The following is a 57,671-nucleotide window of genomic DNA, read 5'->3' as shown; positions in this document are numbered from 1 at the left end:
TGTCCACCAAGAAGCAATTTCAAAAGCTGATCCTTGAGATTTTAGAAAACCGGTTCTCCAATTACAGCTGGCAACCAGTATTTCAAGAAAACTTTAATCGGATGATATCTGTAGCGGATGAATATAAACGGAGATAAGAAATGATGATTATGGATGAACTGGAAACCATTCATATGTTGGGTTACAAGATTTATTCGGGAAGCCGCAGGAAACTGGTAGAAAAAATCAGATATGATTTTCAGCATCAGCTTTCTAACATCGTATACGCCATCAATCCGCTGAAGGTCATGCTAGCATGTGAAAAACAGGAGGTTCGGGAGGTGCTGCAAAGCGCGGATATTCTGATTCCGGACGGTGTGGGAATTCTGCATGAAGCTAAAAAGAAACAGCTTCGGATTCAGGAGCGAATAACCGGAATCGACTTTATGCATCAGATCTGCATGCTGTCCCTGGAACTTGGCGCTTCGATTTTTATTTATGGCGCATCCCAGGAAAATCTGGTACAGGCAGTAGAAAATTTAAAAAAGCTATACCCAGGCATCCGTATTGCTGGATATGTAAACGGATATGAAACGGATACGGAATCCGTCAACCGCCTGATCAATGAAAGCAAAGCGGATATTCTGTTTGTGGCCTGCGGGAGCCCCCTGCAGGAATTATATATACATGCCAACCGGGACGCTCTGCCGAATGTGAAATTCTTTCTGGGCGTAGGGGGTTCGGTGGATGTGATTTCCGGGAATGTCAAGCGGGCTCCGGTCTGGATCCAGAAGGCCAATATGGAATGGCTGTATCGAATCGTATTTCAAAAAAAACGGTTTTCGCATATTATGTTGATCCTGAAATTTTTATATATGAATCATAAGTTATAGGAGAGGAAACAGAAATGAATGTAAGTGTAATCGGACTGGGGTATATTGGGCTGCCGACGGCAATTGCGCTGGCGATGAACGGCTCGAAGGTAAAAGGGTTTGATGTATCGGAGGATGTTGTAAAAAAACTGAATAGAGGGCAGATACATATTGTGGAGGCAGGGCTGCAGCCTTTATTTGAGCAAGTGCTGAAAAATGGGATGTTCCAGGCCTTTGATACTCTGCAGGAAAGCGATGTTTACATTATTTCCGTTCCAACACCTTTTAAAAACGATGAAAAAATCGCCGATCTGTCCTATGTGGAACAAGCGGCCCGCTCTGTGGCAGCGATTTTAAAAGAAGGCGATTTGGTTATTCTGGAATCCACAGTGCCTCCAACGACTACGAGAACTATGACCGATATTTTAGAACAGGAAAGCGGCCTTGCAAGAGATCGGTTTTATACAGCTCACTGCCCGGAGCGGGTGATGCCGGGAAATATCATGTATGAAATGCAGAACAATGATCGGATTATCGGGGCAGAACGGGAGGAATCCGCTCTCAAGTCCAAAGCCCTGTATGAAACATTCTTAAGGAAGGGGAACATCTTTCTGACCGATGATGTAATGGCGGAACTGTGTAAACTGGTTGAAAATTCGTATCGGGATGTCAACATCGCCTTTGCCAATGAACTGTCTATGATTTGCAGTAAGCTCCGGATTGATACGAAAGAACTGATACAGCTTGCGAACCGGCATCCGAGGGTGAATATTTTATCGCCGGGAGTCGGCGTAGGAGGCCACTGTCTGGCGGTGGATCCCTACTTCATTGTGGAACGGTTTCCCAAGGAAGCGCAGCTGATTCATGCGGCAAGAACGGTCAATACTTTTAAGCCCCATTTTCTGGCGGAAAAAATCGCTTGCAAACTGGGAGAAACGAAAGAACGGCCGGTAACCATTTTGGGAATGAGCTATAAGCCGGATATTGACGATTTTCGGGAGAGCCCGTCGGTGGTGCTGGCAAAGGCCCTGCAGGATAGAGGATATTTGGTACGAGGCTGCGATCCGAATATAAAAGAAGACATAGTAGAAGGAATTCCGATGGTTTCCCTGGAGCAGGTACTCTCTGGTCCGGATTTTTTGGTACTGGCACAGAAGCACAAGGAATTTATGGATCGCAGGCAGGAGCTGGAAGCAGCGGACTGCCTCTGTGTGTAAGTTCAGGAGGCGGAAAGTGAAATCATTGATCCTCAGGTTAAAGCATCTGACTTGGCGCAGAGTGCTCAATAAAGTCGGACAGATTCTGTCAGGAATCATGCAAAGCTTCACCATTCGACCTGTTCCGCAGAAGAATTTGGAGCTGATGCAGAAAATTGAGACAATCGCCGGGAGCATTGCGGACTCCAATGGCAGCGCCTACTACAAAAAGTCCGAACTGACCATTGGCATCCTTACGGATGAGTTCATGTATAACTATTATAAAGATGCTGCGGGGTTTGTTGCGATTCCCTATGAGCACTATCAGGAATTCATTGATAATGCGGGGCTGGATATGGTCATGTACGTGAGCTGCTGGAGGGGGATGTACCAGAACGACTGGTATGGAGATGAGCGGCACGGCGAAGTACCGAAGCTGATTCGGTACGCCAATGAAAGGAAGCTTACGACGGTTTTTCAGTCGATTGAGGATCCAACCAATTATGACCGCTACCTGCCGATTGCCAGAGAATGCGATTATATTTTCACAACCGATTTGGATTGTGTGGAACGTTATAGACAGGATACGGGAAACTCCAATGCGTTTCTGCTGGAATACGGAGTGAATCCGCTGTTCCACAATCCCATTGGAATGAATCGAAAAAGAACGATGCAGGATGTCTATGACTGTTCTACCGTATTCTTCGCCGGAAGCTGGATGGAGCGGTATAAAAAACGTTGCAGAGATATCAATCTGCTGTTTAAGGGGGTACTCGACAGCGGCCACAATTTGATGATTGCTGATCGGAATACAGAGGTAACTCTTCCGGGATACCGGTTTCCAAGAAGATACCGTCCTTCTGTCATACCTGCCGTCCCTCATACAGTCTTGCAGAAGATACACAAGCTGTTTGACTTTAATGTGAATATCAACACGGTGCAGGACAGCCCGACCATGTGCGCCATGAGAGTGTACGAGCTGCAGGCGCTGGGATGCCTGATGCTTTCCAACTACTCCCTGGCCGTTTCGGAATGCTTTCCGGGCGTGTTTCTGATCAATCATTCCGAGGAAGTGGGAGAAATTCTGGATGGATATACGAAGGAAGAACTGTATCGGATGCAGATTGAGAATCTCCGGAATGTTATGTCTGATAAAACGGTCTTTGACCGGCTCAACACGATCTTTGAGAAATGCGGTGTGAACCACAGGTTCCCGGTCCGCCAGATAACCGTGGTGTGCAGGGCAAAAAGCGAATCGATCCGCCGCATGTTCAGCCAGCAGAGCTATGAAGAAAAAGTGCTTTTGACTGTGGAAGAGGATGAGGAGTGCTTCACTCAGGACGGGTTTGTGGCCTGGTTTGACGAGGACTATGAATACAGCCGCCATTATCTGACCGATATGATGAACGCCTTTAAATACTGTGATGTGGATTTTGTCACAAAAGACTCAGAGGCAGAAGGGGAAGAATATGACTTTATCCGGCAAACTGCAGACTTGGGCCTTACGGTCATGACAAGAGCAGCTTATGAGAAAATGAGGAAGCTGCAGAGCGAGACAGTAACCGGAAGGGGTTTTAAGCTGGATCCTTTTGAAGTCAATGAGACCAGGCAGATCACAGGGCAAAGAAAAGAAATTGCTGTTATTGTTCCAGTTTACAATAACGGCACGTATCTGCAAGGGAGGTGCTTCCGTAGTCTGCTGAGGAGCAGTATCTTTGACAGGATGCAGATTTACCTGATCGATGATGGCTCTGACGATCCCCATACCCTGGATGCGATCCGGGATTTGGAATGTCGGTATGATAATGTAACGGCCTATTACTTTGAAACAGGCGGCAGCGGCAGTGCGGCAAGGCCGAGGAATAAAGGGGTAGAGCTGTCGATAGAACCTTATATTACTTATTTGGATCCGGATAATGAAGCGATTAACGACGGCTATTCAAAACTCTATGACAAACTGAACCATACAAATGCGGACATGGCCTTTGGCGCCATTCTCATGCGGGCCACCTCAGAAAAGCTGATGCGAATCGGATATTTGTTCAAAGACCAGAAGATCGAACAGCCGAAAGAACTGCTGCTTTCGGAAAACTTCAGAAGCCAGAGTATCCAGGCATGCTTAATCCGGCGTGAACTGATTACGGAAAACGGACTGGAAAATCCAGTGGGCGCTTTTGGAGAGGATACCTGGTTCTTCCATGAACTGATGCTGAATGCGCAGACTGTCTATTATCTGAACGTGCCAATCCATACTTATTACGCTCAGAGGATGGACTCCTCCATCAATGATGTGGGAGAAGGTTTCTTTCGTAAGTCCCTGATTTTAGAGGAGTATCAAGTGCGGAGACTCAGAGATTATGGTTTACTGGGGGAATATATTGAACGAAAGCTGGATTTCTTTGTAGTTAATTGGTACATCGATAAATTGCAGGATACGAACCAGGAAGAGAGGAACGCATGCATTCAAGTCATCGATCAGATTGTCCGGCTGTACGGAAAGACAATTGAGGACTATGCATGGCAATTGGAGGAGCAGAAAAAATGTTCATCAGAGACTTAAAACGATATTCAAAATATGCGACTTACTCGGCAGTTTCCGAATTAAAATCCCAGGTGGCCGGGTCGTATTTGGGCTGGATGTGGTGGGTGCTGGACCCTCTGCTGTTTATGCTGGTCTACACCTTTGTCGCAGCCTACATCTTTGGGTGCGAAGTGGATAATTTCCCTCTGTTTGTTTTTCTGGGACTCACGATCTGGAACTTTTTTGGTTCTACAGTGGAGGGCTGCGTCGGAATCATCAACTCCTATTCAGCGGTTACTAAGAAGGCATATATCCCCAAATTCATTCTGGTGCTGATGAAGCAGTTCGAAAACTTGATTAAGATGCTCATCAGCGTTGGGATCTCCCTAGTTACGATTGTGGTTGTACAGATTCCGGTTACCCTGAATCTATTGGCCTTTATTCCAATCCTGATAGTATATTTTGTGCTTGCCTTTGGAGTGGGGACCATCTGCGCCTATCTGGGGGTATTTGTTTCCGATTTAAGTCATGTCATCTCTATTTTTATGAGATTTTTATTTTATCTGTCCGCGGTTTTTTATCCGCTAGATCGGTTTGGAGAAGGGCTTTTGAATATCTATAATATGATCTGCCCGACCGGATTCATTATCGTTCAGTTCCGAAACGTTATGATGTATGGCTTTGGGGCGGATTATTTCCGGCTGTTTTACTGGCTGGTTATCGGGCTGATATTGAGTGTTGTCGGAGTTTCCCTGTTGTATCGGGGAGAAAAGGATTTTATGAAGGTGGTGTTCTAATGAGTGGAATTGATACAGAGTTGGCAATTGATGTAAAAAATGTAACTATTGCCTACCGCAATACGACAGCGGTCAATTATCGGATCTTTTTGAAAAATATGCTTAAACCCAGGAAAAAACAAATTTCCGCCGGCAACGATTTTCAGGCAGTGAAGAATGTTTCCTTTAATGTCAGAAAAGGAGAAACCATTGGTATTGTGGGAGAAAATGGTTCTGGAAAAAGCACGCTGCTTGGCGCTGTTGCCGGAGTTTACGGAGTGGATAAAGGGCGGATCACTGTCCGTAGCGACCACTGTTCCCTGCTGTCTCTTGGAACCGGCTTTCAGTCCCGGCTCTCCGGATATCAAAATATCTTCTTGTCCGGATACGCCATGGGATTCAGCAAGGAGGAGATTCTGGCGTCCCTCGATGAGATCATTGAATTTTCCGAGTTGGGGGATTTTATCCAGAAACCGGTGAAAACTTACTCCAGTGGCATGTATTCTAAACTGGCCTTTTCCATCAGCTCGGTTCTGACACCGGAGATATTGCTGGTAGATGAAATTCTGTCGGTAGGAGATATTCGTTTTCGCCAAAAAAGCTATGCCAAGATGAAACAGATGATTACAGATGAACATCGCAGTGTCATTATCGTCAATCACTCGACGGAAAGCCTGAGGGGTCTATGCAGCCGGATTCTGTGGCTCCATCAGGGTGAAGGAAAGATGTTTGGAGAGACGGATGAAGTGCTGGATGCGTATCGGAAGTTCATGGTGGGATAAAAGGAGCGTGCAGTATATGGAAACAAAATATTTTGATCGGATTAGTGAAGGCTATAAAGGTGAACTGGGAACAGAAGTTATGGAACAAGCAAGAAAAAGAATTGACTGGATTTGTGCAAAAACTAAGGGGAAAACAGTTCTTGATGTTGGCTGCTCCCAGGGAATTACATCGATCCTGTTGGGACGCTGCGGAAAAAAGGTAATAGGAATTGACAGTGAAATCAGCAGGATTCAGTATGCGGAAAAAGAACTTAAGGAAGAACCTGAATTGAAAACAAATGTAAGCTTTCTGTGCGATGATTTTCTTGACTGTAAATTTGAAAAGAAGTTTGACTGTATTATAATGGGAGAATTTTTGGAACATGTTTTTGATCCTAGTTTATTTTTGGATAAGGCGATGAGTTTTCTGGAAGAGAACGGAAGACTCATTGTAACCGTTCCTTTTGGTATAAATCCTTTTCCAGATCATAAGCGTACCTATTATTTTGCAGAACTGTTTTATCAAATCAATGAAAGAATCTGTGTTAATGATGTGTGCTTTTTTGGTGGATGGATTGGTTTCGTTGCAGATAAAAAAATCCAGGGTAGCGATATAGAGATTAACCGTGACCTGGTGCGAAAATTAGAAAACAGTTTTTTTTACGTGGAAAATAAAAAACAGCTTCGGATTGATCAACTAGCATCACAGCATGATGAAATCAAAGCAAAGTTGGAAGAAGTAAATCAACAGGTAGAACAATTAAAGAAGAAGGTTTCTGAGTTAGACGAAAAAAAAGAGACTGTAAACGAATTAACTCTCAAATTGCAAAAGGTGTCTTGGGAAGCGGAGCATTATAAAAATGAAAGTGCTTCTAAGGAGGAAACTTTTTTACTAATAAATCAAGAATTGGAAGCGGCGAGAACTTATATAAAGGAGCTTAGTAAAGATAAAGAGGAAAAAGGGGGGAAGATCGAGGGACTTTATGAAGAACTGGAGCGGGCTGAAAAAAGATTCCGTCTGATGTCGCAAACGATGTCAGATATACAGGTAGAACGAGAACAAAAAAAGCAGGAAGTAGAAAGATTAAGCGCGATCGATAAAAAACTACAACATGAATTGAAAGCCGCATATATCAAACTCAATAATGCCGAAAAGACTATAAAAGATTTAACAGCAGAGAGTGCGGAACAGGATAAAAAAATTGATAAAATGCATAAAGAATTACAGAAGACTAGGGAAGATGTTGATGCAACTACTATAGAACTGAATTCCAGACAGATGGCGTTGAATGGAATCATGACAGATCTAACAACAAAAGAAGAGATATTAAAAAAATATAAGCAAGAAATAGATGATATAAATTCGAAATTTATAAAAGAAAAGAAAAATTTGCAAACTGAGAAGGCTTCTCTGGAACGAAAATGCAAAGAAATGAATTCATTGCTGTATAAAGCAAAGAAATTGAACACTGCTTATGAACGGCTCATAGAAGTTAAAGTATATAACTATTTAAGGCATTTAAAAAGAAAATTATTGCAGAAACTGAAGAAGGAAACTAAAGAAGAATTAAGTGTTGAATCCAACAATGTAATGCAGCATTTAACAGAGTCTGGCAAAATGGCAGAAGAAGATTTATTCAGTGAGAGTAAATTAAAAGAAATAGAGCGTGAAGCAGAATATTTAAGATTATTAAAGAAAGCAGAATTAATTCCAGATAGTAATGGGCAACGATATTATAAAAAGATAGACATTAGAATAGGAATTATATGCGATCAGATTTTTTATGATTCTTTTTATAGTGCAGCTGACTTTATATATATATCGCCAGACAATTGGGAAGATATACTCAGTGAAATAGACTATTTACTTATTTTGAGTACCTGGAATGGATTGCATAATAACGAGTGGTCCGGTATAGCTACAGAAGGAACGAATCGGCGCAAAAGGGTAAACGAAATCATTAGAAATGCAAAAAAAAGAGATATTATTACGATTTTTTACTCTAAAGAAGATCCAGGACATTATAATGATTATCTTTCTATAGCCAAACAATGTGACTATATTTTTACAACAGAAATTGATGTAGTTGAAGCATATAAGAAGGATTGTGGAAATGAAAACGTTTTTACGCTGCAATTCGGGATAAATCCGGTATTCCATAATCCTATTGGCATAAAAAATGTAGAGAAAGAGAGCGGTGTAATCTTTTCAGGCTCATGGATGAAAAGAATAGAAAACAGGTGCAGCGATTTGTCAATGCTCTTTGATGGTCTCATCAAAGAGGATATTGAATTGAAAATTATAGATAGAAATTATGACTTTCATTCTGATGAAAGATATGCATATCCTGAAAAGTATTTTCGCCATGCATACAAAAGCATACCTCATGACAAATTACAAAAAGTGCATAAGCTTTTTGACTGGGCAATCAATATTAATAATATAAAATATAGTCAAACTATGTTTGCTAATAGAGTTTATGAGCTTCAAGCATGTGGAAATCTTTTATTATCAAATTATAGTGTGGGTGTTAATAGTTGTTCGCCTACCGTATTTTTAATATTTAATGAAGACGAAATTAAAAATATTATAAAAAACATGAATGAAGAAGAAATCTATGAACATCAGGTTTTTGGCATTCGCTCTGTAATGAGTGAGCATACTTGTTATGAACGAATATTTGAAATGATGAGGCATGTAAAAGAGGCCATGCCATTGATGATTAAACGTAAAGTCGCAGTTATTATAGAGAAAGAATCACAATGTCTTATTGATATGTTTAACTGTCAAACTTATGAGGAAAAAGTTCTGTTTCATATAAATGATGTTACCGATAGAAGCTTAGAAGATATAGATATAATCACATTTTTCAGTGATGAAGTGGAATATGGAGCATTTTATTTAGAAGATATGATTAATGGATTTAAATATACCGATTCAGACTATATAACAAAACATACATATATTAAAAACGGAGAATTGGCGGGAACAGGGGAAGAACATTCTTATACAACTAGAATGAATAATAAATACATGACAGTATTTTGGAAAGAGTCTTTTGAAGTAGATAAATTACTAAATCTACACGGCGTACAAAATATACCTAAAGGTTACTGTATTGATCATTTTAATTGTAGGCAGATCAATTCAGAAGATAAGCCTAGAAGCAACTATAAATTATCTGTAATTATACCAATCTATAATAATGGAAATCATTTGTACGGAAAGGCATTTTCAAGTTTAGTGCGTAGCTCTATGTTTGATGACATGGAAATCATTATGGTTGATGATGGTTCAACAGATAATTTTACACCTAAAATGATAAATTATCTCAGCCAGCGGTATAGTAATGTAAAAACTTTTCTCTTTAATGATGGTGGAAGTGGATCTGCATCCCGGCCAAGAAATAAGGGGATTGAACTATCAACTACGGAATATATAACCTTCTTAGATCCAGACAATGAGGCGGTCAATAATGCCTATTATAAACTATATCGACAGATAAGAGGGAAGAACTATGATTTTATTTGCGGTAGCTCTATGTATGCCGGTGAAAATTGTTGGATTTCGGACTTTTATAAATCATATATGCATAAAAAATATAAAAACGGTATTGTGAGAAGTGGTGGCGGGAAAAAATTGTTAGTGGATACAAATTTTTCGGGAATAAGTATGCAGGCAGCTATAGTCAAAAAGCAGTTCTTAAAACAGTATGATTTGTATCAGATCAATGGAGCAGCAGGAGAAGATACTTTATCATCATGGGAATGGTTTACATGTGCAGATACTTTTGAAATAAATAGTACGATGGCTCATATATATTATGCTGCGAGAAGTGGTTCAATTGTAAATAGTATTAATATATCATTTTATAAAAAATATTTTGCAATAGAAGAGCCAAGAAAATCATTTCTTGAACAGCATGGGCTGCTAAATGATTATATGAATAAAAAGTTCAACTCGTATTTTGAAAATTGGACACTACAGCATCTGATCTATTTAAAAGGAAATGATATTGAAGCTTCAATTATAATAGTAAAAAAAATTTTTGATTTATATCGGGATAACTATAATGGTAAAAGTGAGATAATAAATCATTTTGTAGATTTGTGTGATAGAAAAGAACTTATAAAGGCGCAGGAATACATTAAAGATATCTTCCAGAAGAATTAGCTAGTTTCAAAAAAGCCGGAAGTTATACAGTGAGCTACTATATCATGACAGACTTGGGTGAAAATCAAATGTATAGCTTTAAGAGGATTATGATAAAAGAACACTAAGGAGAGAATAATGCGAGAGCAAAACAATATGGAAAAGAAAGGCACTTCATATATTGCAGCAACAGCTCAAATAGGAAAAGACTGCGTCATAGGCAGGGATGTGGTGATACACCACAACGTCGTACTTTATCCGGGGACAAGGGTTGGCGCCGGGACGGAGATTTTTGACGGTGCCGTGATAGGCAGGCCGCCCAAAGGAGCAGGGAATTTGGTTCATAAGCTGGAATCAGACTTCGAACCGGTGGAAATAGGGACAAGCTGCGTAATTGGAAGTAATGCAGTGATATATGCAGCAAACAGACTGGGAAATAATGTATTGATTGGAGACGGGGCGCAGTTAAGAGAACATGGGAATATTGGTGACAATGCATTGATCGCACGGCTATGTACAACAAACCATCATGTTACAGTAAAAGAAAACTCCAAAATCATGGATATGACACATATTACTGCGCGGACAGTGGTCGAAGAAGAGGTGTTCGTGGGGGTAGGGGTTTGCTCTGCCAACGATAATACTATGAGGATAAAAGGAAATGAAGTAGGTGAAGCGACCATAATCACACTGAAAAAGGGATGCAAGATAGGGTCAGGAAGCACGCTGTTACCAGGGGTAACCGTTGGAGAGAATGCGGTGGTAGGTGCAGGTGCTGTTGTGACAAAAGATGTGCCTGAGAATTCAACAGTTATGGGAGTTCCTGCAAGAGTAACGGAGCAGGGGCATGGGTGATATCAGGAATTTTAGTGTTGGTGATAAGGCTGCGATCAAACAAAAGGTGACGGAACAGATAATCGGGGACTATGCAGACATCTCTGGAGACAGAAACCCGATCCATATGGATACTAAATATGCTGAAGAGACTGTTTTCGGCGAAAGAATTGCACACGGCTTATTTTGTCAGGCTCTCGTTTCCAATGTAATAGGCAATAAATTGCCTGGAGAGGGGGCTATTCTATTAACGGAACGGATTAATTACAGAAAACCGGTTTATATTGGTGACGAAATAGAGTGTGTCTGTGAGATTAAAGAGATTCTATCGGAAAAAAATCAATGTTTGATTGCATTTGATTGTATAAACCAAATGAAGGAATGTATTTTAGACGGTGAAGCGTTGGTGCTTTTACTATAATTTGAGAGGGCAGCAGGAAAGTTTTGATGAAAGAATTATTACATAAACTTGAAAGAGCACGGAAAATTTTAGAAACCAGAAATATAATCTGCATAACATCGGATTTGGATTGGGCGTCAGAATATGCAGCTCGTAAAGCCTTTGAATATTTTGATGAGAATAAAGTGAAAATTACGGCATTCGTGACCAATCCCAACCCTGCAGTGGACGAATATGCAGAAAAAGGAACAATTAGGATTGGCATCCATCCCAATTTTATGCCTGGAAGCAGCCAGGGAAGCAATTATGATGAGGTAATTGATTATTGCTTCAAATTAGTGCCGGAGGCGGATTGTTTCAGAGCGCATCGTTACTATGATGTGAATGACACGATGGACAAGCTTACAAAACGAGGGATTCTTTATGAATCAAATGTATGCACCCTCATGGATATTGTGCCGCCGTTTCTTCATCGGTCAAAGACAATCAGTTTCCCGATCTTCTGGGAGGATGGAGCTTTCCTATATTACTCAAATGACTTTGACTTTTCCCTTATGAAAAGGCAGCTGTTGTCGCCAGGGTTAAAGGTGATCAATATCCATCCTATGCACCTGTTGCTCAATACGCCGTATTTCTCATATACAAGGGAAATTAAAGACAGGTTGACCAGAGAAGAATGGAATCAGATGGACGAGTCTGCAATACAGAAACTTTCTTATCAGGGAGAAGGTATTGCAACTTATATTGACAAGATTATAGAGACGATATCAGTGAACCGCTTAGAAACGGCTTTTTTAGAAGAGATTTACCAATGGATCCTTGCCCTTTGATGAAAAAGCAAACTCAGAAAATAAAGAAGTAGAAAAAACCATGAAAAAAATAATGTTAATTTTCGGCACGCGCCCAGAGGCGATCAAAATGTGCCCCTTAGTAAACGAATTAAAAAAAGAAAAAGAACTTGAAACAATTGTCTGTGTTACAGGTCAGCACAGGCAGATGCTGGATATGGTACTGGACGCTTTTGAAGTCACGCCGGACTACGATCTTTCCATTATGAAAGAAAAGCAGACCCTTTACGATGTAACGGACAGCGTCCTGATAAAGATGAAGGAAGTGCTGGAGATCGCAAAGCCGGATGTGGTACTTGTCCACGGAGACACTACAACAACCTTCGCAGCGGCGCTCTCATGCTTTTATCAGCAGATTGCGGTGGGCCACGTTGAGGCAGGCCTGCGAACCTACAATCTATACTCTCCGTTTCCGGAGGAATACAACCGGCAGGCAACCGGCATTATTGCGGACTATCACTTTGCTCCGACCCAGGCCGCAAAAGAAAACCTCCTTCGGGAAGGAAAAGAAAATTCCCATATTTATGTTACGGGAAATACCGGAATCGATGCGCTGAAAACAACCGTAAGGAAAGAATATCACCACCAACTTCTGACCTGGGCGCAAGACAGCCGCCTGATTATGCTCACCGCTCATCGAAGAGAAAACCTGGGCGAACATCTTTACAGTATGTTCCGGGCGATCAAACGAATTGTAGATGAAACTCCGGATGTAAAAGTCATTTATCCGGTGCACCTGAATCCGGTCGTTCGAAAAACGGCGCAGGACGTGTTCGGTGATAATACTCGGATCTGCCTGACGGAGCCCATGGAGGTCATTGATTTTCACAACTTTCTAGCGCGCGCCTATATGATTCTGACTGACAGCGGCGGGGTTCAGGAGGAAGCGCCGTCTCTCGGAAAACCCGTGCTGGTAATGCGGGATACGACAGAACGGCCGGAAGGAATCAAAGCGGGAACGCTGCGGCTTGTAGGAACAGAGGAAGAAACGATCTACAGGAATTTCAGGCAGCTTCTGGATGACAGGGCTGAATATGAAAAAATGAGTCGGGCCAGCAATCCCTACGGGGATGGCAATGCCAGCCGTAGAATCGCAGACGTGCTGAAATCAATTTAATTAAGATAGAAAAGAGGAACCCACCATGAAAAACGATAACCGAAAACTACATATTCTGCCAAATTCAATCGGGCTGCTGATTCTGGAACTGATCGTTTTAGTCGCGGACATCGTATTTCTGTCTCTTCTGGCGGTGCTGGACATTCTGCCGATGGCGGCCAATATCTCGGTCTTTGTGATTATAATCTTACTGACCGCATTGATATTCAAACTGTTAAACAGTAGAAAGGAAGGAACGAAACAGCGAAAAACAGGCGCTGTTATATCCGTTCTGCTGATCCTGCTTCTTGGTGTAGGATGCTTTTATCTGTTTACTACCTATGAGGTTTTTCATAATATGAGCGATGAGGACAAACAGTATGAATCCTTTTACGTGGTAGCGCTAAAGCATGGCGATTATAAAAAGCTCAGTGATATTGAGGGGAAGACAGTTTTTACATATGAGAGCCCTTCTTCATCTTACAAAGAAGCACAGGAGACTCTGAAAAAAGAGACAGGTGTAAGCTATAAAGAAGTTGGCGGATTTATGAAACTGCAGACAACTCTGATTGATGGAAAAAAGAACGAACACGATCGGATCATTTTTCTCAGCAGCAGCAATTATGATATGATCTGCGAATATACAAAGGGATTTGAAGAAAATACAAGAATTATTCATCAGGTTACAGTCGATATTCAAAATAAAGATCTGGCAAAGAGGGTTGGAATAACGGAAGAACCCTTTAACGTTTACATCAGCGGAATCGATACCTATGGCGGAATCGGTAAGGTTTCACGAAGCGATGTTAATATGATCATGACGGTGAATCCGCAGAACAAGCAAATTTTGCTTACTTCTATTCCGCGGGACACTTATGTTAAGCTCCATTCTTATGGACAGCTGGACAAGCTGACCCATTCCGGGATTTATGGCATTGATGAAACTGTTTCTACAGTCGAAGACTGGCTGAATCTGGACATTAATTACTACATTCGGGTTAACTTCACATCGCTGCAGGATATTGTGGATGCGATCGGCGGAATTGACGTAACATCGCCGCACGCCTTCAAGTCGTCGGTATCTGAGTATTCTTATACGGAGGGAGTCAACCATCTGGACGGCGAAGCGGCTCTTTTCTTTGCCAGAGAAAGAAAGTCTTTTTCTGATGGCGATCAGGAACGGATTAAAAATCAACAGCGTGTGTTAAGCGCAATTTTGGAAAAAGTGACAGGCAGTAGCGTGATTCTAACAAAATATACGCAGCTACTAAATGCGGTTGGAGATGAAATTCAGACCAATCTGGCACAGAAAGATATCTCGTCTCTTGTGCGAACGCAGCTTTCGGATTTGGGGGACTGGAATATTGAAAGTATTTCCATTACCGGAAAGGGAACCTATGATTCGACTTACAGTATGGGAAGCAGACAGCTTTATGTTGTGGTTCCGGATGATGCGTCTGTAGAAGCAGCACAGGAGAAGATAGAAGCGAACATGGGAAGTAAGTAATCTTTATCCACCTTAAGGTGCGTTAATTACACAATATTTTCCGAGCTCTCCAAAGCTGATTGATGAGATAGAACAAAAGTCGGCTTCGCAGGATTCTTTTTAGTGGTCGACTTTGTTGATATTCCCTACACAATAAAATAGAGCGGGGGCGTTTAGAAACCCTCCGCTCTTTTACTTTTTTCACAACAGTATCCATCCCGGCCATTTGCGGCATAATGGATATGAGAAAAATCCTTTTTGCCTGCCAGCCGGGACTTCAACACCTTTGCCCACCAGCCAGGGTTTTAACGCCTAAATATCAATAGCTACAAGGAGGCCGCACAATTTTGATAGTTTCACAGCGACTTTAAAAACTAGAAACGGCTGAATATCAATAAAGCGTATTCAGCCGTGCTGTTTTGATACTTTCATCAAGATTTCGCCGTGTTTTTTTCTGAAAGTATCGTTTGGATGTTAAATAATTGTATATTGCGATATTCTTTCTTATTTCCCAAGGATAATGCAGGCGAAACTATCATTTTTTCGCTTTTTTCGGAAGACCTACGATATTATCCAATTGAGCCGGCGTTGCCGTAAGATGCAATATACATGAAACAGGCACGTTGCAGCTCGCAAGTTATGACTATTTTGCCACATATCCGCCATCTACCATGAGAGTTGTTCCCGTTGTAAAGGATGCCGCGTCGGAGGCCAGGAACAGGTAAGCTTCAGCGACTTCAATCGGCTGGCCGATTCTGCCGATGGGATGCGCTTTTGTAAATTCACGGCAATACTCATCCATGGTTTGCCCATTCTGACGTGCGTCTTCCTCGGCCATTTCGGTCAGGATATATCCGGGAGCAACAGCATTGACCCGGATGTTGAAGCCCTGTTCCCCGCAGTATAAAGCGGCGCAGCGGGTCATAGCCTGTACTGCGGCTTTCGTGGCGCAGTATCCGAAAAAATCACTGTCACCCACAACTCCATCGACGGATGCGGTGCTGACGATCGCTCCTGGTTTACCGTTTTCTGCGATCGCCGCGATTCCCAGCTGCATGCCGTAATATACGCCGGTCTGGTTGGTGGCGACTGTCTTGTCCCATGTTTCGTCGGAAATTTCTCCTAAGTTTTCGCGAAAGCTGATCCCCGCATTGTTAATTAAAATATTTAATTCACCAAATTTTTCTTTGGCAAAGGCGATTGCCTTCTCCCAGCTTTTCCTGTCCGTTACGTCCAATTTGCAAAATGCCGCCATATCGGATGCTTTGGAGTTCAATGCTGTTTCCAGAGCTATCCCGTCATTTTCATTTCTGCCGCAGAGGATTACCTTTGCGCCTTCTGAGACGAAGAGCTCCGCGGTCACCTTACCGATTCCTTTTGTCGCACCTGTTATCAAGGCTGTTTTTCCTTCTAATCGTTTCAATTTGTCCAGCTCCTTTCTTCCTGCTGCTATTATAATGCGCTCTTTAAGGGGAAATAGCAAGCTTGCTTTGCAAGACGGCTCTAAAGATTTGTACAATTTTAATTGAGTACATAAAAAACGTGTGCATGACGGAATCAAAGATTCCTATGCACACATGTCGCCCGCAAGGGGCGACGCTTTGCAATGTGCGTTCTTTGAAACTTCGTCAATATCGCCAAAGGCGATATTTCCTACGTTATAAAAAAGTAACCGCCCGAGCTAAGGATACGGTTACTTTAAACCAATCTGGCTAACCGTTTTCAACGGTCTCCATAATCATCAAACATTGAAAAGGAAATGCATCACATCCCCATCCTTCACTTCATAGTCCTTTCCTTCCGAGCGGATCAGGCCCTTTTCTTTGGCCGTCGCCAGATTGCCGCCGCACTCGATCAGCTTATCATAGGCGATGGTTTCCGCACGGATAAAGCCCTTCTCAAAATCCGTATGGATTTTACCGGCAGCCCCCGGCGCTTTGGTGCCGCGGGTAATGGTCCAGGCTCTGACCTCCGGTTCGCCGGCCGTCAGGAAGGAAATCAGATCCAGCAGGTGATAGGATGCCTTCACCAGCTTGTCCAGGCCGGATTCGTCGATGCCCAGCTCTTCCAGGAACATGGCCTTTTCCTCTTCGTCCAGCTCAGAAATTTCCGCTTCAATCTTAGCACAGATCACAACCACGTCGGAGCCTTCGGTTGCCGCAAATTCGCGAACAGCTTTTACATACTCGTTTTCCGAATCAGCACCGGCCTCATCCTCAGAAACATTGGCAGCATAGATGACCGGCTTGTAGGAAAGGAGATCCAGACTTTTCACAAATTCGTCCTCTTCCTCAGTCAGCTCCATGGCCCGGGCGGAGCGGCCGCTGCCGAGGAAGTCGGCGATTTTTTTCAGCAGATCCAGCTCTTTTTGCAGGCTCTTGTCACCCTTGAGGTTTTTAGTGGTTTTCTGGATACGGCGTTCCAGAATCTCCATATCGGAGAGAATCAGCTCCATATTGATGGTTTCGATATCGGAGAGCGGGTCGATTTTTCCATCCACATGAACAACATTGGGATCCTCAAAACAGCGGACCACGTGAACGATAGCGGCCACCTCGCGGATATGGCCAAGGAACTTGTTGCCCAGGCCCTCACCTTTGGACGCACCCTTAACCAGCCCGGCGATGTCATAAAACTCAATCGTCGTATAGACGGTTTTTTTCGAATTATACATTTCATGAAGCACTTTCAGCCGCTCGTCGGGGACCGTTACCACTCCCACGTTGGGTTCAATGGTACAGAAGGGATAATTGGCTGCTTCCGCACCTGCTTTTGTGATTGCGTTGAATAACGTACTTTTGCCTACGTTAGGCAAGCCTACAATTCCTAATTTCATTTCTTTGACTTCTCCTTTTTCCAGCGATTATATAAAAATACGTAAATAGCGATAAATACTATGATGACGGAAAGGCTCAGAACCTGGGCCTGCTTAAAGGGCCCGATCATTAGCGAATCCGTACGCAGACCTTCCACAAAAAAGCGTTCCACAGAATACAAAATTCCGTAGAGCAGAAAAATCTGGCCTTCGAACTGACGGCGGTTGTCGATATAGATCAGGACAAAGAACAGAAGCAGACACCAGATGGACTCATACAAAAAAGTCGGGTGATAAGTCTGTCCGTTTACCGTCACTGCCCAGGGAAGATCAGTGGGACCTCCGTGAGCTTCGGAATTAAAGTAATTTCCCCAGCGGCCGATGGCCTGCGCCAGCGCTACCGAGGGGATTGCCAGATCCATGACGTTGAGCGGGCGAATCTTCCAGATTATGCACAGGATCGCCGCCGCGCCCAGCCCGAAGATCAGGCCGCCGTGAATGGCCAGTCCGCCCAGCCTGGTATTGATGATTTTCAGAAAATCACCGCTGTACTGCTCCCAGTTGAAAGCAACGTAATAAAGCCGTGCTCCGATGATTCCCGCAGGGATACAGATGAGGACAAAGTCGAGGATTTTTTCCGACTCCAGCCCATGGCGGGGTGCCCGCCTGTAAGTTATGATCGTTGCCAAGACAATCCCCGTGGCAATGAGGATGCCGTACCACATGACATCAATGCCAAAGAGCGTGAAGGCAACAGGATTTGGTATAGGCATAAAAGTTACCTGAATTTAACCTTCCTTTTAATTTCATCATGGCCTCTTCTTTATGCGAAGAAGCTATGTAATGCGGATGCCCCGGTAAACTACGCAAGAAAAGATGCGAGCCGAAGCACCACATCTTTTGATAATACGATAAATCTCAGATTACTGCAAGTCCTGCGGCGGTTTTCTGTGGAAAACACCACTCACCGGACAAAGTGGCCAGCCAAAGCTTTTTAAGCAATGTGCATATTTGTTCAACACCGGAGTCATTTCAACTTACTTGTTGGTGTATTTTCAAGGCTCGTGGTCCCTGATCCTGTTCGAAATCGCCTTTTGATTGAGTTTCTAGCGCTGCATGCTCCGTATCCTTGAAAAAAGTTCAACAAGAACTTGGTTTTTCGCTGCGCGTTGAGAAAAATCGCAATTTGCCTTTTGGGCAGGTTTCATATAAACAAGCCCAGTGGGAAAATCAACCTTTCTCAGAGCCTCTATTCCATAACGTTTGTACCAGTTTTTGAGTTTCAACACCCAGATATCAATAGGTACAAGAAAATAGCGTAACTTTGATAGTTTCACAGCGATTTGGGAAAATAAAAGCGGCTAACTATCAATAGAGCGGATTCTATCGCGCTATTTTGATAGTTTTACGAAGATCTTACCGTGCCCTTTCCTGAAAGTATCATTTAACCTTGAAATAATCGTACCTTGCGACACTCTTTCTTATTTTTTAAGGATAATCCAGGCGAAACTATCAATTTTCCATTTTTTCCGGAAACCATATGATATTCTACTTGATGGCAGCACCGTACTAATCCGGCCAAGCCCGCATCATCTGCGGACTGCGACCGAGCCGCGACCGGGTTGCGGTAACTTTTCGAAAAAATGAGACAAAGTTACGCAAAGTTGTGGGCCAGCGGGTACTCGAAACCGTAAAAAATGAAAATTTGTGTTGCCAGCCGTTTTGAAGGCCGCAGGATCGTTGAAAAATGCGTAAACTTTTGAAAAAAACAGAAAAAGTTACCGGATCTGCCTTTTGGTGAAAGGGATATGACTCGCTTACCGTACAATAGACCGCCGCCTTATCCACATTTCTTCTATTTCCTGCTTCTATTTTCCGTCCGGCATCTCTTTTGCCAGCAGCATCAGCGCATTGCCTCCGATTATGTACACGTCGTAGAGCTTTTCCGAATCAGGGTCCGAAAAGTCTTCCGTCTTGGCATCCTTTTGGGCTTTTTTAATAAACTCGTCAAGTTCGATGACCTCAGGTCCTTTTTTCTTATCCTTTATATAAGTAACTCTCGCTTCCGAATCCAGAGGCACCTTAGTGGAGATGTTCTTATCGGCAACGTAGTAACCGCTTTTGGAATAAGAACTTTCGACAATGACCATGCTTTCTACAGTCAGAGCATATTTGCCATCCCCTTCATCTTCAATCCGGATTGCGCCCAACTCTTTTTCGCCGCCGTCGCGCAGGATCTGATCCGCAAACTCACCTGACAGGTATTCCACCGTAATCTCCGGTTCCTCCAGATCATCACCGGTATGCGTCTGTCCGCACCCGGACAGAAAAACCAAAGCTGCCACAGAAACTAAAAGCAATATTCCTGCGAACTTTTTTCGTCTCATTTTTTCCTCCATACAAATATCCAGCCATACTCCAACGCACCGGCAAAACCAGCACCCGCACCCTCGCCGCGAAACCCGCCGCGGGTTTCAATGGACGCCACATTACGGCAACGCCGTTAAAAATCTATGCGGTCATTATAACCCGCAAGCCACGTCGCCGCGGGTTTCAATGGACGCTACATTGCGGCAACGCCGTTAAAAATCTATGCGTCCATTATACTATCTTGTCCACATTATAACAAGTAAATTCCAACGTGTTTGCGAGAATTTTGCTGTTAAAAGCAAATTAGTTCTGTTAAAATAGGATTATGGAATATTTAAAGATATGTAAAGGCAATTTTATAAGCAGGCCAAACCGTTTTATCGCAAGCGTAAACATCGAGGGAAGAGAGGAAAAGGCCCACGTAAAAAATACCGGTCGTTTGAAGGAGCTGCTGGTCCCGGGCGCCGCCGTCTATCTGGAAGACTTTCAGGGCAGAATGGGAACGCGGAAGATGCGCTACTCTCTCATCGGCGTGGAGAAAAACGGAGCTCCGGTCAACATCGATTCGCAGGCTCCCAATCAGGTAGTGAAGAAGGCTTTGACGGGAGGAAATCTGCAGCTGCCGGAGATGGGCAAGATTGTTATAGTAAAAGGGGAGCAGGTTTACGGAGATTCCAGACTGGATTTTTATGTGGAGGACGAAAGCGGAAAAAGGGGCTTTATTGAGGTCAAAGGGGTGACGCTGGAAGAATCGGGGATAGCCAGATTTCCCGATGCGCCTACGGTGCGGGGAGTGAAACATGTGGAAGAATTGATTCGGGCCAAAAGGGAAGGTTACGGGGCCTTCCTTTTATTTGTAATTCAAATGAAAGGAATTTCCTGTTTCATGCCCAATGACAGAACACATTCCGCTTTTGGAGATGCGCTTCGGAAGGCGGATAAAGAGGGTGTAAAGCTGATGGCCTATGACTGCCAGGTGTCTCCGGGCAGCCTGCGGCTCTCTTCTCCCATACTGGTGAAGCTGTAATAGCCCGTTTTGCGGCACGTAGACAGCCCCATGATGTGAAATAAAAGAGAAAGGTTTTTGAAAAGAAACGGCCTTTCTCTTTTAGCTTTTTTGAATAAAAACCTGAGAAAACGTTGAAATTATAAGGGGTTGAGGGCGATGCTCCACAACCGGCCTCTCTGGATTTTTACCACATATGGGAAGAATCCAAAAGACAAAATACAAGATATTGTGGTTGACAGTAAATTGGCTTAAAATAGGATATTTGCACAGTCAAAAAGTGGGGTAAAAAAGATGCAAAATGGTGGAAAGTGGTTGCGAGGTGGAGGAATGTGGAGTAAAATGGTTTCATCCTAACATAGGGGGAGTGGCAGATGCTGGTAGGCAAATATCAAAATTCCATAGATGCCAAAGGCAGAATGATCGTGCCTGCCAAGTTTCGCGACGAGCTGGGACAGAAATGCATTGTCAGCAAGGCAATCGACAAATGTCTCGAAATCCATCCTATGAGTGAGTGGGAAAGGTTTATGGAAAAGCTTAGCAAGCTGCCTTCTGCCGATCCAAAGGCCAGGCAGCTGGCCAGGCATTTCTATGCGAGCGCAGTAGAAGGGGAGATCGACAAGCAGGGACGGCTGACGATTCCGCAGGAATTGCGGGACTACGCCAATATCGGGAAAGATCTGATTACAGTGGGATCTTACGAGAAGATCGAGGTGTGGAGCAAGGAAGAGTGGGACAGCAGCGAAACTACCGGGGAAATGGACCCGAGTCAGCTTGCGGAAAGTATGATGAATTATGATTTTTAAACATACTTCAGTTTTGTACGATGCGTGCATAGAAAATTTAAATATTGATCCAAAGGGAATCTATGTTGACGGTACTTTAGGGGGAGGCGGACATGCCAGCGGTATATGCCAGGCACTTTCCACCGAGGGGGCCCTCATTGGAATCGACAGAGACAGCGATGCCCTGCGGGCAGCAGAGGAACGTCTGGCGCCGTATGACTGCAAAAAGCTATTTGTGCAGAGCAACTACGCGGATATTAAAGACGTATTAAATCAATTGGGGATTAACGAAATAAATGGGGCGCTCCTGGACCTGGGAGTATCCTCCTTCCAGCTGGATAACGAGGAACGGGGATTTTCTTATATGAAGGACGCGCCGCTGGATATGCGTATGAGCCAGGATGATTCCTTTACCGCTTATCAGGTGGTCAATACTTATAAAGAAAAAGAGCTGACGGAAGTCATAAAGAAATATGGGGAAGAAAAATGGGCTTCCAGAATCAGCAGGTTCATTGTAGAAGGCAGGAAGGACAAGCCGATCGAAACCACCGGACAGCTGGTGGAGCTTATAAAGGCAGCCATTCCGGCTTCCGCCAGGCGCAATGGGCCGCATCCTGCAAAACGGACTTTTCAGGCGATTCGCATTGAGGTTAACGACGAGCTGGGGCAGCTTGAGCGGGCCGTAAGCGAATTCTGCGATGTGCTGGCCGATAAGGGACGGCTGTGCATCATAACCTTCCATTCGCTGGAGGATAGAATTGTAAAGGACATATTCAACAAGCGGGCCAACCCTTGTACATGTCCGAAAGAATTTCCCGTATGCGTATGCGGGAAAGTAGCGGATATCAAAAAGGTGACGGGAAAACCAATTGTTCCGACCGAAGGGGAGCTGGATGAGAATCCCAGGGCGCGGAGCGCAAAATTACGGGTTATTGAAAAAAAGAGGTAAACGATGATAGCAGCAGAAAAGTGGTATGAATACCAGGAGAATTACCAAAAGTACGGTTTTGACATGAAGCCGAAGCAGCCGAGGAAAAAGGTAAAAAAGAAGAAGAGCACAGTTACCGCAAAGGATAAAGTGCGTCTGATGGTTCTTACCGTGATCGTCGGTGTGGTTTGCATTGGTTTAATCATTACCACGGCCTTTGCCGCTTCCATCAAATACAATACCAACCGCATCATTGAGGAGAACAATGCGCTGGAGGCAGAGATCGAAAATCTGAACGTAAAGATCTACAGCTCCAACAATATCGAGGCAATCGAAGAGAAAGCCACAAAGGAGCTGGGAATGGTCTACCCGTCCTCCAAGCAGATCGTGTACCTTACGGAAAATGAAAAACCGGACAAAGGGTTCGCGGATACCTTGAAGGAACAGGCATATAATTGACCCTTCAAAAATATAATAGCATATCCGCAGAGTAAGACATTGGTGCGCCGGACCGCAGACCGCAGGATTAGAGGATATGTTTGGATAATTGCATAAGAGAAAAGAATACCAGGCAACTTAATCAAAAGCGGGAGGATGTCTGGCTTTTTTTCTAAATAGGGGAGGAATATGACAAAACCACTGAACAAGAGCAAAAAACGGATAATCATCGCCTTTGCGATCATGTATGGAGTATGCGTGCTCCTGTGCTTTCGGGTGGGATGGATTCAGGTGGTGAAAGGGGCCGAATATTCCAAAATGGCAACTGAACAGCAGACCAGAGACGTGCCCATCGCAGCCAAAAGAGGCGTCATCTACGATACTAACCGGAAAGAACTGGGCGTCAGCGCTACCTGCTATTCCGTATGGGCAAGACCTGCCAATGTGAGACGGGGGAAAACGCAGAAAGAAAAGGACGCAAACCAGGATAAAACCGTGGAAGGCCTGGTTGAGATCCTGGGAAAAGATGAGAAGGAAATCGAAAAGCTGGTAACGAAAAAACAGGCGCTGGTTAAAGTAGACAAATATCTGGATAAGGATACGGCCGATAAGATCCGCAAGGCGGAGCTGCCGGGCATTGAGATCGCAGAGGATGTAAAGCGCTACTACCCATTGGGCGCGTTTCTGTCCCATACTCTGGGCAGCGTTACCGATGACAATACCGGACTGTCGGGACTGGAACTGCAATATAATCAATATCTGTCGGGCATCTCAGGAAGATGGATCAAGAATACGGACATTACGGGCAACAGCCTGTCTTACGGGGAAGAAAAGTACTATCAGGCTGAAGATGGGCTGGGATTGGTACTGACCATTGATGAAACGATTCAGCACTATGTGGAGAAATCGCTGAAAACCGTACAGAAAAACACTAAGGCGGACCGTGTGATGTGCATTATGATGGCCCCCAAGACCGGCGATATTCTGGCGCTGGCTCAAATGCCGGAATTCGATCCCAACGATTCCAAAACACCTTTGGATAAAAAAGAAAAAGCCAAGCTGGAAAGCCTGCCGGACAGCAAGAAGATGGAATACTGGAACGCCATGTGGAGAAATTCTCTCATCAGCGATGTCTATGAGCCGGGTTCTACCTTCAAGCTGCTGACCACGTCCATGGCGCTGGAAGAGGGCGAAACCAAAATCAGCGAGCATTTTAACTGCACGGGTTCCATCAATGTGGCGGGGACGAAGCTCAGCTGCTGGCGATCCTATAATCCCCACGGAAACCAGACGCTGGAACAGGCGGTCGGTAATTCCTGCAACCCGGTATTCGTAACGCTGGCCCAGCGCATGGGCATCACAAAGTTCTACAACTACCTGGAGACCTTCGGCATTTCCGAAAAGACCGGGATCGACTTCCCGGGCGAAGGAAATTCCATTCTCCAGAACAAAGATACGGCCGGTCCTGTGGGCCTGGCTACCATGGGTTACGGACAGGGCGTGGCAGTTACACCGATTCAGCTGATTACAGCCATTTCCTCGCTGGGAAATGAAGGAAAGCTGATGCAGCCGAGACTGGTAAAGGCACTGGTAGACGAAGATGGGAATACGGTAAAAGAGTTCGACACAAAAGTCGTTCGCCAGACCGTTTCTCAAAAGACCGCCGAAGAAATGTGCGGCATCATGGAATACGTTGTGGCAAAAGGCGGCGCGGGTACCGCAAAGGTAGACGGCTATAAGGTCGGCGGCAAGACCGGTACGGCCAACAAAGCGAAAAACGGCGGATACAGCGAGCAGACTTTCTCGTCCTTTATCGGTATGGCGCCGATGGACGATCCGCAGGTGGCGGTGCTGGTGATTGTAGATAACCCGAAAGGCGTTAAATTCGGAAGCCAGACAGCGGCTCCGGGAGCAAAACTGATCCTGGAAGATACGCTGCGCTATCTGGATCTGCAGCCAAAGCTGACAAAAGAAGAAAAGGAAGAGCTGAATAAGGGCCAGGTTACAGTTCCGAATCTGGTAGGCGAAGGCCTTGAAGAGGCCATCGGCATCCTCGGCGGACTATCCCTGAAATACGAAGCTTCCGGAGGGACACAGGATGAAGACTTCATCATCAAGGACCAGTATCCGAAAGCGGGGACAAAAATTGATAAAGAGGGAACAGTATATTTATATAGGAAGTGATGTGAAAAGTGATAGAGGTTTTCGGAATTACGGGAACCAATGGCAAAACTACGGCATCCTGTATGCTGAGGAAGATACTTGAAGAAGAGGGCGGAGCATGCGCCCTGATCGGAACCATCCAACATCAGGTTGGCAAAAAACATTATGTGCCCATCAATACGACTCCGGGAAAAGAGCTGCTGAAAGAACTGTTCGATGAAATCACCAGGCAGAATATCGGGAGCTGTGTGATGGAGGTTTCCTCCCACGGCATCGACCAGGGGCGGATCGCGGATGTCCGGATCGCTTACGGCGGATTCAGCAATCTGAGCCAGGACCATCTGGACTACCACAAGACGATGGAAAACTATTATCAGGTAAAAAAACGCCTTTTCCTGCAGTGTGAAAAAGGCGCCTGCGTCAATCTGGACGACCGCTGGGGCGAAAGACTTTTTAAAGAACTGACCGCTGAGGTTGACATCCCGGATATAAAGGGATATTCTCTTAACGATACAGGTGCGGATTTTTACGGCGAGCTTACGGAAGAAAAGCTGACGGGCAGCAGCTTTACCTTTTTTGAAAAGGGGAGGGCGCTGGGAACTCTGAGAACAAAAGTGCCCGGCAGACATTTCGTCTATAACGCCATGCTGGCGGCATCCATGGCCCGGCAGGCGGGAGTCGGTTTCGCGGCTATAAAACAGGGACTGGAAAAGCTTGAAAAAGTGCCCGGCAGGATGGAGCTGATCGGTGATGAGGAGGACTCGCTGGGGGTAGTCGATTACGCCCACACTCCTGACGGACTGGAAAAGCTTTTGCGGACTCTGGCAGGGTTCAAACGGGGCAGACTGATCTGTGTCTTTGGCTGTGGAGGTTTTCGCGACAAAGGAAAACGGCCGCTCATGGGCGAGATCGCAGGAAGGTATTCCGATTACTGCATCATAACCAACGACAACCCCAGGGGCGAACCGCCGGAAAATATCTGCCAATCCATTGAAGAAGGACTGTATCCGACAGGATGCGACTACTGCGTTTTGCTGGATCGCTATCAGGCAATAAAAAGAGCCGTTTCTCTGGCCACAAAATGGGATATAATAGTAGTAGCCGGAAAAGGTCATGAAACCTATCAGCTCAGCGGCGACGAAAAACTGCCCTTTGACGACAGGAAGGTTTTGAAGGAACTTTTGGAGAAAAAATATGAAAAAACTTACAATGAAACAGATTGAGGAAGGAACCGGCGGCAGGCTGATCCGCGGGAGCGGTCTGGCAGAGGTAGGGGAAATCTGCACGGATTCCAGAAAGGCGAAAAGTGAAGATCTCTTCTTTGCGCTGGTCGGCGATAATCACGATGCCCACAGCTACATCGGGCAAGTGATAGAGGCCGGATCCCGGAATCTGGTGATCTCCGATGAAGCGGCCCTTTCACAGGCAAAGGGCGCGGAGGAGGTCAGCGCTGTGCTGGTGGAAGATACCACTGCGGCTCTGCAGCATCTGGCAGCCTACTACCTGGGCCTTTTGGACATGAAAAAAATCGCGGTTACGGGAAGCACGGGAAAGACTTCAACCAGGGATATGATCTGGTACGTGTGCTGTGAAAAGTACAAAGCCCAGAAAAACGTCGGCAATCTGAACAACCATATCGGCGTGCCTTTAACAATCCTTTCCTTTGAAGAGGACACTCAGGTGGGAATTCTGGAAATGGGTATGGACAAATTCGGCGAGATCGATCTTTTAGCAGAGCTTGCCAGACCGGATATCGGGGTCATTACTAATATCGGCCTGTCTCACATCGAAAATCTCGGCAGTCAGGAAGGGATTTTTCAGGCAAAGATGGAGCTGACCAATTATTTCGATGAAAAAAACACGCTGATTGTCCACCAGGACGATGAGTTTCTGAATAAAGAGAGAATCCAGGGACCATACCGTCTGGTGACCACCGGGTTTGACGGAAAAAGCGATTATATCATTTCACGTATTGACGATTTCGGTGCGGAAGGTATACAATTTACGCTGGAACACCGGGGGCAGACCCAGAGATTTTCTCTGCCTGTGCCCGGCAGACATAATGCCTTTAACGGGGCTCTGGCCGTGGCGGCCGGCGCACAGCTGGGGATCACCATGGAGGAAGCCGCCCGGGGTCTTTCAAAGGTGCGGCTGACCGATAAACGGCTGACCGTCCGGGGAAAGAACGGAATCAAGGTGATCGACGACACCTATAACGCCAGTCCGGATTCCATGAAGGGAGCCATAGATGTGCTGATGCACACCAGAGGGCTGCGCAGTGTGGCGGTTCTGGGGGATATGTTTGAGCTGGGGCAGACCAGCGGCGAACAGCATCGCTTAGTGGGGACCTATGCGGCTGAGCAGGGCGTAGAGCTGCTTGTTGCCGTGGGAAAGGACGCCCGCTTTATCGCTGAGGGAGCCAAAGAAGCGGGACTGAAGCAGGTTCGCTATTTCAGCGACAAGAAAGGGTTTCTCAGCGAAATGGAATCGATCATTGAAAAAGGCGACGTCATACTGGTCAAGGGTTCCCGGGGCATGAAAATGGAAGAAATCGTAAAAATTATTATGGAGTAGTAGGAGTAGTTATGAATTATGTTACCATTGGCATTGTAGCAATCTTAGCATTTTTAGCATCGGTCGTATTCACTTCCCTGGAGATTCCTATTCTGCGGCATAAGCAGGCAGGTCAGAATATCCGGGAGGAGGGACCGAAATCACATTACGCGAAAGCGGGCACGCCGAGCATGGGCGGACTGGCGATGATCGGCGCTACCATAATCGGCGTAGCCATCGGCCGCTATTATTCGCCGCAGCTGGCAGCGGTCGTTCTCGTATTTGTGCTTTTCGGCGCCATCGGATTTTTTGATGATTACCTGAAGGTTGTGAAGAAGAACAACCTGGGGCTCCGGGCCTATCAGAAGTTCGGACTGCAGATCATCATTTCCGTGGCTTTCGCGGTTTATATGGCAATGTTTTCAGGAGACGGGACTTCCGTTTGGATTCCTTTTGTCAATATCAATGTAGATTTTGGAATATGGTACATCCCGTTCATCGCGTTTGTTTTGCTGGCCATGACCAATGCCGTGAATCTGACCGACGGACTGGACGGACTGGCTACAGGCGTAACCGCGCTGGTTTCTCTGTTTTTTGCCATCGCCGCCGTTACCTACGGAGCCAGCTCCGGAGCCGGCGTTTTCTGTTCGGCACTGACAGGAGCGTGTCTGGGCTTTCTTGTATATAACAAAAATCCGGCAAAAGTATTCATGGGAGACACGGGTTCGCTGGCCCTGGGCGGCGGACTGGCGGCAGCGGCTATTGTCATGCACTTTGAATTGCTGCTGCCCATCGCAGGATTTGTATACGTGATGGAAGCGCTGTCCGTAATCATCCAGGTGGTGAGCTTCAAGCTGACAGGAAAACGGGTGTTTAAAATGGCGCCGCTCCATCATCACTTCGAGCTGAGCGGTCTGAAAGAAAAGCAGGTGGTCGGAATCTTCTGGGGAGCCGCGCTGATTTTCTGCATTATCGGATTGGGAATTTTATAGAGGTAGAGATATGAGAACGAATTTAGACAATATCAGGAATAAAAACGTATTAGTGATCGGGCTTGGAAGATCAGGAAAAGCTGCCATACAGGCGGCGCTGAAACTGGGCGCAAAGGTGTTCGTGCAGGATTCCAAGGGGATCGAAGAGGTGGACCCGCAGCTTCTGGCATTTCTGGAGGGATGGGACGTCACCTGTTACTTTGGAAGCAATCCGCCGGATATGAGCATCTTTGATATGCTGATTTTGAGTCCGGGCGTTTCCCCTGAGCTGGAGTTTATTCGGGAGGCAAAGGGAAACGGGGCGGAAATCATCGGCGAGCTGGAAATCGCTTACCGGATCGGACACGGAAACTATATTGCCATTACAGGAACCAACGGGAAGACGACCACTACGACTCTGGTGGGTGAGATCTTTGAAAAAGCGAAGAAAAAGACGTATGTGGTGGGAAACATCGGCGTTGCCGTTATTTCAAAAGCGCTGACAGCAGAGGAGGATTCCTGGCTGGTGACAGAGACCAGCAGCTTCCAGCTGGAGACTACCAGATATTTCAAACCGGTGGTATCGGCGATTCTCAATCTGACTCCGGATCATATGGACCGCCATAAGACGATGGACAATTACGGAAATGCAAAGGCAAAAGTTTTCGAAAATCAGGATGAAAGTCAGCACTTGGTAATAAACTATGATGACAAGGCATGCTTTGCTCTGGCGGAGAACTGCAAAGCCAAAGTCGTGCCTTTCAGCAGATTGGAAGAGCTGGAATTCGGGGCGTTTGTAGAAGACGGCAGAATCGTTATCCGTGACGAAGACGGCAAAATGATTCCTTTCTGCAGGGCCGATGAGCTGATTATTCCGGGAAGCCATAATCTGGAGAATGCTCTGGCAGCAGCAGCTGTGGCCTATTTCGCAGGAATCGATCCGGACGTAATCACCCAGGGACTGAGGGAGTTCCAGGGCGTAGAGCATCGTATCGAATACTGCGGACAGGTGGACGGCGTACGTTTTGTCAACGATTCCAAGGGTACCAATCCGGATGCTTCCATTAAAGCGGTGGAAGCTATAGACGGCGGGATCATCTTGATCGCCGGCGGCTATGATAAAGGTTCATCGTACGAAGAGCTGATTCAGGCCTTTGACGGAAAGGTAAAGCATTTGGTTCTTTTGGGGAAGACTGCGGCAAAAATTAAAGAAACGGCTGAGAAGATGGGCTTTACCGATTCTATCATTGTCAAAGATATGGAAGAGTGCGTGAAGGAAGGCTTCCGGCTGGCTGAGCCGGGCGATACGGTCCTGCTTTCTCCGGCCTGCGCCAGCTGGGATATGTACACCAGCTTCGAGCAGAGGGGCGAGCACTTTAAAAACTGTGTCGCAAGACTGGAAAAATAATAGGAAAACCGGGTAATTTGGAGATGTCAATGAGAAGTAAAAGTAAAAACTTAAGAGCAGGGGACTTTTTACTGGTGATCCTGACGCTGGGACTGGTAGTCTTTGGGGTGATTATGGTTTTCAGCGCCAGCTATTATCAGTCGATAAACGAGTCGGAAAGCGGCACGCCCTACAACTATCTTATCAAAGATGTGGTATGGGCGCTTTTGGGATTCGGCCTGATGATCTTTACCGCGGTTTTCGACTACCGGCATTATAAAAAGTTTGCTCTGCCGGCGCTGGTAATCAGCTTTCTTCTGCTGGTGCTGCTATTGATTCCGGGGGTGGGACAGACGACCAACGGTGCCACCAGATGGTTGGGCGTGGGCAGTTTCACCATTATGCCGGGCGAAATCGCCAAGATAGCGCTGATTATCTTTGTGGCATGGTTTCTCAGTGAAAAGCCGCAGAGAATCAAATCTTTCACCGGAGGGATACTGCCACTGTTCGCCATCTGCGGCGTATACGGCGGGCTGATTCTGAAGCAGCCCAACATGTCCACCGCCATCACGGTGGTAGCCATTGTAATTCTGATGATGTTCGTAGCCGGGATGAGCTGGCTTTACTGCGGCGCTCTGGTAGGGATCGGTACGTTGGGGATCGCCGGGATCATTATCGCCAACCCGGGCAGCCACTGGGCGCAGCGAATCACCAGCTTTACCGATCCTTTCGCCGATCCCCTGGGAAACGGATTCCAGGTAGTACAGTCTCTCATGGCCCTGGGATCGGGAGGTCTCTTCGGAGTGGGGCTGGGCAAGAGCATCCAGAAGAATCTTTATCTGCCGGAACCGCAGAATGACTTTATTCTGGCTATCATCGGCGAAGAACTGGGGTTTGTCGGCATTATTGTGCTGCTGATCGTCTATTCGGTACTGATATGGAGAGGAATCCATATCGCCATCAACGCGCCGGACCAGTTCGCCACGCTTTTGGCTTCCGGTATCACGATTATGGTAGCCATTCAGGTAATCTTAAATATCGCAGTTGTTACCTCATCCATGCCGCCGACCGGCATCACCCTGCCATTTGTCAGCTATGGAGGCAACGCGCTGATGCTGTTCATGGGGGCGATGGGCATCCTGCTGAACATTTCACGGCATACGGCAGAGGTAAAATAGGAGCAAGGATCAATGAAAGTAATTATGACAGGCGGCGGGACCGGAGGCCATATTTATCCGGCCATCGCCATTGCGGACAAAATCAAAGAACGTTATCCGGACAGCCAGATTCTGTTCGTCGGAACCGAGCACGGGCTGGAAAAAAAGCTCGTGCCCGAAAACGGTTACCCCATCGAATTCATTACGGTGGCGGGCTTTAACCGTAAAAATCCACTGAAAAACATCGAAGTGATGAAAAAACTCAGCAAAGGAAGCAAGCAGGCAAAGGAACTTATCAAGACTTTCAAACCGGATCTGGTCATCGGTACCGGCGGTTATGTCTGCGGCCCGGTGGTGCGGGCGGCCCATAAAGCGGGAATAAAAACATATACTCACGAACAGAACGCTTTCCCGGGGGTTACCAACAAGCTTTTGGAAAAATATGTAGAGAAAATGTTCCTGGGTTTTCCGGAAGCGCAGAAATATTTTAAACATCGAAAAAAACATGTGCTGTGCGGAAACCCGGTGCGAAAGGTCTTCTTTGATGCTGACGGCAGAGAATCGCGCAGAAAGCTGGGGTTTGCCGAGGATGATTTTGTCCTGCTGGTATTCGGCGGCAGCCAGGGAGCCGGCCGGATCAATAAAGCCATGCTCAGCGTTATCGAAACGCTCAACGGAATGGACAAGGTCCAGGTGTGCATGGCTACGGGGGCCAGATATTACGATGCCATCTTAGGCGAACTGCAGCAGGAGCGGGGCGTAGAGCTGGCGGATAACATTCATATCTTAGAATATATCAGTAACATGGACGAATATCTTTCCGCTGCCGATCTGGTCATCAGCAGGAGCGGAGCCCTGACCGTAGCAGAGGTGACGGTGTGCGGCAGGGCGGCGATTTTTATCCCTTCGCCGATCGTTACCGGCAATCATCAGTACCATAATGCCAAGGCAGTGGCCGACCATGGCGGCGCGGTTATTATTGAAGAGAAGGATATGGACAACGAGAAACTCATTGCTCAGATTCTCAGATTTAAAAACAACCCGCAGCTGATCGCGGAGATGTCCCGCCGCAGCAAAGAATGCGCGCCTATGGACGCGGTGGAGATTATTTGCAACAATCTGGATATCCAGTAACTTAAAAGATACCTCCGGCATACTATGAAGTATGTTTCGGAGGTGTTTTATAATTTGGAAAGCTATCATATACGGGGCGGAAATCCAATCAGCGGGGAATATACGGTAAACGGAGCAAAAAATGCTGCGCTGCCGATCCTGGCCGCCTCCATTGTTACGAAAGATGAAAACCTGTTCACCGGCTGTCCGCGAATTTCGGATGTGGCCATCATGGGAGAAATACTCAGATCTCTGGGGTGCCGAACCGAGGAAAAAGGCAGCTGTATTCTCGTGGATACGGCAGGGGTAAATGAATACGAAGTGCCGACCGACCTGATGGAGAAGATGCGTTCTTCCATTTTTCTGGTGGGACCTCTTCTGACGCGCTGCGGCAAAGCCGTTATCAGCCAGCCGGGCGGCTGCGCCATTGGGAAAAGACCCATCGACATACATATCAAAGCGTTGTCACAGCTGGGCGTTACCATTGAAGAAACAGGTCAGAGGCTGGTATTTACCGGCGGGCGGATGAGCGGTACCAACATCATTCTCGATTTTCCCAGCGTAGGCGCGACGGAAAACGTCATGATGGCCGCGTTGGGAGCAAAAGGCGAAACTGTAATTCATAACAGCGCCAGAGAGCCGGAGATCATGGATCTGCAGGATTATCTCAACGGGTGCGGCGCCCGGATCAAAGGAGCCGGTACCTCTCAGATCACCATTAAAGGCGGCCTGCCGCTGCACGGCAGCGACCACCGAATCATGGGAGACCGCATCGAAGCGGGAACCTTTCTCATGGCTGCTGCGGGAACAGGAGGAGAGCTGCTGGTAAAAGGCGTGGAAAGCGATGCCTTAAGGTCCCTGCTGCGCCATTTGAAGCACGCCGGATGCAAAGTGAAACGGCATCCCAAAGAGATCTGGATCCAGGGTCCGGGCAGGCTGCGCTCCGTAGGCAGACTGCAGACCGGCCCCTACCCGGATTTCGCCACGGATCTGCAGCCCCAGTTCACTGCAATCATGGCAACTGCCGCAGGCAGGAGCCGAATCGAGGAAACAATCTTTGAAAATCGGTTTAAATATGCGGGGCAGCTGATAAAAATGGGCGCAGATATTGAAATTTTGCAAAGAACCGCTATAATAGAGGGAGTAGAGTTCCTTGAGGGGTCCCGCGTTGCCGCCGAAGATCTTCGGGGAGGAGCGGCGCTGGTTCTGGCCGGCCTCATGGCATGCGGCGAAACGATAGTAAATGACGTTCATTACATTGAACGGGGGTACTGCGATTTTCATGGGGAACTAAAAAAACTAGGCGGGGATATCGGTAAGAGTTATGAAAGAACATGAGACAAAACAGTTTGACTGGCAGCCGGAAGAGGGTGCTTTGGAGAACGAAGATAAAGAATACACAGAAGGGGCGCCAGAACACGCCCCTTCTAAAATATCGGGAAAAAAACCACCGAAAAAGAGAAAACGGAAAAAGAAACGGTATGTGCTGAAAGTTCTTTTGCTGATTTTGATTTGCGTCGGTCTTTACTTTTTCCTGCATTCCAGTGTCTTCAATATCAAAACCATCAACACTTCGGAGAGCAGCCACTTTACCGCCCAGCAGATTCAGGAGATGGCAGGGCTGAAAAAGGGCATGAACCTGTTCGAATTCAAGGGCGGCAAATGTGAGGACAAGCTGGAAGAAAACCCCTATGTTCAGGAAGCCAGGGTAAAACGAAAGCTGCCGGGGACGGTCAGCATCGAGCTTACGGAGCGGAAGGAAATGGCCATACTGGCAAAGGACAGCCAATTTGTAGTGATCGACGGTGAAGGGATTGTCCTGCAGGTCGCTCAGCAGGCGCCTCAGCTGACGTTTCTGTCGGGAGTAACGGTCACCGAAGCCAAGGAAAACGAAGCGGTTGAGGTAAAAGAGGAAAACGTCTATAAAAAAGCCATGAGACTCCTTAATGAAATGGAAAAGGCCGATCTGTATTTCAAGCAAATCGATGCGTCGGAAGTGGTGGTCAAGGCCTATCTGACCGATCAGCTGTTCTGCAGAGGCAAGGCCAGAAACCTGCTCAGCAGCATGAAGGAAGGAAATCTGCAGGCAGTCATTTTCGATCTCTATAAAAAGGGCGAGAAAAAAGGCGTCATCAACGTTGGGGACGATCAATATTTTTCCTTCAACAAAAAAACCAAATAGGAGACAGTCATGGCAAAATATAAAGGGATCGCCATTGCCGCGGTCCTGACATTTCTAATCGGGTTCATCATTTCCGTTCAGATCAGCACCACTGAGGGAGATGATCAGGGAGCTCTGGTGCCTCTGGCTAAAATCAAGGGCTATGAGGCCCAGCTGAAAGAAGCGACGGAGGAAAAGGACGCCGCTCTGGCCCGTCTTTCGGAGCTGGAGGATCGAATGGCCGACATTGAGAAAAGCAAAGCCGGCGAAAACAGCTCTGTAAAATCCATGGTAGAAGAAAACGAAACGAATAAAATGCTGGCGGGCCTTGTGGACGTCTACGGTCCCGGTCTTGTGGTGGAAATAAAAGACCCTCCGGCAAAGGAGGAAGGCGGTGAGGAATTCAGCCTGATCGCCTACAATTACGAGTACCTTCTCAACGTGGTCAACAAGCTGAAGGAAGCCGGCGCCGAAGCTATTTCCATTAACGGAGAGCGGATTGTCCAGACGACGGAAATCAGTCTGGCAGGCGATAATATCAACATCAACGGCAAGGCCACGGCGCAGCCCTATACCATAAATGCCATTGGGCCGGGGGACACCATGGACGCGGCTATTACCATCCGGGCCGGTATCGTGGAGACTATGAAGAGTCAGGGGCTGGTGGTCAGCACAAAAAAGAAAGACCGCATTGAAATCCCCCGCTATACGGGAGTCATCGATTTCAAATACGCGAAACCGGTCAAGGATGAGTAGGGTATATGCGGATGAAAACGAAGAAGATAATAGGCGTGGTGATACTCTGCTTTCTCATCGGGGCGGGTATCGTGATCCAGGCGAAGATGACGGATGGCGAGCGTCTGTATGTTTCCCAGAAAACAGTAGAGGATTATAAGGCGCAGATACAGGCTGAAAAGGAAGCCCTTTCCGATGTTAAAAAGCTCACTGCGCAGGCCAGGGATAATCTGGCCCTGTACAGCAAGGAAAACGGAAAGAAAATGCTCAGGGCCCTGAAAAAGGATCTGCTGAAAAACAGCATGGCAGCGGGAACAAAGACCGTCCGGGGCGAAGGCGTTGTAATCACGGTGGACGACGGTACCGATCCGATAAAGGACGGGGGAGAGGTGAGCAGTCTTCTGGTCCACGATAACGATATCCTGCGGATTATCAATGAGCTGAAAGCCGCCGGCGCTGAGGCTGTTTCAGTCAACGGGCAGCGGATCATCGACACCACCTCCGTATCCTGTGCCGGTTATACGGTGAGAATCAACGGGACTACTTATGCCAGGCCCTTTGTCATCCGCGCCATCGGCGACAGCACCAGGATGACAGACCGGCTCATCGGCGCCTACGGATACGGAAAAGAACTCCAGGAATGGGGCGTGCAATTCAAGATCCAGTCCGCTGCCGGCATCGAGATTGCCGGGTATGACAAAACACCGAAATTCCTTTACATGAAAGAACAGAAAGGGGACTGATAATTTGATTATCGCAATGACCATCGCGCTGATTCTGGGCCTCATCTGCGGATTCGCGCTGAATGTTACCTATCCGACGGAGTATTCCTTTTACATTACCATGGCCCTGCTGGCGGCGATGGATTCCCTGGTGGGAGCCATACGCGCGGATCTGGAAGAAAAGTACGATACGACGATTTTCGTCTCCGGCTTCGCAACCAACGCTCTTTTGGCCGGAGTGCTGACTTTTGTAGGCGATAAACTGGGAATTCCCCTCTATTACGCGGCCATCTTTGTCTTCGGCGGAAGGCTTTTTAACAATCTGGCTGCCATCAGAAGGATCATCATTCAGAGATATCGGGATAGAAAACAGCGGAAATTGTAGATTTTTTACGGTAAAAAAGTGGTATTTTAATTGGAAAAACAGGTGCATAGGGCGTTTCTTTATGCTATAATGAACGCAAGGCTTTTTTACGGTATTGCCTTTTGCCTGGGGTTTTTGCCCGGCAAAACGGACAGCGAAGCGGAGCATAGGAGAGAGTTTGGGCGGACGATGCCGTAAGATGCGTTCATTGCACCGCAAATTCCTATGGGGCAGTACCGCTAAGTATTGAGGTTTGTGGTATAATGAATTGTAAGTTGTATAAAAAAAGTATGGGAGGTAGTTTCTGATGTTACAATTTGAGATGAACGAGTCAACTCCGGCAAAAATAAAAGTAGTTGGTGTCGGCGGCGGCGGATGTAACGCAGTGAATAGAATGATAGATGCAGGCATGCAGGGCGTGGCCTACATAGCAATAAATACGGACAAGCAGGCTCTGGCCCGCTGTAAAGCGGAGACCAAGCTGCAGATCGGTGAAAAACTGACGAAAGGACTGGGAGCAGGCGGCAATCCTGAGATCGGACAAAAGTCCGCAGAAGAAAATCTGGAAGACCTGTCCAAGTTCATAACCGGGGCCGATATGGTATTCATCACAGCAGGCATGGGCGGCGGCACGGGAACCGGAGCGGCGCCTATCGTAGCCAAGGTTGCCAAGGACATGGGTATCCTGACCGTAGGCGTAGTGACCAAGCCATTTACCTTTGAAGGCAAGAAGCGCGGCGAACACGCGGAACTGGGAATCAAATTCCTGAAAAAATACGTGGATTCACTGGTAATCGTTCCCAACGACAAGCTTCTTGAAACCGTTGAAGAAAACACCTCCCTTCTGGAAGCCTTTGATATGGCTGACGAAGTTCTCAAACAGGGCATACAGGGTATTTCCGAACTGATTATCGACGATGCTCTCATCAACCTGGACTTTGCGGACGTAACGACCGTTATGAAGGACAGAGGCGTAGCTCATATGGGCGTAGGAAAGGGTTCCGGAGAGAACCGGGTTTCCGACGCTGTCAAGGACGCCATCGAGAGCCCGCTTCTTGAGACCAGCATCGATGGAGCCAAAGCCGTACTTATCAATGTTACCGGCGGATACGATCTGGGAATGCTGGAAGCCAACGAGGCGGCCAGTGAGATCGAAAAGGCTGCCGATAACAATGCGATTATCATATTCGGCGCGGCCATCAAAGAAGACATCAAGGACGAAATCTATATCACCGTAATCGCCACAGGATTTGAAAGCAGACCCAGTGCCGATCTTTTAGGAAACGACCTGATGCCAGAGACTGCCGGCGAGGAGAAGAAGGAGAGCGATGTCAATACCACAAGCTCCATCCTGGATGAAAAGAATGAAAAAGAAAGAGGCAGCTTGATTGATAACGACTTTAAAATCCCGCCCTTCTTATCATCAAAGTAGAACCAATTCTGTATAAAAGGAAGAGCCGGTGATGAACCGGCTTTTCTTCATAAAAAAAGTATGAAGAAAATAACATCAAAAGACAATCAAATATTCAGACTGTGCGGCAGGCTGACCCTGAGAAAATACCGGGATCAGGAAGGGCTCTATCTGGTGGAAGGCGAAAAGCTGGTCAGAGAAGCTCTTGCCACAGGACAGAACGTGAAGACGATTATCATATCGGAAGAATGCGGTATCCCGCCCGCTTTTTCCGCCGATACGGTCTTTATGGAGGGCAGGCTTTTTTCAAAGCTTGCCCAGACCAAGACGACTCAGGGAATCCTGGCAATCGTAGAAAAGCGGGAACTGACCGAAGAAGATTTCCTGAAAAAGACAGATCGCAAATCAGGCAATGTGGTCCTTTTGGACCGGCTGCAGGACCCCGGCAACATCGGGACTATCATCAGGACCGCAGACGCGGCCGGATACAGCGGTGTTATGACCATCAAAGGCACAGCGGATCTTTATTCTTCTAAGATCGTTCGGGCCGCCGCGGGTTCTCTGTTTCGAATGCCCGTATTTGCGGCGGATTCGCCAGAGCAGGCCGTTTCCGTTTTGGAAAGGGCGGGAAAGACGATCCTTGCCACGGGGTTTGATACGGACCTGTACTATTATGATATAGATATGAAGAGAAATATCGGTTTGATCATCGGCAACGAAGGAAACGGGATATCAACCGAGCTGATGGCGATGGCGCACCGAATCATTAAGATACCAATGGACGGCGATATCGACTCCCTCAATGCTTCCGTAGCTGCGGGAATCCTGATGTACGAGTCCATGAGATAGATAACAGACTATATTTTGGAGAGGTAAAAACATATGCAAACGCAATTAAACAAAATTTTGCAGGAGGCAAAAGAGCAGTTAGAAAAGGCAAAGACACTGGCCGAAACGGATGAGATCCGGGTAAAGGTTCTGGGAAAAAAGGGCCAGCTGACTGAAATACTCAAAGGCATGAAAAAACTTCCGCCGGAAGAGAAAAAAGAACTGGGGCAGGCTGCCAATAAAGTGAGAAATGAAGTAGAAAACCTGTTGGAAGAAAAGTTCGCGCAGGTAAAAGCCGCCGCAAAAGAAGCGCAGTTTAAACTGGAAAAGATCGATGTGACCGAGCCGGGCGAAGACATGAGCCTGGGAGTAAAGCATCCGATCACAATTACCATTGAAGAAATATCTGATATCTTTATGTCCATGGGCTACTCCATAGCCGAGGGCCCGCAGGTGGAGAGCGTATTCAACGCGTTCGACGCCCTCAATTCTCCTAAGAATCACCCCTCGAGAGATGTGACGGATACTTTCTATATTGCAAAAGATACGGTCCTGAGACCCCATACTTCTTCCGTGCAGATCCGGACTCTGATGAGTCAGAAACCGCCAATCAAGATCATCGCGCCGGGAAGATGCTTCCGCTGTGATACGCCGGACGCCACCCATTCGCCGATGTTCCACCAGGTTGAAGGCCTTATCGTGGACGAAGGCATCACCATGGCTGACTTAAAAGGTACGCTGGACAGCATGGCAAAACAGCTCTTCGGATCATCCACAAGGACCAAGTTCAGACCGCATCATTTCCCATTTACAGAACCGAGCGCGGAGATGGACGTTTCCTGTTTCAAATGCGGCGGAAAGGGCTGCCGTATCTGTAAAGGCAGCGGCTGGATCGAGATCCTGGGCTGCGGAATGGTACACCCCAACGTGCTGGCGGTAGGCGGCATTGACACGGAGAAATATACCGGGTTCGCCTTTGGTATGGGTGTGGAAAGAATTGCAATGTTAAAGTATGGCGTTGATGATATCCGTCTTTTCTATGAAAATGACATGCGTTTCATCAACCAGTTCAAATAGGAGGTGCCGTAGATGTTAGTTCCAATCGAGTGGCTGAAAGATTATACGGATATTGATATAGATACAAAGGAATTCTGCGACCGCATGATTATGTCAGGTTCCAATCTGGAAACCTGTGAATATTTCTGCGAGGAAATGGAAAACGTGGTAGTAGGCAGGATTGAAAAGATAGAAAAACACCCGGATGCCGACAAGCTGGTGGTGTGCATGATTAACGTGGGCAGGGATGAACCCGTTCAGATCGTTACCGGCGCTCCCAATGTGTTCGAAGGAGCTTATGTTCCGGTGGCGCTCCACAAGAGCCGGATTCCGGGACCGCTCCACGGAAAAGAAAAAGAAGAGGGCGGCACCAAGATCACCAAGGGCAAGCTGAGAGGCGTGGAGTCCTTTGGTATGCTTTGCTCCGCCGGAGAGCTGGGATTTGACGATAAAGTCGTTCCCGTAGCCCATAAAGACGGTATCTGGATCCTGGAAGAGGAATATCCGCTGGGCCAGGACTTTGCCGAGGCTCTGGGACTGAAACAGGCGGTAGTGGATTTTGAAATTACGCCAAACCGTCCGGACTGCCTGTCCATGGTGGGTATGGCCAGGGAAGCGGCCGCTACCTTCGGAGGCAGCCTGAACTACCCGGATACGGCCTGCGTCAGTGAGACAGACAAGCAGGCGAAGGATTTTATTCAGGTTGAGATCAAAGAGCCGGAGCTGTGCAGACGGTACGCCGCCAGAATCGTAACCGATGTGAAGATCGGCCAGTCGCCGTGGTGGCTGCAGAAAAGACTGATGTACGCGGGAATGCGCCCGATCAATAATATTGTAGATATTACCAACTTTGTTATGCTGGAATTCGGGCAGCCGATTCATGCTTTTGACATCCGCCAGATCGCGGACAATAAGATCGTGGTAGAACGGGCTGCAGAGGGAGAGACCTTCACCACGCTGGACAACACGGAGCGGACTCTTACCGAAGATATGCTGCTGATTAAAGACGGGCAGCGGGGCGTAGCCATTGCCGGTGTCATGGGCGGACTCAATTCCGAAATCGAAGCCGACACTACGACTATCCTGGTGGAATCGGCCAACTTCAACGGAGACAGCGTGCGGGCCACTTCGAAAAAACTCGGCCTGAGAACGGAAGCCTCCTCCAGATTTGAGAAGGGCATCGACCCCAATCTGTGTCAGGCTGCCGCTGACCGTGTATGCAGGCTGATCGAAATCCTGGGCTGCGGTAAAGTAGCATCGGGAACGGTGGATGTTTATCCGAAAGAATTCACGGCGCCTGTGATCGACGTGCGGGTAAGCCGTATCAATAGTGTGCTGGGAACCGACCTTTCGCGGGAAGAAATGGTTTCCATCTTTGAAAGCCTGGAAATGAAGGTGGAAGGCAATGGAGAAGTCATGAAGGTGACTCCGCCGACCATCCGTCAGGACCTGCTGACAGAAGTGGATTTCGTTGAGGAAGTTGCCAGAATGTATGGCTACGATAAGCTTCCGGTGACGATTCCCAAAGGCAACTCAGAAGCAGGAAAATCAAAGGAGCGCACTCTGGTGGATCTGGCCAGGGATACTCTGTGCGCGCTGGGAGCAAACGAGGTGCAGACCTACTCCTTCGTGAGTCCCAGGGGCGTGGATGACGTGCGCATTGACGAAGATTCCTGGGAGAGAGCGTTCGTAAAGATAACCAATCCGCTGGGAGAGGAAAACTCAGTGATGAGGACGATCCTGACTCCCAACATGCTGGAAGTTCTGGCGCGGAACTATTCGAGAAATATCGAAAGCGTTCGTGCTTTTGAAATCGGCAGCACCTTCATGGAGAACATCATTGATCCTGAAAAACTGCCGGATGAGCAGACGGGCCTGTGCATCGGTATGTACGGCAAAGATACGGATTTCTTTACCCTCAAAGGAATGGTTACGGAAATGCTGAAGATTCTGGGCGTTAAAGAGGTGACCTTTACAGCGGAAAGCGAATACGGCGTATATCATCCGGGCCGCTGCGCCAGAATATCCGTAGGCGACGAGGAACTGGGCATTATGGGGGAAATTTACCCGGATGTCGCTGAGAAATTCGGAATCGGCACGCGGGCATACGTCTGCGAACTGTTCTTTGATTCCGTGATTCGCCGCGCCGATATTGAAAAGGCTTACCAGCCTCTGCCAAAATACCCTGCAACATCAAGAGACATTGCACTGCTGGTGGATGAAGAAATCCAAGTAGGTGATATAGAAAGCATTATCAAGGAACAAGGCAAAACGATTCTGGAGAAGGTACAGCTGTTTGACGTTTACAGAGGCAAACAGGTGGCCGAAGGAAAGAAGAGCGTAGCTTTTGCGCTGACCTACAGAGATAAAAACAAAACCCTGACTGATGAAGATGTAGCAAAAGTTCATGACAAGGTCCTTGAAGCGCTAAAAGAAAAAGTCAATGCAGTACTAAGGGAAATTTAAGGGGAGGTACGCTGTGGAAAGCAACAAAGTAAGTGTAAAGATCTACGGACAGGAGTATGTGATATCCGGTGAAAAGCCCAGGGAGCAGATCGTGAAAGTGGCTGCTTATGTGGATAACCAGATGCACGAGATTGCCAGTGCGGCACCATCCTGCTCTGTTACCGACCTGGCAGTTTTATCGGCGGTCAATATTGCCGATGAAAGTTTTGTAAGCAGGGATGAGGTTGAAGAACTGAAAAAGCTCAATGTCCAGCTGGAAAAGGATGCGCAGCATTATGTTCAGCTGTGGGACGAATCCAAAAAGAATTTTCTCCAGTACAAGGAGGAAAACCAGGGTGTTGCGAATCAGCGTGACGAGATGACTCGAAAGGTCGCGGCAAAAGAACGCGAGATCCAGGAGCTCAAGATGGCGGCTGAAAAACTGCAGGACGAGCTGCAGAAGGCGGCACAGCAGACTTTGGAGGAAGCCAAAAAGAAAGCTCAGGAGGCCATCGAAGAGGCCGAGGCAAAATGTAAAGAGCTTGAAAACAGTTTCTTTGACCTTCAGATGGAAAATCTTCAGCTGAAAAAAGAGCTGGAGACGTACAGACGAAATATGGAATAAAGGAAACAAATGAAAACAAAATCGATCAATGTTTTAGAATATAACAAGATCAAGGCAAAACTAGAGGAGCAGGCCGGCTCTGAAATGGCTAAGAAAATCATTTCAGAGCTTGTGCCTTTTCATGACGTGCCCGTAATACGGGACATGCTTGCGGAAACCACAGAAGCGGTGAAACTGATCGTCCACAAAGGACCGTTGCCGCTCGGTGGTTTTTATGATATTGAGGACAGTCTGCACCGGGCCCGCAAAGGCGGCAGTCTGACGATGAAACAGCTGCTGCAGGTACTCTATAACCTGGCGCTGGCCAGACGTGTGATTACCTTTCTTAAGAGCGACCTTCCTCCTTTGCCGATCATTGAGAGCATTGCGGAAGTGATCGCAGTGCATAAAAAACTGGAGGACGAGATTGACCGCTGTATCCTTTCGGAAGACGAGATGGCCGATAATGCCAGCCCGGAACTGAAAAATATCCGCAGATCCATTCTGCGGCAGAACGACGCCCTGAAGGCGAGGATCAATCAGATCATCAATTCCTCCGACAATAAGACGCTTTTGCAGGACTCCATCGTTACGGTCCGGGACGGTCGTTATGTGATCCCGGTCAAAGCCGAACACCGCGGGCGGTTTCCGGGAATCGTTCACGATCAGAGCGCTACCGGCGCTACGGTGTTTATTGAGCCCCAGGTGATCGTCAATCTCAACAACGAGCTGCGTCAGCTGGAGCTGCAGGAAAAGGCTGAGATTGAGCGAATTCTGGCGGAGCTTACGGAACAGGTCTCCGAGCATTACCACGATCTGCTCAACAACCAGAAGCTGCTGGTACAGCTGGATGTGATTATGGCCAAAGGAAAACTTTCTGTCCTGCAGCACGGAGAAGAACCGTCAGTCAGTCAGGGCGGCGAGCTGGTTCTGAAAGAAGCCAGACATCCGCTCATTGATGTAAAAAAAGTAGTGCCGATCAATGTTGCGATTGGCAATGCGTATAATACACTGGTTATAACAGGGCCCAATACGGGAGGAAAGACCGTTACCTTAAAAACCGTAGGCCTGCTGTCGATGATGGCGCAGACGGGGCTGCATATCCCGGCGGCCAGCGGCAGCAGAATTCCGGTCTTTCGGGAAATCTTCGCTGATATCGGCGACGAACAGAGCATTGAACAGAGCCTGTCCACCTTTTCTTCCCACATGACCAACATCGTGGACATCGTAGCCAACGCGGGCGAGGACTGCTTGGTGCTGGTGGACGAACTGGGCGCGGGAACCGACCCCACAGAGGGCGCGGCTCTTGCCATTTCCATTTTGGAAAGCCTCTATGAAAAAGGGGCCAAAACCATTGCCACCACCCACTACACGGAGCTGAAAAAATACGCCATTTCCACAGATGGCGTTGAAAACGCTTCCATGGAGTTCGATGTGGAGACGCTGAGCCCCACCTACCGGCTGGCTATCGGAGTACCGGGCAAATCCAATGCCTTTGAGATATCCAAAAAGCTGGGACTGCCTGAGGCGATTATCGAAAAATCCAGGAGGCTCTTGGATGGAGGCGATATCCAGTTCGAGGAAGTCATTTCCAAACTGGAAGCCGACCGAAAAGCCGCCGAGGAAGAGCGGGATGAGGCTGTCATGCTCAACATCGCCATGAAAAAGCAGAAGGAAGAGCTGGACAAACAGGCGAAAAAGCTGGAAGAACAGAAGACAAAGATACTCAACCAGGCCAAAGCGGAGGCCAGACAGATCATTCAGGAAGCCAGGGACGTTTCCCAGGAGGTTCAGGAAGAGCTGCGGGAGCTGACGAAGCTGGAGAGCCTGGGACAGAGAAATAAAAAATTTGATGAAAACCGAAAGCGAATTAAAGACGCCGCCGGTAAATACAGAGAAAAGGTCATCCGTGAAGTCAACGACAATCCGGTGGCTCCCGAAGATCTGAAGCTGGGAGACCGGGTCAAGGTATTAAGCCTGGATCAAAAAGGAGAAATCGTATCGCTGCCGGATGACAAAGGGGAACTGACCGTACAGGTGGGAATTCTCAAGGCAAAGGTCAAGCTGGATGATATCATGCTTATCGAAGGCGGCGCTCTGGATATCAACCGGCCGAAAAAGGTCAAAAAGAATTACGGTAATATGTATAAGAACAAAGCGCAGAATATTTCCATTTCCATTGACGTGCGGGGAAAGAACCTGGACGATGCCAGCATGGATGTGGACAAATACCTGGACGATGCCACGATGGCGGGGCTGAAAGAAGTGACTGTGATCCACGGCCGGGGCGAAGGCATCCTCAAGAAAGGACTGCAGGACATGATGCGCGGTCACAGACATGTAAAAGGCTTTCGCAAGGGAAAATTCGATGAAGGCGGGGACGGCGTTACGGTCGTGTCCCTGAAATAGAGGTGGCGGTATGTATATCATCAGTGCCTGTCTGCTGGGCGAAAACTGCAAATATAACGGAGGAAACAATCGCTGTCAGTGGGTCGTGGATTTCGCGCGCACCCATAGCCATATACCGGTGTGCCCGGAGACTCAGGCGGGACTTCCCGCGCCGCGGCCGCCGGCGGAGATCCGCGGCAGTAAGGTTGTGGACAGCGAGGGAAAGGATCTGACAGAAGCCTTTGACCGCGGAGCCAGAGCGTGTTATGAGCTGGCAAAGAAGGCTGCCGCAGATGCCGGCGAGCCCATCGAAGGGGCTATTCTCAAGGCCAAGAGCCCTTCCTGCGGCAAAGGGCGGATTTATGACGGAACATTTTCAGACAGACTGACAAAGGGAGACGGATACCTGGCCAGGCTGCTGAAAAAAGATCAGATAGATATTATTACGGAAAAGGAGAATCCAGAAAATGATTAACTACAAAGAAAAGATTGCACAGCTTTTGAGCACGGCTGTGGAAGGTCTTACGACCGAAGAACTGCAGAATATGGTGGAAGTTCCCGCCGATGGAAAAATGGGAGACTATGCGTTTCCGTGTTTCCGTCTGGCTAAGGTCCTGCGTAAGGCCCCGCCGATGATTGCTAAGGACATTGCGGAAAAGATAAAGGACGATCCGATCTTTGCGAAGGTAGAACCGGTAAACGCTTACGTGAATATGTTCCTTTCCAGAGATGTCTATGTAAAGGACACTCTGGGTGAAGTGATTGAAAAGGACGATGATTTTGGACGCAGCGATATGGGTCAGGGTAAGACTGTCATTGTGGAATATTCTTCCCCTAATATTGCCAAGCCGTTCCATATCGGCCATATCAGAAGTACGGTAATCGGTAATTCCATCTACAAAATCTACGATTTTCTGGGCTATGACACAGTGCGCATCAACCATCTGGGCGACTACGGAACCCAGTTCGGAAAGATGATCTGCGCTTACAGAAGATGGGGAAACAAGGAAGACGTTATCAACGAACCGATCAAGACGCTCCTTTCCTATTATACCAAGTTCCACGTGGAAGTTGAAAACGACCCGAGCCTGGACCAGGAAGCCAGAGACATCTTTACCAGACTGGAAAAGGGCGAACCGGAAGAAGTGGAGCTGTGGCAGTGGTTCCGGGACGAGAGTCTGAAGGAATTCACCCGCGTATACGATATGCTGGGTATTGAATTCGACTCCTATGCCGGTGAGAGCTTCTATTCCGACAAGATGCCCCGCTTCGTACAGGAGCTGAAGGACGCGGGTCTGCTTAAGGAATCCGAAGGCGCTCAGATTGTAGATCTGGAGGAATACGGCATGTCGCCGGCTCTGATTACCAAATCCGACGGTTCTACTTTGTATATCACCAGAGATATCGCGGCTGCCGTTTACAGAAAAGAGCACTACGATTTCTATAAAAACATCTATGTGGTAGCTTCCCAGCAGAATCTGCATTTCCAGCAGTGGATCAAGATTGTAGAGCTTCTCGGTTATGACTGGGCTCAGGACTGCGTGCATATTCCGTTTGGCCTTGTGAGCCTGGAAGACGGAACCATGTCCACCAGAGAAGGCAGAGTCGTATTCCTGGAGGATGTTCTCAACAGAGCGGTAGACCAAACCAGAGAGATCATTAAGGAAAAGAACGTAAATACGGACAGCATCGATGAGACCGCTAAAATGGTCGGCATCGGAGCCGTTATGTTCCAGGAGCTTTCCAACAACCGGATCAAGGATTACGTGTTCTCCTGGGATAAAGTCCTCAACTTTGAAGGCGAGACCGGACCCTATGTTCAGTACACCCACGCCAGAGCGGCCAGCGTACTGAGAAAAGCAGGTGAGGAGGTAGTTTCCAGGGCCAAGGCCGGAGACGTGGACACCAGCTATATCACGGGTGACAGCGCCTATGATCTGGCGAGGCTGATCTATGCCTTCCCGGCAGCAGTCAAAGAAGCGGGAGACAAATATGAACCTTCCATCGTAACAAGGCATATTGTGAATATAGCGCAGGCTTTCAACCGTTTCTATCACGACGAACACGTTCTGGTGGATAATGAAGCGGAGAAGATCGCGAAGGTCGCTTTGGTCATTGCGGCCAAGAACACCATTAAAAACGGACTTGGGCTTTTGGGCATCCAGGCTCCGGAGAAAATGTAAGGAGAGCAGAATTTCATGAGATATGAAGGAAATATTTTCAGACCGCCAAGTGAAGCGTACAGTCTGATCGTCCAGGTGACCATCGGCTGTTCCCATAATAAGTGTACCTTCTGCAGCATGTACAAGGACAAAAAATTCCGGGTGAGAAATCCGGAGGAAGTGCTGGAAGATCTGGATATGGCCCGTCAGCGTTACCGGCGGGTAGAACGGATCTTTTTGGCCGACGGCGATGCCCTGGTACTGAGCAATGCTAAACTGCTGCGTATTTTAAACCATATCCACAAGCTGTTCCCCGAATGTGAACGGGTAACGGTATACGGTTCTCCCAAGGATGTGCTTCATAAAACGCCGGAAGAGCTGAAAGAGCTCTATGAAAACGGCGTGAGCATCATCTACATCGGAGCCGAATCCGGCAGCGACAAGGTGCTGACGGATATCTGCAAGGGTGCTACAAGAGCGGAGATCATCGAGGCCGTACAGAAAATTGAAGCCTCCGGCATCAAAGCTTCCGTAACCTTCATCTCCGGAATGGGAGGAAGGGACGGCTGGGAGGATCACGCGATCCAGACAGGAACCATGATCAGCGAAATGGAGCCTTCCTATGTGGGTCTGCTCACTCTCATGGTAGAGCCGGACGTTCCGCTGCAGAAAGATCTGCGTTCAGGAAAATTCCAGCTGCTTACCGCAGAAGAGGTTGTGGCCGAGACGCTGCTCATGCTGAAGAATATTGATGTGAAAAAGAAATGCGTATTCCGAAGCAATCACGCATCCAACTATGTATCCCTGAGAGGCGATCTGCCGCAGGATAAAGAAAAGATGATCGGGCTTCTGAGGCGCGCTATGCAGGATCACAACATGCTCAAGGATGAACGGTTCCGTATGCTGTAACGAAAGGAACTCCATGAAGGTACTTTTGACCACACTGAATTCAAAATATGTACATTCCAATCTGGCGCTTAAATATCTGTACGCGGCGGGAAAAGAAGCCTGCGGCAGTTTAGAGCTCAGGGAGTTTACCATCAATAACAGCAGAGACTATATCTTTACGGAGCTGGTGACGGCGGACTGCGACGCGGTCTGCTTTTCCTGCTACATATGGAACATTGAAAAGATACTGGAACTGGCGGCGGATCTGAAAAAGGCCCGTCCCCGGGTTTCCATCCTTTTGGGCGGACCGGAGGTCAGCTATGACGCGGAGCAGCTTCTGCGGGAGCATTCCTTCGTAGATTTTATTCTCACCGGTGAGGGAGAAGTTTCCTTTCCTCAGTGGTGTGAAGCTTTTGAAAAGGGGATTTCCTACGAGCGGGCAGCGGGTCTTGTGTATCGGGACGAAGACACGATTTCTGTCAATCAGGGATCGCCGCAGCCTGTGGATTTCACAGCGGTTTCCTTTCCTTATGAAAATTTCCCCTATGAAACGGACCGTGTCATTTACTATGAGTCTTCCCGGGGCTGTCCCTTTAATTGCAGCTACTGCATATCGTCGCTGGACAAGCGGGTTCGCAGTCTGCCCACGGAGCGGGTAAAACGGGAATTGGATTGCTTCCTGGATAAAGGAATCCGGCAGGTAAAGTTTCTGGACAGAACCTTCAACTGGGAAAAAGAGCGGACGCTGGATATTTTTCGCCATCTGATCGCCAGGGATAACGGGAGCACCAACTTTCACTTTGAAATCTGCGCCGATCTGCTGGACGATGAAATGCTGGCGGTTTTGCGCGGAGCTAGGAAGGGTCTTTTTCAGTTTGAGATCGGAATACAGTCAACCAATCCTGAGACGCTCAGGGCAGTCAGAAGGTCGGGCGATGTGGGCAAGGTTCTGGAAAATGTGAGCAGGCTTGTGGAACTGGGAAACAGTCACATCCATGTGGACCTGATCGCCGGGCTCCCATATGAGGACTACCGGACCTTCCGTCATTCCTTCAACGATGTGTATGCTCTGGGAGCGGACAACCTCCAGCTGGGTTTCCTCAAGCTTCTGAAAGGCACCGCCATCAGAAGGGATGGGGAAAAATACGGCTATACATATATGAGCAAAGCGCCGTATCAAATCATTTCCAATCAATTTATTTCCGCTCAGGAGATATGCCGACTGAAGCAGATTGAAACAGTTCTCGATCTCTACTACAACCGGGGAGGTTTTGAGCTTACTCTCGCTAGTGCGGCGCGGGAGCTTGCGGATACGCCTTTTGATTTTTATGAAAAGCTGGCGGAGCATTATTATTCGCAGGGATTTCAGCATCGATCCCATAAAAAGGAAGACCTCTATCGAATCCTTCTCCAGTTCTTTGAGGCGTTGGGACGCAGCAGCCGATTTCTGCCGATGCTGGAGATGGATTTGGAACGAACGATGAATTTCGACGCAGTTAAAAAATTTAAAAGAAAGGGATGGACAATCCTTTAGGTGAAAAATATGGCAGAACAAAAGAAAAAAACGCTGGCCCAGACGATGGGCATTACAAGGACCGTTATCCGAGACCCTTCCGAGGCGGATATTCAGCTCAGAGAGGATCGTATCGGGCGGTATTTCAAAAAATATCTGAGCAAGTTTGTGTTTGATGAATTTTCACCGAAATTTATCGAGGAATCAAAAGCGGGCGACCTGTTGAAAGGGGTGCCGATTCCGCTGCGGAAAAAGGATCTGAAAGCCTTTGACGGCGGGGAGGGGCTGCCGATGCTGGTGATCGCGGAGAACATGGCCTGGGTCATGGGCTGCGATCCCCATTTCAAACATACCAGGGATTATGTGGCGATCCTCGGCAGGCTTTATAATTACAAGCTGTACGAGGGGATGATGAAGGAAGGCCGCGATGCCGCGGAGCGGGGCGCTATGGATGACGCCTGTATCCATTTTCGGGCGGCGCTGTGCATGAAACCGGATTATCTCCATGCGATGTACAGCTATGCCAGAGCCTGCAGGGCCATGTATCAGAACAGCCACAATGAAGAATATGTGGGACGTTTTAAGGCGGAGGCCCTGGACTTTTTCGAACTTACCACGGAAACCCATCCGCGTTTCGCACAGGCATATTATTATTTGGGATACGCTTATCTCAATATGGGTCTATACATCAAGGCGGATCTTACCTGGGCGGAATTTCTCCGGTTCAGCAGGAACGGTCCCGATAAAAAGGAAATCCGCAAGCGCAGGCAGCAGCTGCAGGGTCCAATCCAGATCGAGAGCGGCTATAACGATGTTTTAGCCGGCCGCTATGAAGAGGGCCGGGAAAAGCTGGAGCCTTTCTTAAACAGCCAGTTTAATACCTGGTGGCCGCTGCATTATTACTTGGGCGTGGCCTATGAAATGACCGGCAAAAAGAGCGAGGCGGTTGCAAGCTTTAAAAAGGTTCTGACCATGAATGCCAGCCATATTGAAACCATGCAGGAATTGGTGGACATTTATACTCAGTCGGGCGACCGGGAAAACCGGCGCAAATACGAGAAGAAGATTGAGCTGGTGAAGAAAACCCTTGAGGAAGATCAAAAGGCTTTCAAGGAAGAGATTGCCAGGGAAGATAAGGAGCTGCAGGAAAAAGAACCGACGGAGCAGAAACCGGAATTTATCGAAGAAATAAAGGTGGTTTCCCGAGAGAAAGAGCCGGACAGGAAAAAGATTAAAAGGCTGGATCGTAAGGAAAAGTAGAGAGGAGAACGGTAACGTGAGCGGTAAGGAAATCAGTCAGGTTGGTAAGGGAAAGGTAGTTGTTTATATTGTTATCCGAGTGTTGGTGGTAGCAGTAATGATCGCGCAGATCTTCAACCATAATTGGGATAATGTGTTCACCTGCGCGCTGACGCTGATCCTTTTACTTTTGCCGTCGTTTTTATCCAGCAAACTGCACATTGTGCTGCCCAACACTCTGGAGATCATCATCATCTGCTTTATCTTTGCCGCGGAGATTCTGGGTGAGGTGAAGGAGTATTACGTGCTCTTTGACCGCTGGGACGACATGCTGCACACCTTGAACGGGTTTTTGGCCGCTGCCATAGGGTTTGCCATGATCGATATACTGAACCGGCACGAGAAGGTCGCTATAAACCTCTCACCGGCCTTTGTAGCTCTGGTAGCCTTCTGTTTTTCCATGACCATCGGCGTGCTGTGGGAGTTTTTCGAATGCTCGATGGATATGTTCTTCGGCAAGGACATGCAAAAAGACACTTGGCTCACGGCTTTCAATTCCGTAGCTCTCAATCCTGACGGCGCCAACGTGCCGGTCCATGTGGATGTGGAAAGCGTGGTGGTGAACGGACAGACCTGGGACAAATATCTGGATATCGGACTTTACGATACTATGCACGACCTCTTCGTAAACTTCTTGGGCGCAGTGACTTTTTCCGTATTCGGACTCATCTATATAAAAAACAGAGGCAAGGGATTTGCCGCAAGATTTATTCCTACGTTAAAGAAGGATAAGGATCAGAAGGAAAAGCCCTCGAAAACGGCATAACAAATTGGGAAACAGGGCTTTGGACAGAATGGTCCGGGGCCTGTTTCCGTCAAGCGGTGCCAGATTAAAATGAAGAATATAAAATTTTCGTGAATAAATACGGGAACCCTGCATATTCTAATAGAGTCGGCAAATTGCAGGGGTATAAAGTATTTTTTATGGAAAGTATAAATTCCTTTAAAAAATTGTTGACACATGCGGGTATACTATTGTATAATACTACTTGTCGCCGGAAGAAGCGGCAAAATGTTCCAAGGTAGCTCAATGGTGGAGCAACCGGCTGTTAACCGGTAGGCTGTGGGTTCGAGCCCCACCCTTGGAGCCAACTTTTGAACATTCGGGGAACGGCTCCCGAAGTATTTGCCGAAGTGGTGGAATTGGCAGACACGCGGGACTTAAAATCCCGTGATCCTTACCGATCGTACCGGTTCGACCCCGGTCTTCGGCACCAACTTAATTTAATAATTGATATCGCGGGGTGGAGCAGCTGGTAGCTCGTCGGGCTCATAACCCGGAGGCCGCAGGTTCGAATCCTGTCCCCGCAACCAAATGAACGCCGGAACGCTGTTATTGCAACGTTCCGGTTTATTTTTTATCTATTCTTTTTAGTCTCGTTTAGTTCCCTGAAATACCCCAAAAACCCTATTTGTTTTTTGCGAAAGTGGCTAAAAAGTGGCTAAATTTTTCGTGTAGTCAGGCAGCGTTTCTACGGCTCCCTGGCGGTCTTCGGTGTTGATGTTGATGTAATATTTCTGGGTGACTTCCACGCTCTTGTGCCCCATTAACTTACTGACCACTTCGATGCGGACGCCCTGGCGGCAGAGGTTCGTCCCGAAAGTCGCCCGGTAGGCATGAAACTTTTTCGGCGTGATCAGTTGCTTTCCTTTTTCGTCCGTGATGCGGTTATAAAAACGCTGCAAGGACCTGCGGGCGTTTTGATACTCCAATAGGCTGCCTGTCTTCGTGGTGAAGACAAAATCGGTTTTGTACTTATTGCGCTCCATTTCTCTCTCATGCCATTCACGATGCAGCTCCAGCTCTCTGGCCACCATAGGGTGAATAGGGATGGAACGGTAGGAATCGTGTTTTGGAGGAATCAGCTTCCCATATTTATATTGGCGGTCTATGTATAGCTGGCCATCTCGAAAATCGCTATATTTTATGGCAAACTCTTCGGAGATCCGCAGGCCGGTTGCCACGCACAGTATGATGAAAAACCGCAGCCGATAACCTTCTATATGCTCCATGATTGTCTCCAGCTCCCAATCTTCCCAGATTTCCACCTCTTCTTTCAACGAGGCCAGCTCCGTAGCAGGAACCGTTTTCCTGGTGCCGTCCTGGATTTTCTTTGCTTCTTTTGTGGGGATCACAATGCCGGCCATGAGGTTCTGACAATACCCGGCCCTCGACAAGTATTTAAAAAGCAGCACCATGAATTTATTGACCGACTTCATGGCGGACTGTGTGCATGTTAGACGGTTATAAAAGAGCTGGATGTCCTCAGCTGTCATGTCGGCCAGAATCATCCCGCAGAGCTTAAAATCCTTGGCTATGTGGTTTTTATATGCGCTGGTATAAAGTTTCACCGTTCCTTCGGAGTAGCTGGTGTCAACCGCGAAGACTTGCTCCGCGAAAAACTTGGCAAAGTCTCCGAATGGCGCGCGGCCGTCTTTCTTTTTGCTTTTGTTTTTCTGCTCTTCTTTCCAGATTTCGTATTGCTTTTCCGCGGCCTTTTTGCTGGTGCCGTAGAAGCTTTTTATATCGTCGACCCATTCGCCGTGTTTGTTGAGCTTCTTTCCAACTTTTCTGCGGATGCGGAAATAATCTTTCCCGTTGATTGTACAGTTTGTTTTTCCTGCCATTGTATCATTCCTTTCTGAATTTTGGGTACAAAAATACCAGGGCTTGCAATGCCCCGGCTGTACATGATACAATGTATTTGCGAGATACGTTGCTGTACCATGTACGGCCGTAGGCATTAGCTCCCAGAGATGGGGGCTTTTGTTTTATTAGCTATTCTATTTTGCAATCTTTTATAAGGACATTGCCAAACTTTCCATCACACCGTCCAACAATTGTTATCTTCTGGCCGGGTTTTAGATCCATTACCTTTTTTATTTGTTCATCATCTGAGAAGAAGCATTGTACCGAAGTAAAGGAGTACTCATCATTCACTTTAAAGGTTATGTAAACGTCTTCCATGATATCTTTTCCGATATCATCAATCACGCCGGTTAGCTTCATCATTTTTTCAGCATAAATTTCATCGCCCTTGACCTCATTTTCCTCGTATTTTTCCAAGAGATCACCTGGAGCAATCGTTAAAACTCCTTCGGTTGGTTTGGTCGTTTTCGTTGTCTCAGCAGATGTGTTTTCAGTGGACCCGGTAGGAGAGGTAGTGTCAGCATTATCCAAAGTAGAGCCTACTATTATTGATACGATAAGAACACAGGCTACAATAAACCACCAGCGCTTATGAATTGGTCTTTTATTTTTCGCTCCACAATAAGGACATGCTTTGGCGGACTTGGCGATTCTTTTTCCGCAAGAGTTGCAAAGCTTTGTTTTGTCGTATTTCATCGTGTTTACCTTATCTTGCTTGTAATCATGGCGCTGCTGCTGCGGTTGAACTTTCGAAGCAGGAGGGTCCAACGGTGGGAGTTGAAAATCGTCAAGCAGGGCAGTCAGTTCATCTGGCGAGGGGGAAAGCGGAGTTTCACTTGCTGCTCGCACTGTAGCAGTGATTTCTTTGAAAATTTGCTCCATAATAGCCTGATCGCTTGGATCATACGGAATTTGTACGGCCTCCTCGTCATATATAAATGTAATAGAAGGCGTTTCAGTATTAAGATGCTTGATGCCCTTCATTTTATGATAGAAAAATTCTTTACCGTTGTATGTAACGGAGTCACCAGTAAATATAATCGGCGTCCCTTTTATTTGTAATTCGATTTTATTCATAATATTTTCTCCATTTAAAGCTGCAACTAAGGCTCCCGATCCCTATCAAATATCCCCCTTGCACATCTTCACTACTTCCGCTTTCCGGCCCAAAATTGGTGTCCACATTTCAAGCACGTAACGCGTACTTTTTTTGCACGGAAATTTCCGAGGATTAACCCGATGGGATTGCCTATTACCGAAACTCCGACGACAGCTTTTCCAACACCAAACCCCTTTTTATGAGCAGAAAGACTTGTTGACCCACATTTTGGACAACGAGCTTCATGTATTTGATCGTTATATTGATTTTGCAAAACTCGCCGTTGTAAATCCCTTAGTTCCTGATCCTTTCGTCGGTCTTCCTCATCTTGGACTTTCTGGCTTGTTGGTGTATCTGTCACTGCACTGGATTGGAATGGCTCTTGCCATGTATAGGTAGTCATAGTGCGTTGGCGGGCCCTCTTGTAAAGGAAGAGGCCGATTGCGATTAGAATAAGTCCACCTAAAGCATCAGGATCACCTTCGAGCAAGAGTCCAACGCCTCCTAAAACGCCAAACACGATTAAAATGACACCGAGCACTTTCATTTTCATATTTTTCACCTACTAAAAAATTACAATAATTTTTTTATATCCGTTTCAGCCTCTAAATATAAACAGTTTCTACATTTCGATACCGTTTACTGTAAAAAACTTTCATTGCAAAATAAGAACGTATGTTCTATACTATATTTATCTTCGGCGAACATCCTTCCAGGAGGTGTGGCAAGTGAACAAGGACGAACGAATCGAACTCATTATTGAAATGCTAAATAAAGCTGATGAAAAACAGGTAGAACGGATATTGTACTTCATTAAAGCATTTCTGAAAGACTAGGTAAAACTAGTCTTTTTTATTATATAGCTTTAAAGCCATTTTTTCCAAAGTTACCCAATCCTGTTCATCAAGTTCCATGAGCATCTTTACGAACCGTTTTCTAAATGATTCGTCCGTTTCACTCAATACCGTGCCAGCCCATTCCATTAATTTGTTTTCTGGATCTATTTCAATGAACATTTCGCCTTTACCAGTGCGAAACCACTCTTCGTTTACATTAAATTCTTTGCAAATAAGCGATATTACAGCATCAATAGGTTCATTTCTTCCTATTTCATAATTAGCAATTGTCCCTCTTTTGATATTTAATCGGTTTGCAAATTCTTGCTGTGTTAGCCCGAGTTTTTTTCTTAAAAGTTTAATCTGTGTATCCATTTATTAACTTCACCGCCTTTACCGTCATTGTAATGCAGTAAAGAAAGAATGTCAATACAAAAATGCAACAAAAGCACAAATATGATATTGACATATGCAACAAAAAGACATATAATAGCAACATAAACACAATGAGTCATGCTGAAAAGGAGGTGAAAAGATGGGACAACCAAAAGCCACAGAAGAAAGAGTCATAAAGACTTTTGAAAAGGTACTTCCGGAACTTTCCGAAAGCGAAAGAGAGAAACTGCTTTATTTCGGAGAGGGGATCGCCTTTAAAGCGGCGGAGATTAAGAAGGATGGTAAGCCACAAGAAAAAACCAAGAAAACAGGATAAGGAGGCAAGAAAAATGGAAGAGTTATTGGTCTACACCCCGGAACAAGTCGCAAAAGTGCTTCAAACACGTAAAGGCACCATTTTAGATCAATGCAAGACGGGAATTATGCCCGCCTACAGAGAGGGGGCAAATTGGAAGATTCCGGTTGACTCTCTCAGAGAGTATCTAAAAGATCGAGCAAGGTCGGAAAGCAAAGCAAGGAGAGAGCAAGAAAGGTGAGGGTATGAAAGTTTTAATCGAAGAACTTTTTTTATGGACATGCTTAATCGCAGCAGTAATTTTTATACCCCTATGGCTGACTGGCTGCCTGTACGAGTATGGCGTATAGAGCTGATGGGGCTGGGAGGGAATTGAAAGGAGAGGAAGATGAAACAGTACCTTTACAGAGTTGGAATAGAACACAGGAAGACAAAGGAAAGAACCCACTTACAGGTATGGGCGTCAAACGTTGACGAGGCCACGAACAAGCTTGGAAATTTGTTTGGGTGTGGAGACGAATACAGCTGGATCGGGAGCGGGCCGGTGTACGAGGACAACGAAGCCGTTGCCCGTGAGATTTAGCAGATAAGGAGAAGGAAAATGAAATATTACAACAATGGATTTATGGAACGAATGGGCTATGACCTGTACTGCGACATTGCGATCAATATCGTTGCGCAAAGAGATAAGTTAGGGATTACACAGGAAGAGCTTGCTAAGGCTGCGAAGATCAAACCATCTAGGCTGCAACGGGTTGAAGCGGTTAAGGTAAGACCGAGACTCGAAGAAATCGAAGCGCTGGCAAAGGCGCTTGAGGTAACGACAAACAACCTAATTGGAGCGGAACTGGACAGTCAGGTAGGAGATTGTCTTTATCTGATCTGGCCGGAAGACTTACCCGATTTTAAGTTATATCAGAAAGCGACAAGCAAGCGAATGGCGTTGTTCTTGATGGAGCAAAGGTTAAAGAGGGCAGGTGTTACTCTTTTCGAAACGCCACGAACAAGGGTATTCGTTGAGTTGATTGGCGTACCTGTCACAGACCAAGAATTAAAGGACAAGCTGCCAAAATATAAGGAAGAGCAAGCGCTCGAAGAGGAATAAGGAGGAGTAATATGTTTGATTTAGAAAAGCTTTTGGGAATTGCAGAGAAAGACAGAACAAAAAAGACGAGCATCCGCGGACGCTGGAACGTCAAAAGCAGATGCCC

General features: G+C 47.0%; 52 protein-coding genes and 3 tRNA genes (1 of these 55 running past the window's edge). 47 read left to right on the top strand and 8 right to left on the bottom strand.

Features of this window, described 5'->3' with window-relative positions:
• The 12 genes from NE619_RS10715 to NE619_RS10655 form a co-directional block, all read left to right on the top strand.
• Nucleotides 1–137, top strand: the 3' end of a protein-coding gene (locus NE619_RS10715; RefSeq protein WP_256132411.1) for a hypothetical protein. It extends 757 nt beyond the left edge of the window; only the last 137 of its 894 coding nucleotides appear in the window; its start codon lies beyond the left edge, outside the window; it ends in the stop codon at nucleotides 135–137.
• 3 nt (nucleotides 138–140) lie between these two features.
• Nucleotides 141–872 carry a WecB/TagA/CpsF family glycosyltransferase gene (locus tag NE619_RS10710; RefSeq protein WP_256132410.1) on the top strand — a complete coding sequence of 244 codons (732 nt, stop codon included), beginning with the start codon at nucleotides 141–143 and terminating at the stop codon, nucleotides 870–872.
• A gap of 14 nt (nucleotides 873–886) precedes the next feature.
• Entirely contained in the window at nucleotides 887–2,068 is a 1,182-nt protein-coding gene (locus NE619_RS10705) for a nucleotide sugar dehydrogenase (protein WP_256132409.1), read from the top strand.
• A 16-nt stretch (nucleotides 2,069–2,084) separates the two neighbouring features.
• Nucleotides 2,085–4,607, top strand: coding sequence for a glycosyltransferase (locus NE619_RS10700; RefSeq protein WP_256132408.1), 2,523 nt, complete (start codon nucleotides 2,085–2,087; stop codon nucleotides 4,605–4,607).
• Nucleotides 4,589–5,365 (top strand): ABC transporter permease, encoded by a 777-nt coding sequence (locus NE619_RS10695; RefSeq protein WP_256132407.1) that lies wholly within the window; start codon nucleotides 4,589–4,591, stop codon nucleotides 5,363–5,365. The genes NE619_RS10700 and NE619_RS10695 overlap by 19 nt, the downstream gene beginning before the upstream one ends.
• Nucleotides 5,365–6,126 (top strand): ABC transporter ATP-binding protein, encoded by a 762-nt coding sequence (locus NE619_RS10690; RefSeq protein WP_256132406.1) that lies wholly within the window; start codon nucleotides 5,365–5,367, stop codon nucleotides 6,124–6,126. The genes NE619_RS10695 and NE619_RS10690 overlap by 1 nt, the downstream gene beginning before the upstream one ends.
• 16 nt (nucleotides 6,127–6,142) lie before the next feature.
• Nucleotides 6,143–10,279 (top strand): glycosyltransferase, encoded by a 4,137-nt coding sequence (locus NE619_RS10685; RefSeq protein WP_256132405.1) that lies wholly within the window; start codon nucleotides 6,143–6,145, stop codon nucleotides 10,277–10,279.
• A 117-nt stretch (nucleotides 10,280–10,396) separates the two neighbouring features.
• On the top strand, nucleotides 10,397–11,113 hold the full coding sequence (locus NE619_RS18880) for a DapH/DapD/GlmU-related protein (RefSeq protein WP_305146614.1): 717 nt from the start codon (nucleotides 10,397–10,399) through the stop codon (nucleotides 11,111–11,113).
• A complete protein-coding gene (locus NE619_RS10670) occupies nucleotides 11,106–11,513 on the top strand; it encodes a MaoC family dehydratase (protein WP_256132404.1) in 408 nt (135 codons plus the stop codon). Before NE619_RS18880 ends, NE619_RS10670 begins: the two co-directional genes overlap by 8 nt.
• Before the next feature lie 26 nt (nucleotides 11,514–11,539).
• Nucleotides 11,540–12,322 carry a hypothetical protein gene (locus NE619_RS10665; RefSeq protein WP_256132403.1) on the top strand — a complete coding sequence of 261 codons (783 nt, stop codon included), beginning with the start codon at nucleotides 11,540–11,542 and terminating at the stop codon, nucleotides 12,320–12,322.
• 40 nt (nucleotides 12,323–12,362) lie between these two features.
• On the top strand, nucleotides 12,363–13,457 hold the full coding sequence (gene wecB / locus NE619_RS10660) for a non-hydrolyzing UDP-N-acetylglucosamine 2-epimerase (RefSeq protein ID WP_256132402.1): 1,095 nt from the start codon (nucleotides 12,363–12,365) through the stop codon (nucleotides 13,455–13,457).
• Nucleotides 13,458–13,482: 25 nt separating this feature from the next.
• On the top strand, nucleotides 13,483–14,943 hold the full coding sequence (locus NE619_RS10655) for an LCP family protein (protein WP_256132401.1): 1,461 nt from the start codon (nucleotides 13,483–13,485) through the stop codon (nucleotides 14,941–14,943).
• Nucleotides 14,944–15,565: 622 nt separating this feature from the next.
• Here NE619_RS10655 and NE619_RS10650 read toward each other — a convergent pair.
• From NE619_RS10650 to NE619_RS10635, 4 genes are all read right to left on the bottom strand, one after another.
• Complete coding sequence (locus tag NE619_RS10650; protein WP_256132400.1) at nucleotides 15,566–16,345, bottom strand: SDR family NAD(P)-dependent oxidoreductase; 780 nt, start codon at nucleotides 16,343–16,345, stop codon at nucleotides 15,566–15,568.
• Nucleotides 16,346–16,663: 318 nt separating this feature from the next.
• On the bottom strand, nucleotides 16,664–17,758 hold the full coding sequence (ychF, locus tag NE619_RS10645) for a redox-regulated ATPase YchF (protein WP_256132399.1): 1,095 nt from the start codon (nucleotides 17,756–17,758) through the stop codon (nucleotides 16,664–16,666).
• Nucleotides 17,755–18,510 (bottom strand): prolipoprotein diacylglyceryl transferase, encoded by a 756-nt coding sequence (gene lgt, locus NE619_RS10640; RefSeq protein ID WP_256132398.1) that lies wholly within the window; start codon nucleotides 18,508–18,510, stop codon nucleotides 17,755–17,757. Before lgt ends, ychF begins: the two co-directional genes overlap by 4 nt.
• A 1,095-nt stretch (nucleotides 18,511–19,605) precedes the next feature.
• The gene (locus NE619_RS10635; RefSeq protein ID WP_256132397.1) at nucleotides 19,606–20,124 is read right to left on the bottom strand and encodes a hypothetical protein; all 519 of its coding nucleotides are present in this window, start codon (nucleotides 20,122–20,124) and stop codon (nucleotides 19,606–19,608) included.
• 308 nt (nucleotides 20,125–20,432) lie between these two features.
• Between NE619_RS10635 and sfsA the strand changes: the two genes are divergently transcribed.
• The 31 genes from sfsA (at nucleotide 20,433) to NE619_RS10480 (ending at nucleotide 52,498) form a co-directional block, all read left to right on the top strand.
• Nucleotides 20,433–21,134 carry a DNA/RNA nuclease SfsA gene (sfsA, locus tag NE619_RS10630; RefSeq protein ID WP_256132396.1) on the top strand — a complete coding sequence of 234 codons (702 nt, stop codon included), beginning with the start codon at nucleotides 20,433–20,435 and terminating at the stop codon, nucleotides 21,132–21,134.
• Nucleotides 21,135–21,487: 353 nt separating this feature from the next.
• Nucleotides 21,488–21,919, top strand: a complete 432-nt coding sequence (gene mraZ / locus NE619_RS10625) for a division/cell wall cluster transcriptional repressor MraZ (RefSeq protein WP_256132395.1) — start codon at nucleotides 21,488–21,490, stop codon at nucleotides 21,917–21,919.
• On the top strand, nucleotides 21,909–22,847 hold the full coding sequence (rsmH, locus tag NE619_RS10620) for a 16S rRNA (cytosine(1402)-N(4))-methyltransferase RsmH (protein ID WP_256132394.1): 939 nt from the start codon (nucleotides 21,909–21,911) through the stop codon (nucleotides 22,845–22,847). The genes mraZ and rsmH overlap by 11 nt, the downstream gene beginning before the upstream one ends.
• Before the next feature lie 3 nt (nucleotides 22,848–22,850).
• Nucleotides 22,851–23,285: a cell division protein FtsL gene (locus NE619_RS10615; protein WP_256132393.1), complete on the top strand. Its 435-nt coding sequence runs from the start codon at nucleotides 22,851–22,853 to the stop codon at nucleotides 23,283–23,285.
• Between the two features lie 168 nt (nucleotides 23,286–23,453).
• On the top strand, nucleotides 23,454–25,448 hold the full coding sequence (locus NE619_RS10610; RefSeq protein WP_256132392.1) for a penicillin-binding transpeptidase domain-containing protein: 1,995 nt from the start codon (nucleotides 23,454–23,456) through the stop codon (nucleotides 25,446–25,448).
• Nucleotides 25,449–25,456: 8 nt separating this feature from the next.
• On the top strand, nucleotides 25,457–26,650 hold the full coding sequence (locus tag NE619_RS10605; protein WP_256132391.1) for a UDP-N-acetylmuramoyl-L-alanyl-D-glutamate--2,6-diaminopimelate ligase: 1,194 nt from the start codon (nucleotides 25,457–25,459) through the stop codon (nucleotides 26,648–26,650).
• Complete coding sequence (locus tag NE619_RS10600) at nucleotides 26,622–28,001, top strand: UDP-N-acetylmuramoyl-tripeptide--D-alanyl-D-alanine ligase (RefSeq protein WP_256132390.1); 1,380 nt, start codon at nucleotides 26,622–26,624, stop codon at nucleotides 27,999–28,001. The genes NE619_RS10605 and NE619_RS10600 overlap by 29 nt, the downstream gene beginning before the upstream one ends.
• Before the next feature lie 11 nt (nucleotides 28,002–28,012).
• The gene (gene mraY, locus NE619_RS10595) at nucleotides 28,013–28,972 is read left to right on the top strand and encodes a phospho-N-acetylmuramoyl-pentapeptide-transferase (protein ID WP_256132389.1); all 960 of its coding nucleotides are present in this window, start codon (nucleotides 28,013–28,015) and stop codon (nucleotides 28,970–28,972) included.
• A 10-nt stretch (nucleotides 28,973–28,982) separates the two neighbouring features.
• Entirely contained in the window at nucleotides 28,983–30,359 is a 1,377-nt protein-coding gene (gene murD / locus NE619_RS10590; RefSeq protein ID WP_256132388.1) for a UDP-N-acetylmuramoyl-L-alanine--D-glutamate ligase, read from the top strand.
• A gap of 29 nt (nucleotides 30,360–30,388) precedes the next feature.
• Nucleotides 30,389–31,516 (top strand): putative lipid II flippase FtsW, encoded by a 1,128-nt coding sequence (ftsW, locus tag NE619_RS10585; RefSeq protein ID WP_256132387.1) that lies wholly within the window; start codon nucleotides 30,389–30,391, stop codon nucleotides 31,514–31,516.
• Nucleotides 31,517–31,528: 12 nt separating this feature from the next.
• Nucleotides 31,529–32,629 (top strand): undecaprenyldiphospho-muramoylpentapeptide beta-N-acetylglucosaminyltransferase, encoded by a 1,101-nt coding sequence (gene murG, locus NE619_RS10580; RefSeq protein WP_256132386.1) that lies wholly within the window; start codon nucleotides 31,529–31,531, stop codon nucleotides 32,627–32,629.
• A 54-nt stretch (nucleotides 32,630–32,683) separates the two neighbouring features.
• Complete coding sequence (gene murA, locus NE619_RS10575) at nucleotides 32,684–33,946, top strand: UDP-N-acetylglucosamine 1-carboxyvinyltransferase (protein ID WP_256132385.1); 1,263 nt, start codon at nucleotides 32,684–32,686, stop codon at nucleotides 33,944–33,946.
• Nucleotides 33,933–34,790: a cell division protein FtsQ/DivIB gene (locus tag NE619_RS10570; protein WP_256132384.1), complete on the top strand. Its 858-nt coding sequence runs from the start codon at nucleotides 33,933–33,935 to the stop codon at nucleotides 34,788–34,790. Before murA ends, NE619_RS10570 begins: the two co-directional genes overlap by 14 nt.
• A gap of 9 nt (nucleotides 34,791–34,799) precedes the next feature.
• The gene (locus tag NE619_RS10565) at nucleotides 34,800–35,525 is read left to right on the top strand and encodes a DUF881 domain-containing protein (RefSeq protein WP_256132383.1); all 726 of its coding nucleotides are present in this window, start codon (nucleotides 34,800–34,802) and stop codon (nucleotides 35,523–35,525) included.
• 11 nt (nucleotides 35,526–35,536) lie between these two features.
• Nucleotides 35,537–36,247, top strand: a complete 711-nt coding sequence (locus NE619_RS10560; protein ID WP_256132382.1) for a DUF881 domain-containing protein — start codon at nucleotides 35,537–35,539, stop codon at nucleotides 36,245–36,247.
• Between the two features lie 4 nt (nucleotides 36,248–36,251).
• Nucleotides 36,252–36,611 (top strand): small basic family protein, encoded by a 360-nt coding sequence (locus NE619_RS10555; protein ID WP_256132381.1) that lies wholly within the window; start codon nucleotides 36,252–36,254, stop codon nucleotides 36,609–36,611.
• A gap of 286 nt (nucleotides 36,612–36,897) precedes the next feature.
• Complete coding sequence (gene ftsZ, locus NE619_RS10550; RefSeq protein ID WP_256132380.1) at nucleotides 36,898–38,022, top strand: cell division protein FtsZ; 1,125 nt, start codon at nucleotides 36,898–36,900, stop codon at nucleotides 38,020–38,022.
• A gap of 60 nt (nucleotides 38,023–38,082) precedes the next feature.
• Entirely contained in the window at nucleotides 38,083–38,850 is a 768-nt protein-coding gene (locus tag NE619_RS10545; RefSeq protein ID WP_256132379.1) for a TrmH family RNA methyltransferase, read from the top strand.
• 33 nt (nucleotides 38,851–38,883) lie between these two features.
• Entirely contained in the window at nucleotides 38,884–39,906 is a 1,023-nt protein-coding gene (gene pheS / locus NE619_RS10540) for a phenylalanine--tRNA ligase subunit alpha (RefSeq protein ID WP_256132378.1), read from the top strand.
• Nucleotides 39,907–39,918: 12 nt separating this feature from the next.
• Entirely contained in the window at nucleotides 39,919–42,351 is a 2,433-nt protein-coding gene (pheT, locus tag NE619_RS10535; RefSeq protein ID WP_256132377.1) for a phenylalanine--tRNA ligase subunit beta, read from the top strand.
• Between the two features lie 13 nt (nucleotides 42,352–42,364).
• Nucleotides 42,365–42,955 carry a cell division protein ZapA gene (locus tag NE619_RS10530; protein ID WP_256132376.1) on the top strand — a complete coding sequence of 197 codons (591 nt, stop codon included), beginning with the start codon at nucleotides 42,365–42,367 and terminating at the stop codon, nucleotides 42,953–42,955.
• Between the two features lie 9 nt (nucleotides 42,956–42,964).
• Nucleotides 42,965–45,343 carry an endonuclease MutS2 gene (locus NE619_RS10525; protein WP_256132375.1) on the top strand — a complete coding sequence of 793 codons (2,379 nt, stop codon included), beginning with the start codon at nucleotides 42,965–42,967 and terminating at the stop codon, nucleotides 45,341–45,343.
• A 10-nt stretch (nucleotides 45,344–45,353) separates the two neighbouring features.
• Nucleotides 45,354–45,797, top strand: coding sequence for a DUF523 domain-containing protein (locus tag NE619_RS10520; protein ID WP_256132374.1), 444 nt, complete (start codon nucleotides 45,354–45,356; stop codon nucleotides 45,795–45,797).
• Complete coding sequence (gene argS / locus NE619_RS10515; RefSeq protein ID WP_256132373.1) at nucleotides 45,790–47,505, top strand: arginine--tRNA ligase; 1,716 nt, start codon at nucleotides 45,790–45,792, stop codon at nucleotides 47,503–47,505. Before NE619_RS10520 ends, argS begins: the two co-directional genes overlap by 8 nt.
• Before the next feature lie 15 nt (nucleotides 47,506–47,520).
• Nucleotides 47,521–48,393, top strand: a complete 873-nt coding sequence (locus NE619_RS10510; protein ID WP_256132372.1) for a radical SAM protein — start codon at nucleotides 47,521–47,523, stop codon at nucleotides 48,391–48,393.
• Nucleotides 48,394–48,406: 13 nt separating this feature from the next.
• Nucleotides 48,407–49,906: a B12-binding domain-containing radical SAM protein gene (locus NE619_RS10505; RefSeq protein ID WP_256132371.1), complete on the top strand. Its 1,500-nt coding sequence runs from the start codon at nucleotides 48,407–48,409 to the stop codon at nucleotides 49,904–49,906.
• A gap of 9 nt (nucleotides 49,907–49,915) precedes the next feature.
• Nucleotides 49,916–51,145 (top strand): hypothetical protein, encoded by a 1,230-nt coding sequence (locus NE619_RS10500; RefSeq protein WP_256132370.1) that lies wholly within the window; start codon nucleotides 49,916–49,918, stop codon nucleotides 51,143–51,145.
• 16 nt (nucleotides 51,146–51,161) lie between these two features.
• A complete protein-coding gene (locus NE619_RS10495) occupies nucleotides 51,162–51,950 on the top strand; it encodes a hypothetical protein (RefSeq protein ID WP_256132369.1) in 789 nt (262 codons plus the stop codon).
• 250 nt (nucleotides 51,951–52,200) lie between these two features.
• Nucleotides 52,201–52,275 (top strand) — tRNA-Asn (locus NE619_RS10490).
• Between the two features lie 37 nt (nucleotides 52,276–52,312).
• Nucleotides 52,313–52,401, top strand: a tRNA-Leu gene (locus NE619_RS10485).
• Nucleotides 52,402–52,422: 21 nt separating this feature from the next.
• A tRNA-Met gene (locus NE619_RS10480) sits at nucleotides 52,423–52,498 on the top strand.
• Nucleotides 52,499–52,615: 117 nt separating this feature from the next.
• On the opposite strand, the gene NE619_RS10475 is transcribed toward NE619_RS10480, so the two are convergent.
• The 4 genes from NE619_RS10475 to NE619_RS10460 form a co-directional block, all read right to left on the bottom strand.
• On the bottom strand, nucleotides 52,616–53,812 hold the full coding sequence (locus NE619_RS10475; protein ID WP_256132368.1) for a tyrosine-type recombinase/integrase: 1,197 nt from the start codon (nucleotides 53,810–53,812) through the stop codon (nucleotides 52,616–52,618).
• A gap of 151 nt (nucleotides 53,813–53,963) precedes the next feature.
• On the bottom strand, nucleotides 53,964–54,911 hold the full coding sequence (locus tag NE619_RS10470) for an OB-fold protein (protein WP_256132367.1): 948 nt from the start codon (nucleotides 54,909–54,911) through the stop codon (nucleotides 53,964–53,966).
• Between the two features lie 71 nt (nucleotides 54,912–54,982).
• A complete protein-coding gene (locus tag NE619_RS10465; protein WP_256132366.1) occupies nucleotides 54,983–55,486 on the bottom strand; it encodes a hypothetical protein in 504 nt (167 codons plus the stop codon).
• A gap of 289 nt (nucleotides 55,487–55,775) precedes the next feature.
• Nucleotides 55,776–56,144, bottom strand: coding sequence for a helix-turn-helix domain-containing protein (locus NE619_RS10460; protein WP_256132365.1), 369 nt, complete (start codon nucleotides 56,142–56,144; stop codon nucleotides 55,776–55,778).
• Between the two features lie 160 nt (nucleotides 56,145–56,304).
• On the opposite strand from NE619_RS10460, the gene NE619_RS10455 reads away from it, so the two are divergent.
• The 4 genes from NE619_RS10455 (at nucleotide 56,305) to NE619_RS10440 (ending at nucleotide 57,565) form a co-directional block, all read left to right on the top strand.
• Nucleotides 56,305–56,481 (top strand): hypothetical protein, encoded by a 177-nt coding sequence (locus NE619_RS10455; RefSeq protein WP_256132364.1) that lies wholly within the window; start codon nucleotides 56,305–56,307, stop codon nucleotides 56,479–56,481.
• A 13-nt stretch (nucleotides 56,482–56,494) separates the two neighbouring features.
• Nucleotides 56,495–56,701 (top strand): helix-turn-helix domain-containing protein, encoded by a 207-nt coding sequence (locus NE619_RS10450; protein WP_256132363.1) that lies wholly within the window; start codon nucleotides 56,495–56,497, stop codon nucleotides 56,699–56,701.
• Nucleotides 56,702–56,848: 147 nt separating this feature from the next.
• On the top strand, nucleotides 56,849–57,043 hold the full coding sequence (locus NE619_RS10445) for a hypothetical protein (RefSeq protein ID WP_256132362.1): 195 nt from the start codon (nucleotides 56,849–56,851) through the stop codon (nucleotides 57,041–57,043).
• An 18-nt stretch (nucleotides 57,044–57,061) separates the two neighbouring features.
• On the top strand, nucleotides 57,062–57,565 hold the full coding sequence (locus NE619_RS10440; RefSeq protein ID WP_256132361.1) for a helix-turn-helix domain-containing protein: 504 nt from the start codon (nucleotides 57,062–57,064) through the stop codon (nucleotides 57,563–57,565).
• Nucleotides 57,566–57,671 lie beyond the last annotated feature (106 nt).

The organism is Anaerovorax odorimutans, assembly GCF_024459955.1.
Taxonomy (GTDB): Bacteria; Bacillota; Clostridia; order Peptostreptococcales; family Anaerovoracaceae; genus Hominibacterium; species Hominibacterium odorimutans_A.
This window is presented reverse-complemented; position numbering and strand designations above follow the sequence as displayed.

Excerpts from the sequence above, each read along its gene's own strand:
- NE619_RS10560 (WP_256132382.1), top strand. The coding sequence starts at position 35,537 with ATGAAAACGAAGAAGATAATAGGCGTGGTGATACTCTGCTTTCTCATC.
- NE619_RS10450 (WP_256132363.1), top strand. The coding sequence starts at position 56,495 with ATGGAAGAGTTATTGGTCTACACCCCGGAACAAGTCGCAAAAGTGCTT.
- NE619_RS10615 (WP_256132393.1), top strand. The coding sequence starts at position 22,851 with ATGATAGCAGCAGAAAAGTGGTATGAATACCAGGAGAATTACCAAAAG.
- NE619_RS10445 (WP_256132362.1), top strand. The coding sequence starts at position 56,849 with ATGAAACAGTACCTTTACAGAGTTGGAATAGAACACAGGAAGACAAAG.
- murD (WP_256132388.1), top strand. The coding sequence starts at position 28,983 with ATGAGAACGAATTTAGACAATATCAGGAATAAAAACGTATTAGTGATC.
- NE619_RS10635 (WP_256132397.1), bottom strand. The coding sequence starts at position 20,124 with ATGAGACGAAAAAAGTTCGCAGGAATATTGCTTTTAGTTTCTGTGGCA.
- NE619_RS10655 (WP_256132401.1), top strand. The coding sequence starts at position 13,483 with ATGAAAAACGATAACCGAAAACTACATATTCTGCCAAATTCAATCGGG.
- NE619_RS10440 (WP_256132361.1), top strand. The coding sequence starts at position 57,062 with ATGAAATATTACAACAATGGATTTATGGAACGAATGGGCTATGACCTG.
- NE619_RS10525 (WP_256132375.1), top strand. The coding sequence starts at position 42,965 with ATGAAAACAAAATCGATCAATGTTTTAGAATATAACAAGATCAAGGCA.
- NE619_RS18880 (WP_305146614.1), top strand. The coding sequence starts at position 10,397 with ATGCGAGAGCAAAACAATATGGAAAAGAAAGGCACTTCATATATTGCA.
- ftsZ (WP_256132380.1), top strand. The coding sequence starts at position 36,898 with ATGTTACAATTTGAGATGAACGAGTCAACTCCGGCAAAAATAAAAGTA.
- NE619_RS10510 (WP_256132372.1), top strand. The coding sequence starts at position 47,521 with ATGAGATATGAAGGAAATATTTTCAGACCGCCAAGTGAAGCGTACAGT.
- NE619_RS10685 (WP_256132405.1), top strand. The coding sequence starts at position 6,143 with ATGGAAACAAAATATTTTGATCGGATTAGTGAAGGCTATAAAGGTGAA.
- NE619_RS10610 (WP_256132392.1), top strand. The coding sequence starts at position 23,454 with ATGACAAAACCACTGAACAAGAGCAAAAAACGGATAATCATCGCCTTT.
- lgt (WP_256132398.1), bottom strand. The coding sequence starts at position 18,510 with ATGCCTATACCAAATCCTGTTGCCTTCACGCTCTTTGGCATTGATGTC.
- ftsW (WP_256132387.1), top strand. The coding sequence starts at position 30,389 with ATGAGAAGTAAAAGTAAAAACTTAAGAGCAGGGGACTTTTTACTGGTG.
- sfsA (WP_256132396.1), top strand. The coding sequence starts at position 20,433 with ATGGAATATTTAAAGATATGTAAAGGCAATTTTATAAGCAGGCCAAAC.
- NE619_RS10570 (WP_256132384.1), top strand. The coding sequence starts at position 33,933 with ATGAAAGAACATGAGACAAAACAGTTTGACTGGCAGCCGGAAGAGGGT.
- NE619_RS10705 (WP_256132409.1), top strand. The coding sequence starts at position 887 with ATGAATGTAAGTGTAATCGGACTGGGGTATATTGGGCTGCCGACGGCA.
- murG (WP_256132386.1), top strand. The coding sequence starts at position 31,529 with ATGAAAGTAATTATGACAGGCGGCGGGACCGGAGGCCATATTTATCCG.
- NE619_RS10500 (WP_256132370.1), top strand. The coding sequence starts at position 49,916 with ATGGCAGAACAAAAGAAAAAAACGCTGGCCCAGACGATGGGCATTACA.
- NE619_RS10690 (WP_256132406.1), top strand. The coding sequence starts at position 5,365 with ATGAGTGGAATTGATACAGAGTTGGCAATTGATGTAAAAAATGTAACT.
- NE619_RS10460 (WP_256132365.1), bottom strand. The coding sequence starts at position 56,144 with ATGGATACACAGATTAAACTTTTAAGAAAAAAACTCGGGCTAACACAG.
- NE619_RS10520 (WP_256132374.1), top strand. The coding sequence starts at position 45,354 with ATGTATATCATCAGTGCCTGTCTGCTGGGCGAAAACTGCAAATATAAC.
- NE619_RS10665 (WP_256132403.1), top strand. The coding sequence starts at position 11,540 with ATGAAAGAATTATTACATAAACTTGAAAGAGCACGGAAAATTTTAGAA.
- NE619_RS10710 (WP_256132410.1), top strand. The coding sequence starts at position 141 with ATGATGATTATGGATGAACTGGAAACCATTCATATGTTGGGTTACAAG.
- NE619_RS10695 (WP_256132407.1), top strand. The coding sequence starts at position 4,589 with ATGTTCATCAGAGACTTAAAACGATATTCAAAATATGCGACTTACTCG.
- rsmH (WP_256132394.1), top strand. The coding sequence starts at position 21,909 with ATGATTTTTAAACATACTTCAGTTTTGTACGATGCGTGCATAGAAAAT.
- NE619_RS10565 (WP_256132383.1), top strand. The coding sequence starts at position 34,800 with ATGGCAAAATATAAAGGGATCGCCATTGCCGCGGTCCTGACATTTCTA.
- NE619_RS10475 (WP_256132368.1), bottom strand. The coding sequence starts at position 53,812 with ATGGCAGGAAAAACAAACTGTACAATCAACGGGAAAGATTATTTCCGC.
- argS (WP_256132373.1), top strand. The coding sequence starts at position 45,790 with ATGATTAACTACAAAGAAAAGATTGCACAGCTTTTGAGCACGGCTGTG.
- ychF (WP_256132399.1), bottom strand. The coding sequence starts at position 17,758 with ATGAAATTAGGAATTGTAGGCTTGCCTAACGTAGGCAAAAGTACGTTA.
- NE619_RS10670 (WP_256132404.1), top strand. The coding sequence starts at position 11,106 with ATGGGTGATATCAGGAATTTTAGTGTTGGTGATAAGGCTGCGATCAAA.
- NE619_RS10470 (WP_256132367.1), bottom strand. The coding sequence starts at position 54,911 with ATGAATAAAATCGAATTACAAATAAAAGGGACGCCGATTATATTTACT.
- NE619_RS10505 (WP_256132371.1), top strand. The coding sequence starts at position 48,407 with ATGAAGGTACTTTTGACCACACTGAATTCAAAATATGTACATTCCAAT.
- pheS (WP_256132378.1), top strand. The coding sequence starts at position 38,884 with ATGCAAACGCAATTAAACAAAATTTTGCAGGAGGCAAAAGAGCAGTTA.
- wecB (WP_256132402.1), top strand. The coding sequence starts at position 12,363 with ATGAAAAAAATAATGTTAATTTTCGGCACGCGCCCAGAGGCGATCAAA.
- NE619_RS10465 (WP_256132366.1), bottom strand. The coding sequence starts at position 55,486 with ATGAAAATGAAAGTGCTCGGTGTCATTTTAATCGTGTTTGGCGTTTTA.
- NE619_RS10600 (WP_256132390.1), top strand. The coding sequence starts at position 26,622 with ATGAAAAAACTTACAATGAAACAGATTGAGGAAGGAACCGGCGGCAGG.
- NE619_RS10545 (WP_256132379.1), top strand. The coding sequence starts at position 38,083 with ATGAAGAAAATAACATCAAAAGACAATCAAATATTCAGACTGTGCGGC.
- mraZ (WP_256132395.1), top strand. The coding sequence starts at position 21,488 with ATGCTGGTAGGCAAATATCAAAATTCCATAGATGCCAAAGGCAGAATG.
- mraY (WP_256132389.1), top strand. The coding sequence starts at position 28,013 with ATGAATTATGTTACCATTGGCATTGTAGCAATCTTAGCATTTTTAGCA.
- NE619_RS10455 (WP_256132364.1), top strand. The coding sequence starts at position 56,305 with ATGGGACAACCAAAAGCCACAGAAGAAAGAGTCATAAAGACTTTTGAA.
- pheT (WP_256132377.1), top strand. The coding sequence starts at position 39,919 with ATGTTAGTTCCAATCGAGTGGCTGAAAGATTATACGGATATTGATATA.